Below are 55,399 nucleotides of genomic sequence, written 5' to 3' on the forward strand. Positions count from 1 at the left end.
ACGGAACACCGTCGAACGGGCCATCAACAAGCTCAAGCACGCACGAGCGGTTGCCACTCGCTACGACAAGCGCGGCTACGTCTTCCTCGGCACCGCCACCGCAGCAGCCCTCGTCATCTGGCTCCGCACGTGATCGGCCGGACAAGTCCTAGTCGGTCGGGCCGAGTGCCCAGTAGGTGGTCCGGCGGACCTGGACGCGCCATTCTCCGCCTGCCGGAAGGAGTTGGAAGTGCTCCAAGTCGTAGTGCTCGCCGTCGTCGTGCCAGTGCCAGAGCGGGAGGGTGACGGCTCGTTGCCCGCTGTCGGCGCCGTCGGTGCTGTCAGTGGTCCGGTGGACTTGTGGAGGCGTCGAAGCTGGGTGATCGCGCAGCAGGTCGTCGTAGTGGCGTGTGCTGATCAGCAGTTGGCCGTCGGGACGCAGTACGCGGCGCATCTCGGCCAGGGCTGCGTGCACCTCCTGCTCTGTCAGCAGGTGAGGCAGCGAGTTGTCGGCGCAGATGACGGTGTCGAACTGGGCATCGGGAAAGGGGAGGCGTCGCATGTCGGCGGCTGCCGTGCGCAGGCTCAGGCTCCGGCGGGCGGCCTCACGGGCAGCGCGGGCGGCGGCGCGGGGGCTGAGGTCGGTCCCGGTGACGCGGCGCCCGCGCAGCGCCAGGCCGATGGCCTGCGTGCCGATACCGCAGGAACAGTAGAGCACCGCCGCGCGCGATCCTGGCCGATCAGGGTATCCAGGGCGTCCCCCTGCCGACGGATGCTTGTGTCCCAGTCTGAGTAGATCAGGTGGTAGTCGTCGGCCAGTTCGTCATAGAACTGCGCTACTGAAGTCTCGGACACGGCCCGAGAACACCGGGGCTGACTCCCCGGAGGCGTTGGTCGCCCCAGTGATCGGTGCGAACGCCCGAACCGGGAACGAAGCCAACGAGATCACTGACCGGTTCTCCGCCGTGCAGCCCGCGGACTACGCTGACGTTGATGACGGGCCCAGGCCGGTGAGGGTGACACAGAGAGGAAATCGACGCGAGGGGACGCGGCTCGGCCGTTGCCGATACGTTGCCGCGATGTCGGCTTTCCTCCAGCAACTTCCGGCGCTGATCGGCGTGGTCGTCGGCGCCTTCGGCTCCTATCTGGCAGTCACTCTCGGCGATCGAGCGCGTTTCCGGCGCGAGCAGATGGCCCGGTGGGAGGATCGGCGCCTGACCGCCTACACGGAGCACTCCAGGGCACTCAAGGCAATGATCAGCGTGCTGTTCAGGGTCTCGGCTCACTTCGGCAACGACCCGCATCCGCATCCCTTGGCACCGGCTGAGGCGGCTCCGCGACTGTCCAGTGCCTCCGAAGCACGTGACCAGGCGTGGGAAACGATGCTGCTGCTGGCAGCCCCCGAGGTTGTGGACGTGGCACACACATGGGCGAGGACGGTCGCCGAGATGGAACGGTTCCTGGGGGAGGAGACCCATGATCCGGATGAGTGGTCAACCTTGCTCAGGAACCAACGCGTGGCCCGCGAGAGGTTCTACACAGCGGCACGACTCGACGTCTCGCTACCAACTGGTCACCCGGGGCGATTCGATGCGCCTCCCGGACCTTAACGAAAAGCTTGGACGGGGCACATCTCGTTCGGCTGAGCCCCAGCGTCGTACGACTCATACAGCGGTGGCCAGTTCGGGCCAGGCTCCAGCGCCTGGAGGGGCAGCCCCCTTCAAAGCGGCGCTCTGGGTGCGCTGAAGTTCTCCCAGCGAGTGCCTGCGAGCCACCCGGCACAGGCGAGGTCCTCGCCTGTGGGCTGCGCGGAAGGGGAACGCAGCTCCTCGAAGCGGGAATCCGGGAAGCGTCCGGGTGTGACGTCGGTGCGCCAGGGGCACTCGGCGCATGGAGCTTTGCGGTAGGGCATGGGGGGCGAGGTGTCGGCGTCGCAGGCCGGGGGCTCGGCGTCGCCCTGTGAGCCGTAGGGGCCGAAGGGACTGGATTCTCCGGGAGTGTCCGCGCCGAGCTGTGGGGCGCCGCCCTTGGCGCGGTGCGTCGGGATCGGGATCACTCGCTCTCACTGCCCTTGAGCTGGCGGACGGTGTTGGACGGGCGGAATGGCGCGTCCTCGGGGCCCATGGGGTGTTCGAGGATGGTGATCTCTTGGTGGACGCAGGCGTCGCCGAGTTCGGCGTGACGGCGGGGGTTGGGGCACTGCATGCGGTCGTGCTCGCGCCGCCAGGTGCGGAACTGCCACGGCCCCCGCTTGTAGGCCTGCCCGGCGGCCGCGCGGCGTGCCTGGCTGGCCCCGTTGCCGCCGATCGTGACGAGACGTACGTGCCCCTCGTCGCTGATGCCCCGGCGCCGGTCCTTGCACTGGTCGGTGGGCTTGCGCTTGTGGAGGGTGGTGCGGGTGATGGTCTTACCCAACCGCTCTGTCTGGGTGATGAGTTCGTGCACGGCGATCGCGGCCCGTACGGTGAGTTCGTTGGTGCCCTCGATCGGGTCGGTCGAAGATGGCGCCGTCGGCGACGATCATCTCCGTCTCCCAGGCGATCGGCGGGCCGCCGCTGATGGGGGACAGCGTGTAGAGGGTGAACCACCACACGGGATCACCGACTTTGGCGAACTCGGCGGCCGGGACGGACACCGTGCGAGGCCCATCCTGCTCGTCGTGCACGTGATCGTTGCGCCGCCACAGCCACGACCCGCCCGGCCACACCGCGGGGTCCCAGGTGTTCCAGGAGATTGCGACGATCGGCTTGCTCGCACCCATGTCCACCGGTGTCTCGAAGACCACGAGGCCCGGCCCGCGCAGCATCCGCTCGCGCGTCACCGGTGCCTTCTTGGGGCGCATAGCCTTGCGTACGGCGACGGGGGCACATGTCGGCGTCCACGTAGTACAGGCCCGCGCGGCTCAGCGTCGTGGCTTCCTGCGTGGCCAGAAACCGGCCCGGCCCGTCGCAGTCCATGTAGCCGTCATCGCCGGGGACCGGCGTCGGGGCAGAGCGTGAACAGGCCCTGCGCCAGCGCCGAGGCAGGCCCGTGTCGAGGATCAGCGGAGCGTGGCCGCTCTGCTGAGCGCGCGCACCCAGCCCGGAGAGCACCGCCAGCAGCGCGGCGAGCGCTCTTCGGTCAGTCCCTGGTCTTCCATCGCGTGCAGGCGTGCCTGCACAAGCATCGTGTTGCCGGTTTCGAGTGCGGCGAGCGCGTCGGTGACCACCGTGCGGGATTCGGGATCCAGGTGGCGCAGACCTGTCAGCTGTGGCGTCAGCGATCCCCAGGTCATGCCACGCGCGTGAAGATGGTCGGCCGCCTGGTGAGCGGCGAACGCTGCGACCTCCGCCCCCTGCCCGCGACGGATGAGTCCGAGAGTGAAGTGCCGTAGGGCTGAGGCCCGTTCAACACCTGCGTTGGTGTGGCGGTCCGCGTAGCTGCGGGTCGCGAGGTCGATCAGCCGGTGGTAGGCGTCGATGGTCTGCTGGGTGGCGATCAGGATGGTCGGCGTGCTCACGATTCCCTCGCCTTCGTTGCCTGGGGGTTCTTGGGGCACGAGCACCAGGTGTGATCCGAGCTGTAGAGCTCGTGCTTGCACCGCACGCACAGGTAGTTGCTCGGGTCGTATCCCTCGTCGTCGAGGGCGTCGCTTTTGCAGCGGCGGCAGTTGTAGCGCCAGTGCTGGGGGCCTCGGGGGGTCATCGGCGGCGCCGCATCGTGGAGGCGGCCGAGGCGACATGGGTGGTGGCCATGAGGTGGGCTTGGCCGACTTCGCTTTCGTGAGTATCTGGGCGGCTTGCTCGGTGAGCTGGTCGATCTTGTTGGGGTTGCCGGGGCGGGTGAGGTCGAGGTGGTCAGCGACGCGGCGCGCAGGACGAGTTCGGTGTAGGCGACGCCGTAGCCGGCGTCGAAACGGTCTCGCAAGCGGGTGGTGCGGGCGTTGAGCGTGCGGGGGATGCGGGGCTGGGCAGTAGCGGTCGAGATATTCATTGCGCTTTATCCGGTGTAGTGCGTATGTCCTCTTGGTCTCAACTGCAGGAATTTAAATAGAGGCTGTCGGGCTGCGACGAGGTGACCCCGCACAGGTCCACGAGCCGAAGAGGTCAGTCCGCATCGCGCTGCTCTCCCGACCGAGAGAAGAGGGGCGGCGACGTATCTGGGGGCGCTCCTTGAGCCTGGCCATCTCGGTGGCCTGCGTGGTCGAACAGCGGCCGGTCGATACCCCGGCTGCCAGCTGGGCCAGGAAGTACGTGCGGAGCGCGTGCAGCGTGACGGGTGGTTGGCGGTCGTGTTCACTCTGGGCGCGGAAAACCCGGTGCAGGTGTGCGCTGGTGTGTGGGCAAACGATGCCCTCTTCGGTAGCGTCCAGGGCGCGGGCCAGTTCGATGGAGGGTGGTACCGCGTGCCCGCCAAGGTGCGTCAGTAAGTCGTCACCTACGGCGAGTTGGCCGACTTCGGAGGCTCTTGGTCCACGTTCGGCGGCCAGCAGGGCCCACAGGTGGGCGTAGGGGTGATGCTGCTTGAGGTGGGCAAGGAGGGACGCCACGCGCTCATCGGTCAGCTCGGCTTCGATCATCGTGTGCTCCGTGACTGGCGGCCCGGCCCAAGAAGGGCCGGGCCTGGGCGGGCGAAGGGGGCAGCCGTCGTGGCGCAGCTCGTTGGAGCGACGCTCGGTCAGGCGGGGTAACAAGTCGTCGGCGGTGACGCCGAAGGCGTGCAGGGTCATCCCCAGCCGGGAGTCGAACTGCTCCAGCTGTAAACGGTCGGGCGGCGCAGCCGGGGCCTCGGGTTCGGGGGAGTGCAGGGTGTTGAGGATCGTGCGTGGGTTTTCTCAGCGGACAGGGCGTAGACCGCGGTCGTCTCTGGGCTCTCGTGGCGCGCGAACTCCTATGTCGCGATCAGGTCCTGCGAGCGCTGGTAGTAGCGGGTGATCGCCGTGTGCCGGAGCTGATGACACTGCATCGGCACACCGACCTGAGCCGCGAGAAGTGAGATCTCGCTGCTCACCTTGATGCCCGTCGTCCCCGGCCAGAGTGCGCCCGGGTTGCCGTCGGCGAACTCCCACAGCGCTTCGAAAAGTTCGTCTGGCACGTCGACCGTGGTCACCAGCGCCGCCTTGCCCACCACGAGGAGCGATGCGGGAGGCGCGGCGGACGTGGTCGGAGACGGTCCGGTAGTTCTCCGACGTGAGCGGCCTGGGCCGGTACCGGGGCGGTCTGGGCCGCTTGATGCCCTCGGTGGCGTCGGGCACGCCCGCGAACTGGAAGAACATCCTGAGGTGTTCGAGGTGCTTCAGCCGTGCTGCGGGCGGCAGCTCCCGCTCCTCGGAGTAGCTCTTGATGTGTTCGCGGGTGATGAGCGTCGGGTCAGCCAGTTGGTGGTAGCGGCAGACGACGTCGACCTGCGCTATCCGGGTCGAGACCGTCTTCTGTGAGAGCTCGGCTTCGACCATGGCGTTGTGCCAGGTCGCGAGCGTGTCTGGAACGGTCACCCGGGCGTAGGTGCTCCACCAGTCAGCGCCTAAATCGGGTGAATGCGGCTGCACGTTCCAATTGGCGCTTAGGGGAACGAGCGTGCCCATCTCGGCTCGGTTGTGGGCTTCCTCACGACGCAAAGCCAGAAGGTATGTAAAACGGACTATTCGTCCGTCCGAGCGTTACATACGGTGGCGTAGGACACTTAGCGAGGTGAAGGATGTGCCGACGTGGCAGACGATTCGACACCCCTCACCAGCACCGCCCCCGGCTCCTACGCGGCCGTCGGCGACAGTTTCAGCGAAGGCGTCGGAGACCCTGGCCCGGACGGCGGCTTCGTCGGCTGGGCCGACCGGTTCGCCGTGCTCCTGTCCGACCGGCACCCCGAGCACACCTTCGCCTACACCAACCTCGCCATACGCGGGAAGCTGCTCGACCAGATCGTGGCCGACCAGGTGCCGCGGGCCAAGGAACTCGCCCCCGACCTGGTGAGCTTCTGCGCCGGCGGCAACGACATCATCCGCCCCGGCACCGACCCGGACGAGGTCGCCGAGCGCTTCGAGCGGGCCGTCGCCGACCTCAAGGAGTCGGTCGGCACGGTCATGATCACCACCGGCTTCGACACCCGCGGCGTGCCCGTCCTGCGCCACCTGCGCGGCAAGATCGCCACGTACAACGCGCATGTCCGCGCCGTCGCCGACCGCTACGGCTGCCCCGTGCTCGACCTCTGGTCCCTGAAGTCGGTGCAGGACCGGCGGGCCTGGGACGGCGACCGGCTGCATCTCTCTCCCGAGGGCCACACCCGTGTCGCCCTGCGCGCCGCCCAAGTACTCGGCCTCGACGTCCCCGTCGACCCCGACCAGCCGTGGCCGCCGCTGCCGCCGCGCGGCACCCTCGAAGTGCGGCGCGACGACATCCAGTGGGCCCGCGAGTACCTGGTGCCGTGGATCGGACGCAGGTTGCGCGGTGAGTCCTCCGGCGATCACGTGTCGGCGAAGGGGGTCGTCGACCCGTACGTCCTCAAGTCGCAGCTGGATTCCGCGACTTGACGGCGTGGGGGACCCGGGGGGCGTGGATCAGCCCTTCGGTGCCCGTACGTCCCGCAAGTCGCAGGAGTCCTTGAAGCCCTGACTGGTCAGGCCGAGCGCGGAGTTGTAGCGGGAGCGCAGATTCTCCACCGCGACCATCATCGTCAGCTCGACGAACGCGGCCTCGCCCAGGCGGCCGACGAGGCGGGCCGCCAGCTCGTCGGAGACCTCCGGCGGGTTGGCGGTCATCGCCTCCGCGTACTCCATGACATCCCGCTCCACGTCCGAGTAGGCCTCGCTCTCCCGCCAGACCGGCACGTCCCGGAGCTTGCGCTCGTCCATGCCGCGCCCGTGCTCCTTCCAGTACCCGAAGTCCATGCACCAGGAGCAGCCGATCGACGCCGCCGAGGCCATCACGGCCAGCGCCTTCAGATCCGGGTCGAGCTTGTCCCACTTGCTCACGTTCTGCTCGAACCGCAGCTGCGCCCACATCAGCTTCGGGTGGTGCCCGGACGCCTTCACCGGGTCCATGACCTTGCCGTACGCGCGCGTGCAGTACCACTGCACGAAGCGATTGAGGACGGTGTTGCGCGGCTTCAGCGAGATGCGGGCCATGGGGCCACCTCCAGGTGTTGTGCGGGCCTTTCACCCCCACGACGTGTGGCGGCGGGCGGAATGTGACATCGCGCGGGCGGAATCCTTCGGGGGTCCGGCACGTTGACGGGGCATGACGACAGGAGACGATCACCAGGACGCGCTGCTGAGGCTGCTCACGGAGTACGACGGCGGGGTCCTCGTCACGCTGAGACGGGACGGGCGCCCCCAGCTGTCCAACGTCAACCACCACTACGACCCGTCGGCGCGCGTCCTGCGGGTCTCCGTGACGGACGACCGCGCCAAGACCCGCAACCTGCGCCGAGACCCCCGAGCCTCGTACCACGTCACGAGCGCCGACCGCTGGGCCTGGACGGTCGTCGAGGGCACCGCCGAACTCACTCCGGCGGCGGAGGACCCGTACGACGACACGGTCGAGGAGCTGATCCGCCTCTACCGCGACATGCGCGGCGAGCACCCGGACTGGGACGACTACCGCGCCGCGATGGTGCGCGACCGGCGGGTCGTGCTCCGGCTGCCGGTCGGGCGCGCTTACGGGCAGCCTGCCGGGTGAGCGGTGGACGGTCGTCCCGGGGTGTACGGCCGTCCCGAGGCGCACGGTCGTCCCGAGGCGTACGGCCGTCCCGAGGCGTACGGCCGTCCCGAGGCGCACGGCGGTACCGGGGCGCACTGTCGTCCCGGGGCGTACGCCCGTTCCGGGACGGGCGTCCGTGAGGCGTTGTCAGACCTGCCCCACATAATGGAAAACCTGACCGAACAGCACCGCTGGAGGATCCGTGACCGGCTTCCGTTCCCTTCGCTCCGGGCTCCGCTCGCTGCGGCCCGCACCTTTCGGCGCCGATCCGAGCGGTGAGCGCCTGGCGCGGATCCACAGCTCGCCGAACTTCGCGAACGGCCGGTTCACCAACCCGGTGGGGGCGCGCGTCGGCCCCCTGGGCTCCAAGATCGAGTTCGCGAAGACGTACTTCCGCAAGGAGGAGCGGCTGCGCCGGGCGCCTTCCGGGACGGTGCCCGTGCACCCGACGACGCTCGCCGACCTCGCGCGTCCGCCCGCGAGCGGCCTGCGGCTGACCTGGATGGGCCACTCCAGCGTGCTCGCGGAGATCGACGGGCGCCGGGTGCTCTTCGACCCGGTGTGGGGAGAGCGCTGCTCTCCCTTCGATTTCGTCGGGCCGAAGCGGCTGCATCCGGTGCCGGTCCCGCTCACCGCGCTCGGCCCCGTGGACGCGGTCGTCATCTCGCACGACCACTACGACCACCTGGACCTGCCCACGATCAAGGCCCTGGCCGACACGGACACGGTCTTCGCGGTGCCGCTCGGCGTCGGGGCGCACCTGGAGCACTGGGGCGTCTCCCCGGACCGCCTGCGCGAGCTGGACTGGAACGAGCAGACGCGGATCGCGGGGCTCAGCCTCACCGCCACCCCGGCCCGGCACTTCTGCGGCCGCGGTCTGCGCAACGAACAGCACACGCTGTGGGCGTCCTGGGTCGTGGCGGGGGACGAGCACCGCGTCTTCCACTCCGGGGACACCGGATACTTCCCGGGCTTCCGCGACATCGGTGCGGAGCACGGCCCGTTCGACGCGACGATGATCCAGATCGGCGCGTACAGCGAGTACTGGCCGGACATCCACATGACCCCCGAGGAGGGCGTCCAGGCCCACCTCGACCTCCAGGGCGGCCGGCCGCACGGCGCGCTCCTCCCCATCCACTGGGGCACGTTCAACCTGGCCCCGCACCCGTGGGCCGAGCCCGGCGAGTGGACCCGGCACGCCGCGGAGGAGGCCGCCCAGCCGGTCGCCACGCCCCACCCCGGCGAGCCCTTCGAGCCCGCGGGGGAGCTTCCCGCTCAGGCGTGGTGGCGCCCGGTCTCCGCACCCCTCGCCCAGCCGTGGCGCCTGCGGTCGGAGGCGGACGACGTGGCGGTGGCCACCACCCGGGCGGGCCTCGACCTGGCCCGGGAGGGGTGAGGGGCCTCGGCCGAGGCGTGGCCTCGCGGCTCCCGTTCGGTCCGACCCCCATAGGCATCTCGGACGGGTACGGGACGCCCTGACCCTCGCGCACCGGCCCCATGCGACCGTCCCGCGCGACCACCGCACCGGCAGGCCCCTGCCCGACGGCGAACGGCTCGCCCTCTTCGTCGACCGGCTCATGGACTACCGGGCGGCCCAGGTGCACACCTGTACGGCCGACCGCACCGCAGAGGTGCTCGCCGACGTGCTGCGCGAGCGCGGAGTGCGGAGCGCGGAGGGTCGGGGTGCCCGCGGGGCTCGACCGGGGCTGGCTCGCGGTGTACGACGTGAGGTGCGGGAGGACGCGGCGGAGATTCCGGCGCCACAACTCGACGCGCTGGACGGGGTGGTGACGGCCTCGGCGGTCGGCTGCGCCGGGTCCGGCACGATCTTCCTCGACGGCTTTGCCGACCAGGGGCGGCGGGCGCTGTCGCTGGTGCCCGACCTTCATGTGTGCGTCGTCGATCTGTCGTCAGTGGAGGCGGGCGTGCCGGACGCGGTGGTCGCGGCTCGTGCCGCAGCGGCCCGCGCCCCTGATCAGCGGGCCGTCGACCACGTCCGACATCGAGCTGGAACGCGTCGAGGCGTGCGCAGCCCGCGCGTCCTGGACGTGGTGATCCGCGCGGACGCGTGAGCAGGCGGGGGAGGGGGCGGGGCGTGAGGGGCGTCCCCTCGGATCTCTGCGGGTCCGCGACTTCCCCGGCCCCGGCCCCGGCCGGGGCGCCCCCAGGCCTCCGGCCGGGACCGCAGCCTCCGGCTGGGACCGCAGGCTCCGGCCGGGTCCCTCAGCCTCCAGCCGGGACCCCCAGCCCCCGGCCGGGACCCCCAGCCTCCAGCCGGGACCCCCAGCCTCCAGCCGGGACCCCCAGCCTCCAGCCGGGACCCCAGCCTCCAGCCGGAGGATCCTCATGACGCCGGAGCCTGATCCGCGAAGATCGGAAAGGCGCCCCAGGCCTTGTCCGTCAAGTCCGCCCCCACCCTCGGGCGGAAGGTGCCCCCAGCCGCCGCGACGCCATGCACGCTCCCCCAGCCTCCAGCCCGGGGGCCCACTCGCCGCACCGGGCGAAGGCCCAAGTGCATCCAGTACGAGTCCAGTACGAGTCCAGTACGAGCCAGGACGAGGGCCTGCGCCCGGCACGCCGAGAGCACGCACTGGGGGACCCCCGGCCGCAGGCGGGGGGGGGGAGAGAGAGCCGCAGGGCCTGGCCTCCCGGCGGACGGCGGGACTGTGCGAGCACGACGCAGGGCGCGTGCCCGCCACCCCACCCCCGACGGAACAAGAGCCTCCGCCCCGTCAAGCCTTCATCCCATGAACGTACACAGACTGTTCCGTGCCACTTGTGTGGAGGTCCCTGACGGGCAGTCATGAAGGCCGGACCGAGCGTCGATTGCCGGACAGAGTCAGCGGCGGGGCAGAACCGGCCGACGCTGATGTTTAGTTGGCGCTCGCACGCGCGATCGAGGGGTGCGGTAGGGCGAATTTGAGCCACGGTGGCGCGTGGGGTCACAACGGCCCCAAGGGTTACTCGGAATCACACGTGTCTCAAGAATCCCGCTGGTCGGGCGGTGTCGAGGGGCTGCAAAGCGGAGCGCCCGTCTCGGTGGCTGAGACCAGGGGCGGTCCGTCGGCCGCAGTGGCGAAAAAGCGTCCTTCACACTAGGTAGGAGACCTGCCAAGGTCAGCAGGCATATGAGTCCTACAAGTTCATCCGGCACGCGCACGCGTCCCGCCCCGTGGGTTGGAGGAGCACATGTCCGTTGACGCCTCGATAGCCTGTCCACAATCCGTTCCCCCGCAACAAGCACAGCAGTCGGTTCCGGCCGAATCGGCCGAAGCGGCGGCGCCGCCGGCGCCCGACGTATCGCGTCAGGTGGCCGTACTCCTCTCCCGGTTACGTTCAGCACGCAAATTCGGGGACGGGCAGAGCAACCCCTGGCCCGCCTACGAGAAGCTGCGCGAGTGCGGTGACGTCGTGCCGTCCCCGTGGGGCGGCGTGATGGTCACGTCGTACGAGGCCGCCAGCGCGGTGCTGCGCGACCGCTCGTACCGCACACCGGACCTCGAATGGCGTCTGAAGCAGGGCGAGCCGAGGTGGACGTCCCCCGCCTCCACCGAGTTCAGCCAGATGATCATGCTTCTGAACGCCCCCGAGCACACCCGGCAGCGCCGCGTGCTCGGCAATACCTTCGACCGTGGCACACTCGACCAACTCGGCGCAGTAGTTGGTGGGTTGGTGGACGGCGTGCTCGACGAACTCGAAGTGCGGATGAAGGAGGACGGCGAGGCCGACTACGCGGACATCGTCGGCGACGGCCTCCCCGTGGCCGCCGTAGGACGCTGGCTCGGTGTGCCCGCCGCCGACTACCGTAAGCTGCGCGACTGGACGCACGGGCAGGCCTGGTCGCAGGAACTCTTCCCCACGCCCGCACAGTTGGCCGTCGCCGACGAGTCCGCCCTGAACCTCAAGGCGTACTTCGAGGACCTGGTGGCCGAACGCACCAAGTCGCCCGGCGAGGACGTACTCTCCTCCTGGATCCGAGCATGGAGCGAGGTGGAGAAGGACCCCCAGCAGGCGGCGACCATCGTGCAGCGGCTGGCAACCTTCTCCATCATGGCGGGACTTGAGACGACGTCCAATCTCCTCAACGCCGCGATGTGGCTCCTCGACCGGCATCCGGACCAGGCCGACTGGCTCCGATACCACCCCGAAGGGATTCCCGCAGCGACTGAGGAGATTCTTCGTTATGACCCCGCGGTGTCGATAACCACTCGTGTAGGGTCCCGCAGTGACTCTCTGTCAGATATTGCCGTAGGCAAGGGGCAGTTGGTGTACGTGTGCATAGGCTCGGCACATCATGATCCGAGGTTCATAGCCGACCCCGATCGATTCGATGTGCGACGCCCCGGGCCCTCCCGGCATCTGGCCTTCGGGCAGGGTGCCCACTTCTGTCTCGGGGCCGGACTCGGCAGGCTGGAGGGCCATGTGCTGCTCCGGAAGCTGCTGACCCGCTTTCCCACACTGCGGGTGGTGTCCGAGCCGCAATGGGAGCCGAGGGTGGCGTTCCGGCGGATGGCCAGTCTGCGGGTGGGCCTCGCGCCCAAGCCGCGCTTCTACTCTTTCGGAGCGTGACGATGACTCAGCAGACCTTCTCCGTGGACGACTTGAAGACCCTCGACGTCACCGAGAGCGGCGCCGCCCTGCACGTACGCATGCGCCGCGAGGGCGCCAAGAACGTCGCCGACGAGGCACTCCTCGACGACCTCGCGGACGTACTCGCACACCTGCGGAAACGCCCCGACCTGCGGGTGCTTGTACTCGCGGGCGAGGAGACGGAGTTCTGCCTCGGCGGCGACCGCCACGAACTGGAGTCGCTGGCCGAGGCCGACACCACCGGCGAGGCCGTCCTCCGGGTCGCCGAGAAGGCCCGACGCGTCTGCGAGGCCCTGGAGTCCGCCGACGTGGCCACCATCGCCGCCGTCCGCGGACCCGCCGTGGGCGCCGGAGTGGCCCTGGCCCTCTACTGCGACCTGCGCGTCGGTACCGTCGACTGCACCTTCCGGATGCCCGAACTCGGCCTCGGGCTCCCGACGGCCTGGGGCGGCGCGCTGAGCCGGCTGATCGCCGAGGTCGGCGCACCCCGTATCCGGGAAATGGTGCTGACCTGCGACGTCGTGGACTCTGCGCGAGCCCTGGAGTGGTCGCTGCTGCACCGCGTGGCAGCCGACTCCACGGAGCTCGACAAGATCGTCGACCGGTGGGCACGCACCATCGCACGCCGTTCACCCGCCGCACTGCGTGGCACCAAGGCTCTGATGCGCGCATACGGGACCCCCGCCCGTAGCGGCGACCTCACGGGACTCGACGGCTATCTCCTGGCGACGGCGCTCAACGCGCGCCAGGCGAAGGGGCGTTGAGCGTGAGGCATCGATTAGACGAAGGAGGATGGGCCGAGGGGCCCTAGAGCGATGATCCAATACCTTGGGCAGCAGGACTGGGTGTTCTGGTGCCTGATCGGGGCCATGGTTGTCCTCGTGGTGCTCGCACTGCGAGGGCACAATGTGGCCCGCGTACAACGCAAGCGCAGCGCCGAGGCGATGGCGCAGCGACAGCGGAGGGACGACGCGGCACGCTATCTCCTGGAGAACTACCTGCCGCGCCTCGCCAACCCCAACGAAACCCCGCCGCCCTTCCAACTCCCCGAGGCCTATGGCTCGTTGGCGGGCAGCGACTTCGAGCACGACCTGCGGGTCATCGCCGAGTGGTTCTCGCAGCTGAGCGACGTCGCCCGGGACCGCATGGGCGAGTCCCTGTGGAAGCTCCTCAAGGTCATCGGCGAGAGCTTCCTGGCCCGCGGCTCCGAGCAGCAGAAGACCATCAGCGACCTGGAGCGGATGCTCCAGGACCCCCGGCTCCTCGAAGCGCTGATGAAGGTCGACCACCGCACGTCGTACTTCCTCCGCAAGGCGAGGAACATCGTGGTGCTCTGCGGCGGCTTCCCCGGCCGCTCCCGCGTACCCGAGACCGCGACGGACGTCGTCCGCGGCGCCACCGGCTACATCCGCGGCTTCACCCGCGTACGCCTCGTCAACGAGCTGGACGTCGGAGTGGCCGCGCACGCCGTCAACCCCGTGGTGCACGCCGTGGCCGAACTCCTCGACAACGCCGACCAGTTCAGCAACCCCGAGCAGCCCATCGAGGTCGAGCTGGAGCGCCTGCCCAACGGCGTGGCCATCTCCGTCGACGACCGCGGCCTCGGCATGGCCCCCAAGAAGGTCCAGGAGGCCAACGAACTCCTGTCCCACCCCCCGGCCCTGGACATCGAGGAGCTCGCCGAGGAGCCCAGCTTCGGCTTCCGCGTCGTCGGCCAGCTCGCCCAGCAGTACGGCTTCTCCGTCGGTCTCAAGACCAGCCTCTACAAGGGCGTACGAGCCGTCATCATGCTGCCCAACGCGCTGCTCACGCAGATGCCCGACAGCGCGCCCAGGCAGGTGCCCGGCGTAGCTCCGCAGCGCCCCATGGACGTCCTCAACGGCCATGCCGCAGCGGCCCCTTCGGCCGCCGCGCCGCTCACCGCGGCCGCCGAGGAGCGTCCCGCCGTGGCGCCCCCGCCGCCCGCGGCCAGGCCCGCACCGGCCGCGCGGCCCGCGCCCGCGCCGATGCCCGCACCCCGGCAGGAGCCCACGCCCACGCACGCGCCGATACAGTCCACCGAGCCCGCGCTCACGCCCCCGCCCGCGCCCGAACCCCCGCGCCCGCACACGCCGTCCACCACCGGTGACTGGACCGCGGCGCCCGGGCCCGAGTCGCCCACCGAGGCCGACCGGCGCGAGGGGGCCGCGCCGCCCGGCGCCGGCGACCTCGGCACCACATCGGGCGGACTGCCGCGGCGCCGCCGCAAGGCACCGACCGCGGACGCGCGACTCCAGGACGGCGACGTGCAGCCTCCCCGCTCCGCGGAGGAGACCGCGCGCCGTATGGCTGCACTGCAGCGGGGCAACCGTGAGGGCCGTGTCAGCAGCACGGCAGACGAGCACAAGGGGACGACAACTTCATGAGTGACACGACGAGCAAGCCCGCGTGGATGCTGCGCAGCCTCCTCGAGATCCCCGAGGTCCTGCACGCGGTGCTGCTCTCCCGGGACGGGCTCATGCAGGCCCGCACCGAGGAGATCAGCAAGGACGAGGCGGACACCTACTCCGCCGCCATGTCCGGCCTCGCGTCACTGTGCCAGGACCCCATCTTCAGCGGCGGGGCGCACAACCCCTGGCTCCAAACGATGATCGAGTTCGACTCGCGGTACGTCTTCGCCATTCGTGCCGGAGCGGGCGCCTACCTGGGTGTGTCGACGACGGCCGCGGTGGACATCGCCGCCATCAGCCGCCGCATGCAGGAACTGGTCGGCCAGATCGGGCACGAGATGGCCGTAGCGGACCGGCAGGGCTTTGGCTACCACGGATGAGCGGCCAGGACGACAGCTCACTGGTCCGCTCTTATGTCATCACCGGTGGGCGAGCCAAGCCGTCGAGAGCGGACATCGACGTCATCACCCTGATCAAGGCGACCCCCAGTAACGAGCCCCTGCACCGGCTCAACCGGGAGAAGCGCTCCATCGTCGAACTCTGCCGAGGCGGAGCGCTGATGACGGTCGCCGAGGCAGCGGGCTACCTCAACCTGTCGGTGGCGCTGACCAAGGTGCTGGTCGCCGACCTCGTCGACGAGCAGCTCATCACCACCCGCACGTCGCCCACCAGCACCCCCGCCACAGACAGAACCCTCCTGGAGGAGGTCCTCAATGGGCTCCGCGCCCGTCTCTAAGCAGCCCATATATCTGGCCGACACCGTGCAAGTGGCCACGAAGATCCTGGTCGCGGGGCACTTCGGCGTCGGCAAGACCACGTACGTGGGAACCCTGTCCGAGATCGACCCGCTCCGTACCGAAGAGGTCATGACGGCCTCCAGCGTGGGCTACGACGACCTGGTCGGCCTCCCGGACAAGAAGACCACCACCGTCGCCATGGACTTCGGCCGGCTCACGCTGAGCCCCCGCCTCGTCCTGTACCTGTTCGGCGCCCCCGGCCAGGAGCGCTTCCGGCGCCTCTGGCAGGACCTGGCGTACGGCGCACTCGGCGCCCTCGTCCTCGCCGACACCCGCAACCTCGCCGAGTCGTTCCCGGTGTTCGACCGCGTCGAGGAGTTCGGACTGCCCTACGGCGTCGCCGTGAACCACTTCGCGGGCGGGCGCAGGTTCGACGAGGCCGAGGTCCGGGACGCGCTCGACCTGCACCAGGACACCCCGTTGGTCACCTGCGACGCACGTGACCCCCAGTCCTCCACCATCGCCCTGATCCGCCTCGTGGAACACCTCCACGAGCGGGCCGTACACCAAGAGAGCTTCCGGTGAGTTACCCCGTCGACTCCTACGGCCAGAGCCAGAACGCGCCCGGCTGCCCCGTGACGGGCACGGGTGCCGCGGCCGTCACCCCCTTGTTCGGCGCGGACTTCGCCGCCGACCCGCACGCCGTCTACGGACGTCTGCGGGCCACCGGCTCCCGCGCCCACCCCGTCGCGCTCGAACCGGGCGTGCACGCCATCCTCGTGACCAGCTACGCCACGGCCCGCGAGATCCTGCTCAGCCCCGACTTCTCCAAGGACCCGCGCAACTGGGCCGACCTCATGCGGGGCAACGTCCCGGCCGACAGCAGCGTCCGCCCGATGATGGAGTGGCGGCCCAACGCCCTCTTCAGCGACGGCCACGAGCACCAGGCACGCCGTCAGGTCATCGACGACGCGCTCGGCAAGGTCGACCTCTACCAGCTGCGCCGCTTCGTCGAAGAAGCCGCCGACGAGCTGATCGACCAGTTCGCCCCGACCGGGCGCGCCGACCTGATCGGGCAGTACGCCAAGACCCTGCCGCTGCGCGTCTTCAACCGCATGTTCGGCTGCCCCGACGACATCGCCGACCGGCTCGTGGAGGGTATGTCCGCCCTCTTCGACGGCCGCGAGCCCGAGAAGTCCAACGCCCTGGTCACCCAGGGCCTGGTGGACCTCCTGGAGTTCAAGACCGCGACGCCCGGCTCCGACGTCACCAGCTGGATGCTCGCCCACCCCGCGCAGCCGGGCGGCGAGGAGATCATCCACCAGCTCGTCACGCTGATGGGCGCCGGTACCGAGCCGGAGGCCAATCTCATCGGCACGGCCGCCCTGAAGATCTTCGCCGACCCGCGGTTCGCCGGGCATTCCGCCGGCATCAACCCGCCGATCAGCGAGTCCATCAACGACGTGCTGCGCTGGGACCCGCCGCTCGCCAACTACGGCGTGCACTACGCCCGTCGTACGACCGAGCTGCACGACGTGGTGTTCCCGACCGGCGTGCCGATCCTGATGTCCTTCGCGGCGGCCAACAACGACCCCGACGAGGGCATCGCGGCCGAGCAGGACGCGACGCACAGCGCCCACCTCGCGTGGTCCGCGGGCCCGCACCAGTGCCCCGCGCAGCGCCAGGCCCTCTCCATCGCGCACACCGCGATCGAGATGCTGTTCAAGCGCCTGCCGGACCTGCGCCTCGCGGTCGACGAGTCCACCCTGGAGTGGCGCCCGGGCCCCTTCCACCGGGCCCTGAAGACACTCCCGGTGCGCTTCTCGCCGCGTGCCGCACGCGCCGCCGAGAAGGCCTCGGCCGTCGCCAACGGCGCGGCTCCCAGGGCGGGTTCGCTGCTCCAGCCGGGACCGCCGCCCACGGCACCGACAAAGCCGTCGCTCGGAGGCAAGGTCCTGAACCTGTGGCTGAACTGGTGGCGCGGCGACAACTAGCCACCGCGGCACGGAAGTTCCCGGGCACGCCCGGTCCCCGAGGTCTCCTGCCTCGGGGACCGGGCGTGCCCCTTTTCCGTTCCGTGCACATTCCCTTTCGCACATGTCCGGGCGCGGCCCGCTCCTGACCGTCTCGGTGGTCCGACATCCGTACGCCCGACAAGGGGCCCGGCGCGCACCCCGCCGCGTACGCCCCGCGCAGAGGAGTGCGGACCCGCTGCCGGCCGTCCCGCGCTCCCGCCGAAGCCACCCCGCGCGCCGCCCCGCCGACCTGCGAAGCCGCCCGCGACCACCGCGTACGCACCGCCTCCACAGCCACGCGGGAGTGACGCGAACACGCGTCCGACCTGCGGGATTCGCGCGATTGTACGAGATGTCACGCCGGGGTTGAACGCGGTTCGGTGAAGTTCCTCAACTGCCCGTCGCGGGGCCGTGATTCGTGACTACCGTGTGTGCTCGTCGACCAACGCAGGGCGCATCCACTGCTCGCCGACGAACGGCACCGCCATGCCGCATGCCCGAAGCCGAGCGCCGATGCCCGCGCACCACGAGTCCACTCGACGAGGACACTGATGTCTCACCTTCGCGAACCGGCCGCACGCGCAGAACGCCGCGAGGGCGGACGCCATGGCAGGCCCGGACCCCGTGCCGTCAAGGAACTGCCCGAGGCCCGGATACGCCGGCAACTCCTGCGCGCCTCCGTCCTGCCCGCCGTGGCCGTGGCCCTGGCCGGTGCGGCCGCCGTGCTCTGCGTCGTCCAGGTCACCGGCGCGCGGCCCACCCCGCTCCTGTGGGGCCTCCTCGCCGCCGCCGCGACCGTGGCCGTCGCCGGGATCGCCGCCGCCGTGGTGGCCGCCGACCGCACCACCCGGGCCGTCATGGACCGCGTCTCCGCCCTGCGCCGCACCACCGCGCGCGGACAGAACGACCTGCGCGCCCTCGTCGAGCGACTGCGCCGCGGTGAAGCCGCCCCGCGCCCCACCACGACGCCCCCCGGCCCCGCGGCCGGCCCGGGCGCCGACGAATTCGACCAGCTCGCCCGGGAGTTGACCCGCGCCCAGGAGTCCGCCGTCGCCTCCGTCGTGCAGGCCGCGCAGCTGTCCAGTCAGGCCAGCAGCGAGCAGAAGGTCGAACTCCTGGTCAACCTGGCCCGCAGGCTGCAGTCCCTGGTGCACCGCGAGATCCAGCTCCTCGACGAGCTGGAGAACGAGGTCGAGGACCCCGAGCTGCTCAAGGGCCTCTTCCACGTCGACCACCTCGCCACCCGCATCCGCCGGCACGCCGAGAACCTCGCCGTGCTCGGCGGCGCCATCTCGCGCCGCCAGTGGTCCCACCCGGTCACCATGAGCGAGGTGCTGCGCTCCGCGATCGCCGAGGTCGAGCAGTACTCCCGGGTCAAGCTCGTGCCGCCGATCGACGGCACGCTGCGCGGGCACGCGGTCGCCGACGTGATCCACCTGCTCGCCGAACTCGTCGAGAACGCCTCGGTGTTCTCGCCCCCGCACACCCAGGTCCTGATGCGTGCCAGCCGGGTCACCTCGGGCCTCGCCATCGAGGTGGAGGACCGGGGCCTGGGCATGGCGGGCGAGGAGCAGAGCGAGATGAACGCGCTGCTCGCCGACCCCGAGGGCGTCGACGTCGCCGGTCTCATCGCCGGGGGGCGCATCGGTCTCTTCGTGGTCGCCGCGCTCGCCCGCAGGCACGGCATCGCCGTACGGCTGCAGACCAACATCTACGGCGGTGTGCAGGCCGTCATCGTGCTGCCGCAGAGCCTCCTCGGCGCGGACGACGAGACGGCCGCCGACGGGCAGCAGCCGCAGACGCCCACGGACGGGCGGCAGGCGCAGGCGGCAGGCGAGGGGCGACACCAGCAGGCGGCCGCCGATGGGCGCCAGCAGCAGACCGCTGCCCAGCCGGGACCGCAGGCGGTGTCCCGGACGGGACCGCAGCAAGTGGTCCGTACGGGCCCGCAGCCGGTGGTGCGGGAGGGCGGACCCCGGCCGGACCCGCAGCCCGCCCGCACCTCGCCCGCCGCGCAGCCCACCACGGCCCAGCAAGCCCAGAAGTCCCAACAGGCAGAGCAAGCCCAACAGGCACAGCAAGCCCAACAGGGCCAGAACAGCGGCCAGTTCACGGCCACCGGCGGCCCGCTCCCCGTACCTCACCAGGCCACCTCCGCCGCGCACCCCGCCGCCCCCGCACCGGCGGAGCCCGTACGGCTGCCCAGGCGGGGGGCCGACGCGCCCGCGCTGACGCTGCACACCGCGACCCACACGCCCGTCGCCCAGGTACCGACGCAGTCCGCGCCGCAGCCGCAGGACGACGCGACCGTAGGCCGACCCGCGCCCCCGCTCCCGGTACGCGGCGCCCACGCCTCGCGGCCCAACCCGGCCGACGCGTCCCTCAAGCCCCCGCTGCCCGCGAGCCCCGCGCCCACGGGCGTACGCGGCACCATGGGCCGACCCCAACTCCCCAAGCGCCGCGCCCAGGAACACCTGGTACCGCAGCTGCGCGACGCCCCCGCGTCGCACGCCCCGGCCGACGAGCCGGAGACGGACGGCCACGACCCGGGCCTCATGGCCGCCTTCCAGCGCGGCATCGGACTCGCCGAGGCGCACGGCGACCCGCGGCCCGAACCCGGGGCGCACCCCACGCCCGTACCGCTGCGCCCCGCAGCACCCCACGCGCACCAGGACGGTGCGCACGACGGGGGAGGCGAACCGACCGGGTGACCCTAGGCCGTGCCCGTGAAGTCCGCCCCCCGACCGGCAAGTTGACGCCGTATCTCAAGGAGTCGATCCCCCATGGCGAGCGATGTACCGACCGGCCAGGTTTCCGACCTCGACTGGTTGTTGAGCGGTCTGGTGCAGCGGGTGCCGCACACCCGCAGCGCGGTCCTGCTCTCCTCCGACGGACTGGTCAAATCGGTCCACGGACTCGACCCGGACAGCGCCGACCACATGGCCGCGCTCGCCTCCGGCCTGTACTCGCTCGGCCGCAGCGCCGGTATCCGCTTCGGTGACGGGGGCGAAGTCCGGCAAGTTGTCGTGGAGTTGGCGCAGACGCTGCTCTTCGTCTCCACCGCCGGGTCCGGCACGTGCCTCGCGGTCCTGGCCGGCCGCGAGGCGGACGCGGCGGTCCTCGGGTACGAGATGGCGATGCTGGTGAAGAGCGTGCGGCCGTATCTCGTCACGCCCGCGCGGCAGCCCGTAGAGCCTTCGGTGATGAGGCCGTGACCGTGGCACCTCCGGCACTTCCGCAGGACGGGCCGTGGCTGGACGACGCGGCCGGGCGGCTCGTCCGTCCGTACACCGTGATCAACGGCAGAACCCGGCCCAGCGCCCCGCTCGACCTGCTCTCCATGGTCGTGCCGACGGGTGCGGTGTCGGTCGCCCACATGGGGCCCGAGCACACGCAGGCACTCGGCCTGTGCGGTGCCGGGCCCACCTCCGTGGCCGAGATCGCGGCGCAGCTGAGGCTGCCCGCCGTGGTGACGAAGGTGCTGCTCTCCGACCTCGTCGACTGCGGCGCCCTCACCGCCAAGGCCCCCACCTTCCGCCACCACCCCACCGACGACCAGTCCCTGCTGGAGGCAGTGCTCGATGGTCTACGACGACGGCTCTGACCCGCTGACGGCCCCCCGCACCTCTGGTACGGAGGGGCGGGACGGCTTCCCGGACGCGCTGAAGGTCCTGGTCGCGGGCGGGTTCGGCGTGGGCAAGACGACCTTCGTGAGTACGGTCAGCGAGATCGAACCGCTCAGCACCGAGGAGTTGCTCACCACCGTCAGCGAGGCGACCGACAGCCTGGAGGGCATCGAGGGCAAGTCCACCACGACCGTGGCGATGGACTTCGGGCGCCTCACCCTCGACGAGCGCCACGTCCTGTACCTCTTCGGCACCCCGGGCCAGGAGCGGTTCTGGTTTATGTGGGACGAGTTGTCCGACGGTGCGCTGGGTGCCGTCGTGCTCGCCGACACCAGACGCCTGGAGGACTGCTTCTCCGCCGTCGACTTCTTCGAGCGGCGCGGAATCGCCTTCGTCGTCGCCGTCAACGAGTTCGACGGTTCGTACCGCTACGAGCCGGAGGAGGTGCGCGCGGCCGTCGACCTCAAGCCCGAGGTGCCGGTGGTGCTGTGCGACGCGCGCGTCCCGGGCTCCGGCATCCAGACCCTGGTGACCCTCGTCCAGTACCTGCTGACCCAGACCCCGGCCCCCGCCCCCGCCCCCAGCCACGGAGCACACTCATGACGTACGACCCGACCGGGCACCTGCTGCTGACCCCCGTCGACAAGGAGGCGTCGAGCAGGGTGCTGCGACTGCGGGAGCTGGGTCTCGGTGACGCGCCGGACCCGGCGTTCGACGCGTTCGCGGACCGGCTCGCCGAGACGATCGGGGCGGCCTACTCGATGGTCAACTTCATCGACGAGAACCGGCAGTTCTTCGCCGGCCTGCACACGCCCGAGGGGAACATCGCGGGCCCGGAACGCGGCATCGACACCAAGGAGGGCCGCGTCGGCCGCTACCTCGACCGCGACCACGGCTACTGCCCGCACGTGGTGGTGCGCCGCAGGGCCCTGGTCCTGGAGGACGTCCGCGACTACCCCCGCTTCGCGGGCAATCCGGTGGTGGACGAGATCGGCATCCGCTCGTACCTGGGCGCTCCGCTCATCGACGGTACGGGGATGGCGCTCGGCACGATCTGCGTCGTGGACACCGAGCCGCACCCGTGGGGGAGGGCGGGGTTGGGGGCGATCAAGGGGTTGGCAAGGGAGCTGATCGAGCAGATCGAGGCTGGGGCTTGAGGGTCGGCCCGGGCCCGCTGGATTCTCCCCACCCCGCCCCTTCCCGAAAGACCGCCGTCGGCTGCTTCGTTCGGCTTTCCCGCCGTCGTGGTTGCTCGCGCAGTTCCCCGCGCCCCTGTCGGGGCACGTGCATTCAGCCCCTCCGGCGTTTGAGGAGCGGGGGCTGGGGCAGAGCCCCAGTTCGATAAGGGGTGGAGAGGGAAGAAATCGCTCAGCCGCAACCGGAGTTCGCCCGACCCGTGCTGGCCCGCAGCACCACCTCGCCCGGTACCCGCTCCACCCGCGAGCGCGCGCTCCGCTCACGCAACGCCAGGGCTATCGCCAGCTCGCCCATGCGCCGCAGCGGCAACCCCACCGTCGTCAGCGCCGGGGTGAGTTCGCGTACGAGAGGGATGTCGTCGAAGCCCGCGAGCGACACGTCGTCCGGGACCCGCAGGCCGCGTTCGCGCAGAGCCGCGAGCGCGCCCACGGCCATCACGTCCGTCACCGCGAACACGCAGGTCGGGCGGGCGCCGCGGGCGAGGAGTTCGAGCGCCGCCGCGTGGCCGCCGTCGCGGGTGAACGCGCCCCGCACCACCCGCTCTTCGGGCAGCGCCACCCCGGCCGCGGCGAGCGCCTCGCGGAAGCCGGTGAGCCGGTCGGCGACGGTGGTCAGTTCCGGCGGTCCCGTCAGGACCCCGAACTCCCGGTGGCCCAGGGCGAGTAGGGCGCGAGCCAGGGCCGCGGCGCCCTCGCGGTTCTCCGGCAGTACGGTGTCGACGCGCAGGCTGCGGTGCCGGCTGACCACCGCTACCCGGCCGCCCGCCCTGGTGTAGGGGGCGAGTTCGGCTTCCAGGGCGCGTTCCCAGGCGCGGTCCTCTATCCCCGAGCCGATCAGCAGGATGGCCCGTGCGCGCTGGGCCCGCAGCATCGACACGTACGCGATCTCCCGGGCCTGGTCGCGGAAGGTCGAGGCCAGCATGACGAGCAGGTCGCGCTCGGCGGCCGCCCGCATCACGCCGCTCGCGATCGCCGCGAAGTACGGGTCGCTGACGTCATGGCAGATCACGCCGACGGTGTTGTTGGAGGCGGAGGCGAGCGCCTGCGCATGGGCGTTGGGGATGTACCCGAGCTCGGCGGCCGCCGCGAGCACCCGGCCGCGCAGCTCCTCACGGACCCGCGTCGTGCCGTTCAGGGCGCGGGACGCGGTGGCGGGGGAGACGCCCGCCGCGTGCGCCACGGTGTGCAGCGTGACGGGGGGTGGTGCGCTGCCGCGGGGGTGGAGGCGATCCTGGCGTGTGCGTTCCCGTTCACTCACTGCGCCCCCTTCGGGCGTCGTGGCCGGCCTCCGGGCGCCGACGGTGCGGGGCCCGTAGGAAACTTCGGGACGACCTATTGACCGTGCTGTCGAGGGGTCATTAGCGTGGCCGACATGCTAGCAGAAAGCGCTTTCTGAAAGCGTTTTCGGGAACCAGGATCCACCCGCACCAGCGCCCACACCAGCGCCCACACCGGCGCCACCGCACCAGCGCCACCGCACCAGCGTTCGCACCAGCGCCCGCAGACTCGCCAACCACCGCCCTACACCGGGGAGTTACCCGTGAGCCAGAGCGCACTGTCCGCACCGCCCGCGAAGACCGCGGGCGTCGCCGTGCGAGAGCGGCCCAGTCCGGGCCGTCGGGTCGCCGAGGCCGCCGAGCACAGTTGGCGACCGGTGGCCCTGTTGCTCGCCTGCTTCGCCGTCTGGTGGGCGATCGCCGCCGCCGAGCTGGTGGAGCCGTATCTCGTCCCGTCGCCGGGTGCCACCCTCGACGTACTCGTCGACAAGTCCGACTACTTGTGGCAGCACAGCTGGATCACCACGTACGAGACACTGCTCGGCTTCGTCATCGCCGTGGTCGTCGGTGTGCTCGCGGCCGTCGTGATGGTGTACTCGACCACCGTCGAGAAGACGCTCTATCCGATCCTGCTGTTCGCGCAGGTCGTGCCGAAGATCGCGATCGCGCCGCTGTTCGTCGTCTGGCTCGGCTTCGGGATCGCGCCGAAGATCCTGATCGCCGTCCTGATCGCGTTCTTCCCGGTCGTCATCTCCATGGTCACGGGCCTGAAGGCGGTGGACCCGGAGATGCTGCAGCTCTCCTCGACCATGGGCGCGCGCCCCTGGCAGACGTTCGTGAAGATCCGGCTGCCCGCCTCGCTCCCGCATCTGTTCTCCGGTCTGAAGGTCGCCGTCACGCTCGCCGTGACCGGTGCCGTGGTCGGCGAGTTCGTCGGCGCCAACGAGGGCCTCGGCTATGTGATTCTGCAGGCCAACGGCAACCTCGACACCCCGATGCTGTTCGCCGGGCTGCTCGTGATGTCGCTGATCGGCGTCGTCCTGTTCGTGCTCGTGGAGATCGCCGAGAAGCTGCTGCTGCCCTGGCACGCGAGCCGCCGCGACGCCTCGATGACGACCTCGTACTGAACCACCCTCCAACTGCCGTTCTCTACGGGCCTGTTGAGCCTCCCGAACCCGTCCCCACAGCCCGTCCCCACAGCCCGTCCCCACAGCCCGTCCCCTCGCGAAAGGGCCGCCCCGATGACCCCGCGCAGAACCCAGACCGGCCGCACCCTGGCCGGACTCGTCCCGCTGCTGCTCGTCGCCGCCACCGCGTGCGGCGGGGACGACTCGGCGACCACCACGAGCGCCGACGGCAAGACCCTGGACAAGGTGACGCTGACGCTCAACTGGTACCCGTACGGCGAACACGCGCCGTTCTACTACGGGAAGAAGCAGAAGATCTTCGAGAAGCACGGCATCGACCTGCAGATCCAGGCCGGCCAGGGCTCGCAGAAGACGGTGCAGGCCACCGGCGCCGGACAGACCGACTTCGGCTGGGCCGACACCCCGGCCGTGCTCGCGGCCGTCGAGTCCGGTGTGCCGGTCAAAAGCCTCGGGGTGTTCCTGCAGACCACGCCCGCGTCCGTGCAGTTCTTCGACACCCAGGGCATCAAGGCCCCGGCCGACCTCAAGGGCAAGACGGTCGCGGGCACCACGGGCGACGCGCTGTCCCGTACGTTCCCGGCGTTCCTCAAGGCCAACGGGCTCTCCGAGGGCGACGTCAAGGTCCAGAACACCGACCCCGCGGGCAAGATCGCCGCGGTGATCTCCGGCAAGACGGACGCACTCCTCGGGTACGCGAGCGACCAGGGCCCGATCATGCAGGACAAGGCCAAGAAGGACGTCTCGTATCTGCGCTTCTCCGAGCACGGGCTCAACTTCTTCTCCAACGGCCTGATCATCGGCGAGCGCACCCTGAAGTCCGACAAGGACCTGGCCACCCGGATGGCCAAGGCCGTCAGCGAGTCGTGGAGCGCCGCAGAGAAGTCGCCGGGACCCGCGGTCGCCGCGATGGACGGTGCTTCCGGCCAACTCCCGCCCGAGAAGGTCCTGTCGGAGCAGTTCGAGACCACCCTGACCCTGCTGCACACCAAGGCCACCGAGGGCAAGGCGCCCGGGGTGAACGACGAGGCGGACTGGCAGCAGACCATCGACGTGTTCAAGGAGGCGGGCATGGTGAAGAACGCCAAGCCGGTCACCGACTACTGGGCCTCGGACGCGGCCGTGAAGGGCTGAGGGACTGAATCGACATGCCGACCTTGCCGAACGACATGAGCCTGCGCAAACCATCAACTCCCGTGAGGGGCGGGGCAGTTCCCGCTGTCGGGATCGACGCCGTCGACGTCCGCTTCCGTACGAAGAAACGCGACGTCACGGCCTTGGCCGAGGTCTCGCTCGACGTGCGGATGGGCGAGTTCGTGGCCCTCGTCGGCCCCTCGGGCTGCGGCAAGTCCACACTGCTCAAGCTGGTCGCCGGCCTGCTCACCCCGTCCACGGGCGAGGTGCGGCTGCAGGGGGAGCGGGTGAGCGGGCCGCGCCACGACATCGGGTACGTGTTCCAGCGCGCCGCCCTCCTGGAGTGGCGCTCGGCCCGCCGCAACATCCTGCTCCAGGCCGAGATGCGCAGGATGCCGTCCGCGCAGGCCGCCGCCCGGGCCGACGAACTCATCGCCATGACCGGCCTGGAGGGCTTCGAGGACGCCTACCCGCACGAGCTGTCCGGCGGCATGCAGCAGCGCGTGGCCCTGTGCCGGGCCCTCCTTCACGAGCCGCCGGTGCTGCTCATGGACGAGCCGTTCGGCGCCCTCGACGCGCTGACCCGCGAGCAGATGAACATCGAGCTGCGCCGCATCTGGCGCGAGACGGGCACGACGGTGCTGCTCGTCACGCACTCCATCGCGGAGGCGGTGTACCTCGCGGACCGCGTGGTCGTCATGAGCCCCCGCCCCGGCACGATCAGGGAGATCATCGACGTCGGGCTGCCCGCGGAGCGGGAGTACGCGGAGACGATGACCCGCCCTGAGTTCGCTTCGGCCACGGGGCATATCCGGGGGTTGCTGGGGAGTGTGGGGGTGGGGGGCTGACGGGCTGGGGCCCGTGAGGACTTTTCCCCTCCCCGCCCAAAATTGAGCCCCTCCGGCGATTGAGGAGCGGGGGTCCGAGGGCTGGCCCCCGAAGCTCCGCAGGATGTCGGGAAGGGGCGGGGAGGGGATAGAGAAACCCCCCGACTACCCCTTGCGCACCAGCAGTTGAACCTCCCGGAACTGCCGCCTGTCGCTCGGCTTCGGCTGCATCACGAGGCGAGCCACCTCTTCGACACCCAGCCCCCGCAGCAGCCCCGCGAAGTGATCAGGACACCACCGGTAAGCCGTCGCCACCACATGGTCGTAGGACTGGTTCTCGATGTGGGCGCCGTCCGTGGCGGGGAAGTCGATCAGCAGGTGTCCGCCGGGAGCCAGCACCCGGGCGAACTCGGCCAACACGGCGGGCAGTTCCACCGGCGGGGTGTGGATCACGGACCACCGCGAGAGCACCCCGCCGAGCGCGCCGTCCGCGATGTCCAGGGCGGCCATCGAGCCGACCTCGAACCGCAGTCCGGGGTGCGCCTCGCGGGCCAGCTCGACCATCACGGGGGAGGCGTCCACGCCGAAGGCGGTCAGGCCGAGCCCGTCGAGGTGCGCGGTGAGGTCGCCGGGGCCGCAACCCAGGTCCGCGACCGTCCCGTCGCCCTGCGCCCGGACCATCTCCGCGAACGCACTCAGGAGCCCCCGCTCCAACGCCCGCTCGCGCAACGGGTCCTGGAACATCTCCGCGTACGTGGGGGCGATGGCGTCGTAGGCGTCACGGGTGGCGTGCAGGGAGGGGAGCTCAGTCACCCGTGGACCCTACAACCCGAGGCCCCCCACACGAACGGGACCTCCGAAACCTCCGCGTAACGCCCCCCGTCTACGATCCCCCCTGTCCACAGCGGACGACACGACGAAGGCGGTACGAGACGATGAGCGCGCGCACGAGTGAGCGGACGGCACCGACGACGGCAGCCGCGGAACTGCTCAGCGGCGCCCAACTCCGCGATCTGAACGGCGAGTTCACCGACCTGCTCCTCGACATCGTGCACGGCGGCAACTCCCTCGGCTTTCTCGCGCCCCTGGACCGAGCCGAGGCCGAGACCTGGTGGCGTGGGCGGGCCGCCGAGGTGGACGGGGGCGGGCTGCTGCTGATCGCCGTACGGCAGGAGGGGCGGGTCGTCGGCACCGTGGGCGTCGATCTGGTCGACAAGGCCAACGGGCGGCACCGCGCGGAGATCGTCAAGCTGATGGTGCACAGCTCGGCGCGCGGCCTCGGGCTCGGTCGTACGCTCCTGACCGCCGCCGAGCGGGTCGCGGCCGAGCGGGGCGTGACCCTGCTCGTGCTCGACACCGAGACCGGCAGCACCGCCGAGGGTTTCTACGCCGCCTCCGGTTGGACCCGGGTCGGCACCATCCCCGACTTCGCGGCCGACCCGCAGGGCACGCTGCGTCCGACGACGCTGTTCTACAAGCAGCTGTAGCCGCCCGGGACCGGGGAAGGGGCGCCGCGGCGAGCGACGCCCCCGTCCACCGTCACCGTTCCCCTTCCTCAGTACCGCAGCGCCGCCAAGTACCCGTAACTGTTGCGGGCCGTGGCGAACGGGTCGGCCGGCGAGTCATGCTCCACCAGCCACTGCCTGACCCCGCCGACATGCGCGTGCCGGAACATCGCGGCGAAGTCCAGGACCCCGGAGCCGACGTCGGCGATCGAGCCGTCCGGTGCCATGTCCTTCACGTGCAGCGCCGGGAACCGCCGCGGATGCCGCACGAAGTACCGGGCCGGGTCCGCGTCCCCCTTCGCCGCCCAGTACACGTCCAGCTCGAAGCCGACCAGCTCCGGATCGGTCTCCCGTACGAGGATGTCGTAGAGCACCTCGCCGTCCACCGTGGCGTGGTCCGCGCCGTGATTGTGGAAGAGGAGCCGCCCGAGACCGGCCTCGCGGGAGGCCTGGCCGATCCGGTTGAACTCCCGCGCCACCTCCCGGAATCCGGCCGGTGTGTGCAGCGACCCCGGCAGGCTCGGCACCACCGGCCACTTCGCGCCGAGCGTGTGCAGATCCGCGAGCGCCTGCGCGAGACCGGGGCCGCGCAGGATGTCGTACGAGACGTGCTCCAGGACCGCCCGCAGGCCGGTGGCGTCAAGGATGCGCCGGATGTCGGCCGCGCCGTTCCCGTGCCGTCCGCTCACGCCGACCGTCGCGTACCCGATCTCGGCGAGCCGCTCCAGGGTGCCGTGGAAGTCCACGGCCAGCGGGCCGCGCATCGTGTACAGATGCATGCCGATGCCGCCGCGCGGAATGCGCCGCCGCCCCTCGGCGACCGCGGGCGCGGGGGACACCGCGACCGCGGCCGCCGCGAGGCCGAGCGACGTACCGAGAAACGCTCGCCGTGTGGTCGTACGGGATCTCAACTCCATGAAAACCTCCCTCACTTGATCCACGGATATCCGGAAATCTCCCTCACTTGACCGTGACCCGGACCGAGCCGGCCGTGGTGTCGCCCTTGTCGTCCGTGACCGTCAGACGTGCGGTGTAGCTGCCCTTGCGGGCGTAGGTGTGCTCGGCGGTGGCGCCCTCCTCGCCCGCGGGCTCGGCGTTGTCGCCGAAGTCCCAGTGGTACGAGGCGACTTGGCGGCCGGGAAGCAGCTTCACCGAGCCGGACAGCTGCACGGCGAGCGGCGCACCACCCTCCGCGGGCGCGGCCTCGACGCCGACCTGGGACGCGGGCTGCTGCTCCACGCCGTGCCCGTTGAAGTGCAGCCAGTCCAGGGCGAGCAGATCGGGCTTGCCGTCGGCCCATTCGGGGTTGGTGACCACCGCGTACAACGTGACGCTCTTGCCCGGGTCCTTCAGCTCGACCGTCGGGGAGACGACATTGCCCCAGCCGCCCGTGTCCGGCACCGAGACCTTGCCGAGCAGCTCGCCCGTGGGGGAGTCGGCGCGGAACTCGATGTCGCCGCCGAGCCCGGCCGACGCGGCGCCGACCGTCACGGACTCGACGCCCTTGAGGTGCGTGGGCGCGAAGCTGACCCAGTCGCCGTGCTCGATCTCGGCCAGGCGTTTGCCCCCCGAGGCGTCCTCGCGTGCGGCCGCCTCGGCACCGCCGTGCGCCCCGCCGGTCTTCGTGAAGTGCTCGGCCTCCCGGAACGAGGTGCGCAGCGTGAGCGCGTCGGACCCGGTGAGCGCGGGCACTCCGCCGGGGCCGCCCTTGTCCTCGTACTGGGCGGTGATGCCGTAGTACAGGTTCTGGCCCGGGCCGTGGCTGTCACCGGCGTCCGTGACGATCTTCCCCTCGCAGCCGGTGTAGTTGTCCAGCGGATGCAGATGGGAGTCATGGCCGAGCTGCGACTGCACCACGACCCGCGAGCAGTCGATCTTCCCGTCCTCCGGATCCGTGACCTTGACCTTGAACGGAATGGTGTCGCCGAACGAGAACATCCCGCCGTCGTCCGGTGTCTGCACCGTCACCTCGGGCCGGGTGTTGCCGACGGTCACCTCCTGCACGGCGAGTGCCGTCAGCTCCTTCGGTCCCGTCACCTTCAACAGCGCGTTGAAGCGGCCCTTCTCCTCGTACGTGTGGGTGGGCTCGGCCTCGGTCGAGTCGGTCGTGCCGTCCCCGTCGAAGTCCCAGGCGTACGTCACCGGAGTGCCGTCCGGCAGACCTGATCCCTTGCTGGAGAACTTCACGGTGAGCGGGCCCGGGCCGTTGTCCGGGGTGGCGGAGATCCGTGCGTCCGGCAGCCGGTCGTCGCCGACGTAGTCGATGCGGTAGATACCCGCACCCTCGTTGGAGCCGCCGCGTCCGGTGCCGCTGCCGACCCCGAAGTCGATCACGTAAAGGGCGCCGTCAGGACCGAAATCCGCGTCGAAAGGCTGATTCCACTTCATGTCATCGAAGACCGAGTTGATGGAATGCAGATCCCCTGCCTTGGCGGGCTCGAAGCGCGGGTCCTGGAATGTCTGGTCCTTCTGCTGGATCGAGAAGGACTTGAAATACCTCCGGGTCAGCTCGTAGTTCAGCCACTTCCCCTCGAACGCCTCGGGGAACTTCGTGCGGTACGAGTTGTCCGCGTCGTAGTCGTACACGGGACCGCTCATCGGGCCGCCGCCCCCGGTGCCCAGCTCGGGGAACTCCTTCGACTCGGAATAGGCGTACCAGACCAACGCGGGCTGTGTGGGCGGGAGTTCGCGCAGGCCGGTGTTGTTGGGGGAGTCGTTGACCGGCTTGGCGCAGTCGAATTTCTCCCCGGACGTCTTCGTCGCGAAGTCGTAGTCGTTGAACGGGGTGTTGTTGCCGATGCAGTACGGCCAGCCGAAGTTGCCCGCCTTCGTGATGCGGTTGTACTCGACCGTGCCCTCGGGGCCCCGGTCCGGCTCGGCGTTGCGGGCGTCGGGCCCGTAGTCCGCCACGAGCAGGGCGCCGCTCAGCGGGTCCGTGGTGATGCGGAACGGATTGCGCAGGCCCATCGCGTAGATCTCGGCGCGGGTCTTCTCGGTGCCGGGCGCGAACAGATTGCCCTCGGGGACCGAGTAACTCCCGTCGTCCTCGGGCGTGATGCGCAGTACCTTGCCGCGCAGATCGTTGGTGTTGCCCGCGGTAGCCTGTGCGTCCCAGGCCCGGCGGCCCTCGCGCTCGTCGATCGGTGCGAATCCGTCCGAGGCGAACGGGTCGGTGTTGTCACCCGTCGCCACGTACAGAACGCCCTTCTTGTCGAAGGCGATCGACCCGGCCATGTGCGAATTGGCGCGGCCCTCGTTCCGGAACGTCGGAATGGTGAGGAGGCGCTTCTCGGAGGCCATGCCGACCTTGCCGCCGCTCTCCGTGAACCGCGAGAGATTCAGCCGCTTCTCGGTCTTGTCCGAATGCAGCAGATACAGCCAGTGGTTGTCCTGGAAATCCGGGTCGAGTGCGAGACCGAGCAGGCCGTCGGACTGGCTCGTCATCTCCGGCGTGTAGTCGAAGTCCAGGGCCGTGCTGACCCGCAGCGTCTCCTGGTCGATGACCTTGAGCTTGCCGGTCCGCTGGATGAAGAACACCCGCCGGTCCGGCGCCACCGCCAGCTCGAAGGGGTCGGCGAGATCCTCGGTGGCGAGCGGCGTGCGCTGGAACGCGCCGGTCTTGGTGGCCGTGCAGTCACCGGGCTTCGCGCCCGCCGCCCACTCGATGCCGCCGAGCAGATGCTTGAGGAAGCCCTCCTCGGAGAACGCCGACTTGTCGTGCCCGCCGGCCGTGAACCAGGACCGGCCGCCGTCGTAGTTCTGGCACCACGACCACGGGTGGTCGACGCCCTCGTCCAGGCCGTCGATGCCGTCGCGCACCTTGATCTGCGCGAGCGTGTGCACCTTGCCGGTCGGATTGGCGCGCCAGTTGTACCACTCCTCGCTGCGCTCCCACAGCTCGGGCAGGCCCTTCGTGGACGGGTGCGCCTGGTCGAGGACCTTGATCCGGCCCGTCTGCACGGCCGGGTGCTTGTCGAAGATCGCGCCGACCAGACCCTCGTACCACTCCCAGTCGCGCTCGCTCGCCGACGCGGCGTGCAGGCCGACCCAGCCGCCACCGCCGCGGATGTACTTCTGCAGGGCGGCGCGCTGCCCGGCGTCCAGCAGATCGCCCTTCTCCGGCGTGGAGTTGGTGTTGTTGAACACCACGGCCTGGAAGCGGGCGAGGTTGCTGTCGGTGAACGCGTCCGCGTCGTCGGTCGCCTCCACCTCGAAGCCGTGCTCGCTGCCCAGCTTCTTGATCGCGTCGATCCCGGCGGGGATGGAGTCGTGGTAGAAGTTCGTCACTTTCGAGAAGACGAGCACGCGAAAAGGTGCCGCCTGCGCGGGAGTCGGGACCGAGGTGACTCCCAGAGCGAGGATCAGCGCCAGTAACGCGAGCAGGGTGACGAGTGGTCTTCGGGCGGTACGTGTCGGATGGCTCATGGGCGCTCCCAGTGCTCGGGGGACGGAACAGCTACGGGTGCCGGAGAGGTGCCGGAGGTGCCGGAGGGGTGCCGAGAAAGCGTAGAAAGCGCTTTCTGGAGTGCGTCGTTCAGCGTAGGTTCCGGGGTTCCGAGGGGTCAATGGTGCGTCGGCCACCGCGTAGGTCTGGTGTGCACCGCCCCGTACGGGGGAGGGTCGTGCCCAGCACCGGAACGACCCGTGCAGAACCGGACCGACCCGTACAGAACCGGAACGACCCGCACAGAAGGAGCCGTACTCGATGACGTACTCCGTGGGAATGGCCACCGCCCGCGACGGCGTGCAGATCGCCACCTACACCTGGCAGCCCGACAACGGACGCCCGCGCGCGTGGGTGCAGATCGCCCACGGCGCCGCCGAACACGGCCTGCGCTACGACCGGTTCGCCCGCCACCTCGCCGCCCAAGGCTTCGGCGTCATCGCCTCCGACCACCGCGGGCACGGCGCCACCGCGGCGGGCACCGGCGGCCACGGCGTGACCGGCGAGGACATCGAGGACTCCTGGCGCGCGATGGTCGACGACCTGAAGGCCGTCGGCGATCCCGTACGCGCCCTGCAGCCCGGCGTCCCGCTGGTGCTCCTCGGCCACAGCATGGGCTCGCTCCTCGCCCGCGACTACGCCCAGGAGTACCCGGACGACCTGGCCGGGCTGATCCTCTCCGGTACGTTCCGCTCGCTGCCCGGCGCCGAGACCGAGCGGGCGGTGGCCGACCTGGAGCGCGAGATCGCCGAGCGCGGACGCACCACCCTGTCCGACTTCATTCCGAACCTCTTCGCCTCGTTCAACGAACCGTACGAGCACCGCACCGGCTTCGAGTGGCTCTCCCGCGACGCGGCCGAGGTGGACACGTACGTCGCCGACGAGCGCTGCGGCTTCCCCTTCTCATCGGGCCTCGCTCTCGACTGGGTCCGCAACGTCCGCAAGATCAACGACCCGCGCAACCTCGCCCGTGTCCCCGCCGACCTGCCGATCCATGTCGCGGTCGGCACACAGGACCCCTGCAACCAGCGCATGACCCTGGTCTACGAACTCCTGGAGGACTTCCGCTACGCGGGCGTCAGCGACCTCACCTGGAAGGGGTACGAGGGCGCCCGCCACGAGATCCTCAACGAGACCAACCGGGACGAGGTCCAGCGGGATCTCGTGGAGTGGCTGGACAAGCACGTCTGAGGCGGGCGCCGGGGGGCGGGGCGCCGGGGGCGCCTGGGCGGTGGGGGCGGTAGGGCAGTGGGGCTCACGAGGGGTAACCCGCCCTCGCCGGGCGGCCGTTGTCAGTGGCGTGTCCTAGTGTCGGTGTCATGGCCGCAAAGTCCCTGACCTCCGACGACGTGCGTGCGGCAGCCCTCGCGCTGCCGCAGACCACCGAGAAGATCGCCTGGTCCATGCCCACCTTCCGGGTGGCGGGCAAGATGTTCGCGACGCTCCCCGAGGACGAGACATCGATCGCCGTCCGCTGCCCGAAGGAGGAGCGGGACGAGCTGGTCCTCGCGGAGCCCGGAAAGTTCTGGATCGCCGCCCACGAGGCCCAGTTCGCCTGGGTCCGCGCCCGCATCGCCCGCCTGGAGGACGTGGACGAGCTCCGCGACATCCTCGCGGACTCCTGGCGCCAGGCGGCCCCCACCAAACTCCTGGAGCAGTACCCGGAGTTGGGCGTGCCGAGACCGGAGTGAGGCCGCGCGGCGTGCGCCCTCTCAGGCGGTCGCCCGGCCCGGCAGGAAGTCCGTGACGCGGGCGCGCAGGGAGGCGGGGTCCAGGCCGTGCGCGGCCAGGTGCTCGGACATGTCGCCGTACCGCCGCAGCTCACGCCGTCCCACGCCGAGACCGAGCACGCGGTGCGGCACGGACTGCAGGGCCTCGTTCGCGGCGGTGGTGGACGTCCCCGCCAGATAGGGCTCGACGATCACCACGTCCGGGCTCTCCCCGGCCACCCGGCGCAGCGTCGCGCCGTCGAAGGGGCGCACGGTCGTCGCGTACAGCACGGTCACGTCCAGACCCTCGACTGCCGCGAGGACGTTGTCGAGCATCGGCCCGACGGCGATCACGACCCCGCCGCCCCCCTCGCGCACGGTCAGCATCCGCGTCCCGTCGACGGCGAGCCCCTCCCGGTTGGCCTGCTCCGAGAGGCGTACGTACACCTTGTCGTCCCCGGCGGCGACGGCCTGCCGGAGCAGCGTCTCGGCCTCGTCCGCATGCCCCGGCACATGCACGGTCCAGCCGTCGAGGGTGTCGAGCAGTGCCACGTCGCCCGGCGCCATGTGCGTGAAGCCGCCGGCGGGCCAGTCGTACGAGCCGCCCGCGCTGACCAGCACGCCGCCCGCGCCCTGATGTCCGAAGTCCAGCTTGACCTGCTCGAAGGGCCGCTCGACGAGGAAGCTGGCGAAGGTGTGCACGACCGGCCGCATCCCGGTCAGCGCGAGCCCGGCCCCGGCGCCGATGAGCAGCTGCTCCCGGATGCCGACGTTGATCACGCGGTCCGGATGCCGCCGCTCGGCCTCCTCGACCCGGTCCCGGGTGATCTCGGCGAGCACGAGCGCGACCCGGGGGTCCTGGTCGAGCAGTTCGGTGACGGTACGGGCGAAACGGTCACGCATGGAGTCCATGGTCATCCTCCGTGGGGGTGGTCGTGGTCGTGGTCGTGGTCGTGGGTCAGCGGGCCGGGGTGGCGTTCTTCGGCTCGACGCGGGCGATCACCGCGTGCGGCCGTCCCGGGTGCGGGGTCGTGTACGCGGCGTGCAGGGCCTCGTGGTCGCGGCCGTCGACGGTCGCCGTGGACCAGCCCGCCGCCTCGAACCGTGCCGCGAGACCGCCGGGCCTGGCGTGGCTGGCCGAGGAGTTGTCGATCACCAGGACGTGCAGCCGGTCGAGCCCGGCCGGACCGGCGTACGCGATCGCCTCGTGGTTGCTGCCCTCGTCCAGCTCGGCGTCACCGACCAGGACCCACACGGCCGGATCGGTCAGCCCCTGCGCGCGCAGCCCGAGCGCCGTGCCGACGGCGATCGGCAGCCCGTGCCCGAGCGAGCCGCTGCCGATCTCCGCGCCCGGCACGAGCAGCCGGTCGGGGTGGTGCCCGAGCGGAGAGTCGTACGAGCCGAAGCCCGGCAGCACGTCGGCGGGTACGAAGCCCTTCGCGGCGAGCACCGCGTAGTACGCCATCGGGCCGTGCCCCTTGGAGAGCAGGAAGCGGTCCCGGTCGGGCGCGTCGACGGTGTCGGGGGAGACGCGCAGGACGCGGTCGTAGAGGACCCAGAGCGCGTCGAGGGTGGAGGTGGCCGCGGGCCCGTGCTTCTCGTCGCCGGTCATCAGGGCCATGAGGCCGCCGAGGTCGGCGTAGCCGCGGTGGAGGGGCGTTGTCGTGGTCGTCATGAGAAGGAGCGTGCAACCTCAAGCAAAGTTGAGGTCAAGTGCCCCGTGTGCGTGTGCGTGTGCGTGTGCGTGGGCGTCTGCGTGCCCGTGTGCGTCGCGATTCGGCCGTGCGGGCCGTGACGCTCCGTACACATCCGGAAACGGGTTCACGACCACCCGCCCGAGTGCGGTATTGTTTCGGTGCGCGTTCGGCCGGGGGGAAACCCCAGGTCACGGACGGCAGCGGGACGTGGCGCAGCTTGGTAGCGCACTTGACTGGGGGTCAAGGGGTCGCAGGTTCAAATCCTGTCGTCCCGACTTTTCGAAGTCGCAGTTCGAGGGGCCGTTTCAGAGGGATCTGAAACGGCCCCTCGATCAGTTCCCGGGCCTCAGCCCCGCAGCGCCGACCGCAGGGCCCGCACCCTCAGCGTCTCGATCCCGACCGCGCCCCCGTCCGCGTACGCGCGCAGGGCGCACGCCGACGGGTCCGGGAAGATCTGGTCCGTCAGGCAGACGGTCCCGCCCGCCGCGTACACCTCGACGGACGAGGCGTCGACCAGGATGCGCAGGTCGAGGCCGCCGTCCGGCAGGGCGAGGGGGGCCCGGTGCACGCCCGGGAACTCCGCGGCGAAGCCGACGTCACCCGAGGACCGCCGGTCGATGTACAGCTCGCCGGCGGCGGTGTCGTACCCGACCCGGGTGTACGAGCCGCCCCCTGTGCGGATGTCCAGGCCGAAGGCGGAGGTCGCCGGGGATTCGGGCGCGAGCACGGCCTCCAGCTCGTAGAACTGGCCGGTGTCGGCGAGGAGTCGGCGGGTTCCCTCGGGCGCGGTCGCGTCGGTCAGGGAGAGCAGCGTACGGGTGCGCAGGGACTCCAGCTCGTGCACCGGTGCCTGCGTCAACCGGCCGTTGTGCAGGGCGAGTTCGCGGGGGAAGCCCATCGCGCCGCGCCAGGGTGTGGTGGGGACGCGGTCGGCGTAGAGCCAGTTGTTCATCCAGGGCAGGAAGACGCGGCGGCCGTCGGGGGCGTCGTTGTACGTGATGCCCGCGTAGCAGTCGGCGCCGTGGTCGACCCAGCGGGTGCCCTGCTCGGGGTCGGGGCTGAAGGTGGTGCCGTCGAAGGTGCCGGTGAAGTACTGGGTGGCCGAACCCCCGGCCGGGCCACCGGGGTTGAGGCTGACGAGCAGCACCCAGCGGTCGCCGAGCGGGAACAGGTTGGGGCACTCCCAGATGCCGCCGGTCGCGCCGAGCGGGCCGAAGTCGCTGAGCTGCCGCCAGGACTTGAGGTCGTCCGACGCGTAGAAGCGGATCTTGTACTCGGTGGGCAGAGCCAGGGCCATCACCCAGCGGCCGCTGTCCGCGTGCCAGAAGACGCTCGGATCGCGGAAGTCCCGCGCGCCGATGTCGAGTACGGGGTTGCCCGCGTACTTGGTCCAGGTCTCACCGGCGTCCGTGCTGTACGCGAGCGACTGCCGCTGCAGGCCGGAGTCGTCCTTGAGGGTGCTGGTGTAGATCGCGACGAGCGGGGGGCGGTCGGCGGAGCCGAGGCCGCTCGTGTTGCGCTCGTCGTACACCACGGACCCGGAGAAGATCATCTCCTGCTCGTCGTGCGCGATGGCGACCGGACGCTCCTCCCAGTGCAGCAGGTCCGAGCTGACGGCGTGGCCCCAGGACATGTTGCCCCAGACGTCACCCTCGGGGTTGTACTGGAAGAACAGGTGCCAGCGGCCCTCGTGGTGGATCAGGCCGTTCGGGTCGTTGATCCAGTTCTTGGCGGGGGAGAAGTGCAGCCGGGGGCGGTACGTCTCGGCGCGTCCGCGTGCGCCGGGGGTCGCGGCGGCCGTACCGCCGAGGAGGGGGACGGCGGCCGCGGCCGTGACGCCGAGGGCGGAGGTCAGGACGGTGCGGCGGCTGGGGAACGGCATGGGTCTCTCCACATCGAGGAGTGAATGAGTGAGGGTGACAGCGGATCCGCCCACCGCACCGGGCCGTTCCCGATCGACCGGACATGCGGGGGCTGGAGCTGGGCGGTTGCCTTGAGGAGGCGGCCCAGGAGCGGAGTTCGGGACGCCAGCCGACGAGCGGGCCCGAACATCGCACCGTCACGTAAAGCCATCGACCGTGGGTACGTCAACCCCCTGGGGGGGCGTCTCCCCGGTCTTTGCGGGCCCGCGACTCCCCCCCGCCTCCGGCCGGGAGGTGCCCCCAGGCGCGCTCCCCCGCCTCCAGTCGGGGGACCCCCACTCGCCGCACGCGGCCCCGGCCCGGATCGGCGGTTGAGCCCGGCCGGTGCCTGCGTCACGTCGGGCGGGTGCAGCCGCAGGACTCCCGGTGGACGAAGGTCGGTTCGAGGAGGACCGTTCTGCGCTCGCCGTCCGGGTCCGCGATCCGCTGCATGAGCAGTTCCACGGCCCGTCGCCCGGTCTCCTGCACGGGCTGGGCGATCGCCGTCGGCGAGGGGTGCATGAGGTCGGCCCACTCGAAGTCGTCGAACGCGCACAGGGCCACGTCCGAGGGCACCTTGCGGCCGAGCCGGGACAGGGCCCGCAGCACGCCGAGGGTCATCTGGTTGTTCCCGGAGACCAGCGCGGTGGGGGCGTCCGGGCCGGTCATCAGGCGCTCGGTGGCCAGCTCCGCCGGGTACGCTTGGGAGTCGCCGACCACGACGAGATCGTCGGACACCACCAGGCCCTTGCGCTCCATGCCGCGCTGCCAGCCCCGTTGCCGCTCGCCGCTCGTACGCAGATTGCGCCGCCCGGCGACCAGGCCGATGCGGGTGTGCCCGAGGTCGGCGAGGTGGTCGACGAGCCGTGCCGTGGCCTCGACGTTGGCGGTCGCGACCTGGTCGAAGGCGGGCGAGGCGCAGCGGTCGATCAGGACGGTCGGCAGCCCCGCGTTCTTCACGTAGCGCAGGGCGGCACCGCGAGGGCCGGCGGCGGTCGCGAGCAGCAGGCCGTCCACGCGCCGCTCGTGCAGCATCCTGACGACGCTGAGCTCTTCGGCCGGGTCGTCGTGGGTGTCGGCCATGAGCAGGGTGTAGCCGGAGGCGCGGGTCGCCGCGTCCACCGCCGACACCAGCTCCGCGAAGTGGAAGTTCCCGACCGCCGAGACGGCCAGGCCGAGGGTCAGGGTGCTCGACGTCTTCAGGGAGCGGGCGACGGTGTTGTGCGTGTACCCCGTCGCGCGCACCGCCTCCAGGACCAGTTCGCGGGTCTCGTCCTTGACGTACCGGGTGCCGTTGATGACGTGCGAGACGGTCGACACGGAGACGCCGGCCCGGCGGGCGACATCGGCCATCTTCGCCATGAGCGGCTCCTCGGCTGGGTTCGGTTCGGCCCGGTCGTGCAACGGGATCGTTCGGTTCGGGTCGTGCAACGGGATCGTACGTGAGGGAACACAGAAAAACGATTGCGCAAACGGTTGCGCGAAACCGTCTCCGCCGTCACGATGCTGCACCGGGGCGGGTCGCTTCCCGACCGGACGTCCACGGCATCCGACGACGCATGCCGCAACGGGCGCTCGTAACCGCCCCCGAGCCGCCGAGCAAGTTCCAACTACCGCGACAGCGGCCGCAGTTGGGGTGTGTCGTCCCGCCCAGCCGACCCGTGGCGGGGCGGCGCGCCCCGACGGCCCGTACTGCCGCCTGGCCGCGCTTTCCCAACTCCCTTACGCATCAGCCTGTTTCACCCTCAGGAGCCCTCCCATGTCGCAGCCCGCCACCACCGGCGCACCCGCACCCGCACCCGCCGCCGGAACCGCCACAAGACCACCGGGTTCCCCACCGCTGACCTCCGGCGCGCGCCGCTCCCTGCTCGGCGCGTCCGCGGTGGCCGCACTCGGCGGGTTCCTCTTCGGGTACGACACGGGGATCATCTCCTCGGCCCTCCTGTTCATCGCGCCGGAGTTCGGCCTCTCCGACGGGATGCAGCAGGTCACCGTGGCCTCGCTGCTGCTCGGCGCGATCGTCGGCGTCCTGGGCGCGGGGGCCGTCACGGACGCCGCGGGCCGGCGGCGCACTCTCCTGGTGGGGGCCGCCGTCTTCGCCGTCGGCGCGGTCGTCTCCGCCGTGGCGCCCGGCGTCGAGGTGCTGATCGTCGCCCGCGTCCTGCTCGGCCTCGCGATCGGTACGGCCTCGTTGACCGTGCCCGCCTACATCGCCGAGATCGCCCCGGCGGAGTCCCGCGGCCGCCTCGTCTCCCTCAACCAACTCATGATCACGGTCGGGATCTTCGTCTCGTACCTGGTCGGCTATCTCTTCGACGACGGGGAGGGCTGGCGCTGGATGCTGGGGCTCGGGCTGCTGCCCGCCCTCGCGATGTTCCTCGGTGTGCTGCGCCTCGCGGAGAGCCCGCGCTGGCTCCTCGGGCGCGGGCGCCGCGAGGAGGCGCGCGCGGCGCTGCTCCGTACCCGTACACCCGAAGCGGCGGACGCCGAACTGGCCGAGATCGAGGCGCTGTCCGCGGCCGAGACGCGGACCAGCTACCGCGATCTGCTGCGCCCCGCGATGCGTCCCGCCGTCCTCCTCGGCGTGGTCGTCGCGGCCACCAACCAGCTCGTCGGCGTCAACGCGGTCATCTACTACGCGCCCACGATGCTCAAGCAGGCCGGCTTCGGCAGCTCCGCCGCGATCCTGTCCTCGCTCGGCATCGGCCTGGTCAACATGTGCCTGACGTTCGTGGCGCTGCTCCTCGTCGACCGGGTCGGCCGCCGCCCGCTGCTGCTCGGCGGCACCTCCGTCGTCATCCTCGCCCTCGTGTTCCTCGGCGCCCTCTACCTGATGGGCGACGACGGGCGGCCCGTCTCGGGCGGCCTCCTGGTGGCCGGACTCTGCCTGTACATCGCGGCGTTCGCGCCCAGCCTGGGCCTCGCGATCTGGCTCATCAACAGCGAGATCTTCCCGACGGCGGTCCGCGGGAAGGCCAGCTCCTTCGGCAACGTGACCCACTGGGGCCTCGACTTCGCCATCTCCCTCACCGTCCTCACCACCATCAACGCCCTGACGCCCACCGGCCTGTTCTGGATCTACGGCCTCTTCGGCCTGCTCGGCGTCGTGTACCTGCACCGCAGACTTCCGGAGACGAAGGGCCGCAGCCTGGAGGACATCTCGGCGTCGCTGCGGGGGTGAGGCCCGCTGGTCGGCGTACGGGCCAGGGTGCGCCCGGGACGACGTACGCGAAGGGGGCGTCACGGCGGCGGAACGGGTCCGCGGTCGTGACGCCCCCTTCGGGGGCCGGCCTTCAGCAGGGGCCGACTGGCGGCCTAGTACGGGCCGTTGACGTTGTCGATCGAGCCGTACCGGTCGGCCGCGTAGTTGCAGGCGGCGGTGATGTTGGCGACCGGGTCGAAGCTGTCCGTCGACGTGCCGGGCACGTGGTACGCGTCGAACGTGGGCTTGATGACCTGGAGCAGGCCCTTGGACGGGACGCCGTTCTGGGCGTTGATGTCCCAGTTGTTGATGGCCAGCGGGTTGCCGGCGGACTCCCGCATGATGTTGCGGTGGATGCCCTCGTAGGTGCCGGGGATGCCGCGCTCGGCCATGATGTCGAGCGACTCCTTGATCCAGCCGTCGAGGTCGTTGGTGTACGACTTCTTCGCCGCGGCGGGCTTGACGGCGGTCGTGCGCTCGGAGCGGTCGGCCCGCTCGGCGGAGGCGCGCGAGGCGTCCGCCTTCTCCGCGGCCTTCTTGCCGAGGGTGAGCTTGATGCCAGGGTGGATCAGCCGCGGGTTGTCACCGAGGACGCTGCGGTTGTCCTGGTACAGCTTCTTCCAGCCGCCGCTCAGGGAGTGCTCCTTGGCGATCGCGGAGAGGGAGTCGCCCGCGGCGATCACGTAGGTCTTCGGCGCGGCAGCGGGCTTTGCGGCCGCACTTGCCTGAAGGGTTTCGGTCGGCGCCGCGCTCGCGGCGTTCGCTCCGATCAGCGGGAGTACGAGCGCGGCGCCGCCCGTCCCGGCTGCGACGATTCCCCGGCCGAGCGAACGGGACTTGGGGCGGCGGTGCTTTCCCTTTGCAGGCATGACGAATTCCTCTCCGTCGCCTACGAGGTGAGCTGTCGGGTTCGGACGGGAGATGTCCGGCCGCACTGGGCGTGCGACTTCACCCCGAGCCGTTCCGGAGTCCGGATCGGCGACTTACCTGGGTCCCCCGCTCCTGCCCTGCGTATGTGAGTGGGTGTGAGGTTTTCCGGACAGCGGCAGGATTCGGCGTTCCGTCCGGATTCACGGTGACGTTAAGCGAGAAAGTCCGGAAGGAACAAGAGCCGAAATTGAACGGCGAATGCACGGAGATCGTTCTTGCTTACCCGAGCCCTTCCCGTTCTGAGATCGACAAGGCTCAACTCTCTTGGCGCGAAACGGATCTGCGCTTTTGCCCGCGTCGACGGAGATGGTTGCCCGGTGTGATCCGATTCACTGAATTCGATGCCGCGGCGAAATTCGGACGCAGAGCGTATTAGCTGGTGCAATTCGTGCGAGCAGTCCGTAATTCGGGCGGCGATTTACGTACATGGTGAATTGCCCTGAGCGATGTCTTAACCGGACGAACTTGGACTCTTCGGGTACCGGACGAAGAGCACGCCCTGGACCTCGCCGTCCGGGGCGCCGTAGACGTGCGGGGTGTCGGCCGGCCAGTGGGCGTGGCCGCCCGGGCCTGCCGTCTGCGGGGCGCCGGGCAGGCCGACGACCGCCGTTCCGGAGAGCACCATCAGGCTCTCGGTGGTGTGCGGGACGTGTGCGGCCGACTCCTGTGGCGCGCCCTCGGCGATGGTGATGCGGAAGACGTCGGTGGCCGCGCTCTCGTCCTCGTACCGCTCCAGGAGGACCGCCGTGACGGCGCTGCCCGAGACCCCGGCCGTGCCTGCGGCGATGCCGGGGGAGGGGTCGTCGAGGACGGCGCTGAGCGGGCGGCCGAGCGCGGTCGTCAGGGCGTAGAGCGTTTCGAGGGTGGGGTTGCGCCGGCCCGTCTCCAGCTCCGAGAGTGTGCCCTTGCCCACGCCCGAGCGGCGTGCGAGCTCCGACAGGGACAGGCCGTCGGCCTGCCGCAGCTGCTTCAGCCTGCGCCCGACCTCGTCGTTCAGTCCCATATCGGACTCCGTCCGTCCCCGTGTGCTTTGACGTTTCGCCACCGGCGTCCTTAGTGTTCCACAAACAGAACGTTCCGTTGATGGAACGCCCCTCTCCGGAAGTGACCCGCATGTCCGCGCTCGCCCGCATACGCGCCACCGCACCTCCCTCGGCCGTGACGGCGGCGCTGATCGCGGTCACCGTCGGCGTGACCAGTGCAGCGGCGATCGTCTTCACCGCGGCGCGGGCCGCCGGGGCGGACACGCGGGAGATCTCCTCGTGGATGCTGGCGCTCGGCGTGGGGATCGCCGTGACCAGCGCGGGTCTGTCGCTCCGCTACCAGGCGCCGGTTCTCACCTCCTGGTCGACGCCGGGAGCCGCGCTCCTCGCCACGAGCCTGACCGGGGTCTCCATGGAGAGGGCCGTGGGCGCGTTCGTGTTCAGCGGCGTACTGATCCTGCTGAGCGGTCTGACGGGATGGTTCGCGCGGATCATGGACCGGATCCCCGTACCGCTGGCGTCGGCGCTGCTCGCCGGGGTGCTCCTGGAATTCGGGACGGGGCTCTTCTCCCAGATGGGCGGCAGTTTCGCGATCGCGTTCCCGGTGTTCGCGCTGTACCTCCTCGCGCGCCGGCTGCTGCCCCGCTACGCGGTCCTCGTCGCGCTCGGCGGCGGAGTCGTCGCCTCCGTCCTCACCGGCGGCTGGCATCTGGAGCGGGTCCGGCTGTCCCTCGCGCAGCCGGTGTTCACGGCGCCCGAGTTCGACTGGAAGGTGCTCGTCAGCGTCGGTGTGCCGCTGTTCGTCGTCACCATGGCCTCCCAGAACCTCCCGGGAGTCGCCGTGCTGCGCGCCTCCGGGTACGACGTCCCCGTCTCGCCCGTACTGACGTGGACGGGGGCCGCGCAGGCGGTCCTCGCGCCGTTCGGGGCGTTCGGCCTCAACCTGGCGGCGATCACCGCCGCGATCTGCACCGGCGACGAGGCCCACCCCGACCGGCGGCGCCGCTATCTCGCGGCCGTGTGGGCCGGTGCCTTCTACCTGTGCGTCGGCCTGCTCGGCGCGACCGTCGCCTCCCTGCTGACCGCGATGCCGCACGCACTCGTCCTGGCCGTCGCCGGGGTCGGCCTGCTCGCCACGATCGAGGCGTCCCTGGCCAGTGCCCTGTCGGACCCGGCGTCCAGGGAGGCGGCTGTCGTCACCTTCCTCGCCACGGCCTCCGGCGTGACACTCCTCGGCATCGGGTCCGCGTTCTGGGGGCTGCTCGCGGGCGGGCTCACCAGCGCCATCGCGTCAGCGGGCCGCCGCCGCGCGACGGCGTCTGCCTCTCGGTCCGCCGAGCAGGATGCGCGTACGCCTGAGGGAATGTCCGCGTGACGGCCGCCCCCGCGTCAACTCGCCCACTCCGCACCTCGGTCGCGCACCCCGCCGACCGTCCCCCTACCCCTCACGCGCCACGACTGCCCCCGCCCCCGGCTCCGCGGTCCGCCGCCGCGCGGTCGCGACGATCCGTTCGAGTCTGCGGCTGTGCGCGCCCCGCCAGTACACGCGCCCGCACCCGGGGCAGCGCGTGAAGGAGTCGTGCGTACGGCGGGTGCCGGGCGCGAGCAACGGCGCCACGTCGCTCTTCCGCACCTCTGTCAGCGGGGCCGCGTTGCACACCGTGCAGCGGGTCCACGGGGCGAGAGGCGGCTCGAACCGGTCGAGGACGTCGGCGAGCTGACCGTCCGGGTCGGCGCCTCGCACGTACGCCCCCAGCCACAGGGACCTGCGGCGCAGCAGCCCGCGGTCGCGGGTGAGGAGCACCCGGCGCTCCGCGTTCGCCTGTGTGACCAGCGCGGCGTCATCCAGGTCGTTGCGGTACGCGGTGTCCACGCCGAGCAGCCGCAACTGCCGGGCAAGCGCGCCCAGATGGACGTCGAGGACGAATCTCGGCGGCTGCGGCCGCGGCCGCTGCGGCCGTCGTACGGGCCGCACCTCTACGTGGTCGCCCGGGCGCGGCCTGTACCCGGGACCCACACCGAGGCCCTCGGCGCGCAGCGCTCCGACCTCCGTCAACGGCACCCCCAGCGCCTCCACGACATGCCCGAGCGACGAGGTGCCGTCGACCCCCACCCGGACCGGCTCCTCGCCGCGGTGCCGGGCGGGCAGGAACGGCCGGAGCTCGGCGGGGAAGGCGAGGAGGACTCCGGCCGGGTCCCGCGGGCGGGGCTGCGGCTTGTCCACGCTTCCAGGGTGCCACCGGGGGGCTTCCCGGGTGCCACCGGGCGCGGGGCGGAGGCCTCAGTACGGTGTCTAGCGGACCTCGAAACCCTCCAGGCCCTCCGCCTCCTCGTCCACGACGGACACCTGCCGCACGGTCGCGGCGGGCGGGCCCTGTCCGGCCCACTCGACCAGGAGCGCGACATGGTGCGGCTCGCCCTCGAACACGGCCTCCACCGAGCCGTCCGGCAGATTCCGCACCCAGCCCGCCACCTGGTACTGCAGTGCCGTGCGGCGGCAGGTGTCCCGGAAGAACACACCCTGCACCTCGCCGGTGACGACGACCCGTCTACGCGTCGCCGCCAGGCCGGTCTTCCGGGTGTCCACTAGCCCTCCGATGCGTCCGGCCAGCCGACATAGGGCCTGTCGGCCGGCTGCTCACGGGTGGTGCCCGCCGCCGCCATGTCCTTGTACGCGGTGCGCTTGAGCTGTTGTGCCAGGTCCTCCAGGGCCCGGGCCGTGGCCAGGTCGTCGCCGATCTCGGCTACGTCCTCGTCCGAGGGGTTGCGGTGGGCCGTGCCGTGGCCGATGACGTGGCCGCCACCCGTGTCGAGGTCGACGCTGACCTTCGTCGTGCGGTCCTCCTCGATCAGGTGGACGCGGGCCGTCCAATCAGTGGTGTGCGACATGGTGATCCTCCAGCGCTCTGTGCCGGACGGCCCGGTTCGGCGGGGGACGCCCCCGCTGCCGTAGGCAGAACCGTCCGGGAGGTTCTCGGTGCCCCGCTTTCCAGGATCGCGCCACAGGCACCGTTACTGCATCCGATGACCGCATCCGATGCCTGGTCGGGTTGACGCATCCGCGCTTCGGGACGTGGTCCGCGAGCTGCCTCGAAGGGGGTCGATGGCCTGTGGGCCGTGCAGCCAGATCGTCACCGGGAGGTTGTCGCAGCCGCTGACGGAGACGGGGAGGACTGCGTGGCGGACCTCGCTCATCCTGGCCGGTGCGTTGCGATCATCCGCTGGAGGCGGCGCCGGGCGGAGTGCTCGCGCATGCCGGGCGCCGCGCCGAGCCCGGTGCGGCCGAGGCGCCCGTCGACGCCGAGGGCCGCCACCACGGCCACGTCCTCCGGTGCGGGCCCGCGGTGCAGTCGGGCGCTGTCCACGCCGAGTGCCCGGCCGATCCGGGCACGGCGGCCCTCGGCTCGGCGGCCCTCGGCTCGGCGGCCCTCGGCTCGGCGGCCCTCGGCTCGGCGGCCCTCGGCACGGCGGCCCTCGGCACGGCGGCCCTCGGTGATCCCTCGGTGCCGAGCTCGCCCTCTTCCGGCACGCCGACCCGGGGGCCATGCTGACGGACGGACTGCCCGACATGATCCCCGCCAACCCCAACCGAACCAACCCAACCAACCCAACCAACCCAACCAACCCAACCCCGACCACTCCCCGCGCTCGCCCCGTACCGAACCCACGACTCCGTCCGCCTCCCGCCAGGAAAGGCTTCCGCATGAACGCGTACGACTCCCGCACCGAGCTCGGCTACCTCAGCGCCACCGAGGCGCGACGGCTCTTCGAGGCCCGGGAGTTGTCCCCGGTGGAGCTGATGCGCGCGGTCATCGCGCGTGCGGAGCAGACCGAGCCGGTCGTCAACGCCTTCACCGAGCAGCTCTTCGACGAGGCGCTCGCCCAGGCCCGGCACGCCGAGGACCGCTTCCTCGGCAAGGCAGGCCTGACGCCGCGCCCTCTGGAAGGCATCCCCGTCGCCACCAAGGAGAAGCACGCCATCGCCGGGCGTTCCCTCACCGAGGGCTCCCTCGTCAACGTCGGCAACATCGCCACCGAGAACGCCCCCGTGATCGACCGCGTCCTGGACGCCGGCGGCATCATCCACGCCCGTACCGCCACCCCCGAGTTCTCCGTCGCCACCTTCACGCACAGCCGCCTGTGGGGGGTCACCCGCAATCCGTGGAACCCGAAGTTCACCCCCGGCGGCTCGTCCGGCGGCGCGGGCGCCTCCCTCGCGGCCGGTACGACGCTGCTCGCGTCCGCCTCCGACATCGGCGGCTCCACCCGCATCCCCGCCGCGTTCACCGGCACCGTCGGCTACAAGGCCCCGTACGGCCGGATTCCCGGCGTGGCGCCGCTCTCCGCCGACCACTACCGCGGCGACGGCCCGATGGCGCGGACCGTCGACGACTGCCTCACCTTCGCCAACGTCCTCGCCGGACCCGACCCGCGCGACCATGTGTCGCTGCGCCCGAAGCTCGTCCTGCCGACCACGTACGACTCGGTCGCGGGCATGCGGATCGCGCTGTGCGTGAACCTCGGTGCGTACGAGGTCCACCCCGAGGTGGAGGCCAACACCCGCGAGATCGCCCGGGCCCTCACCGACGCGGGCGCGAAGGTCGAGGAGATCGAACTCCCGTGGACCAAGGAGGACATCCTCATCAGCCTCGCGGCGCACTTCTCCACCACGTTCGGCGCCGTCGTCTCCGAGATCGAGGCGAAGCACCGCGACCGTATGTCCGCCTACTCGGCCGCCTTCGCGGACACCATGGCCGAAGCCCGTGCGCGCTTCACGTACGTCGACGGTCTGCGCGTCGAGACCCGGCTGCAGCGCGAACTCGCCGAGGCGATGGGGCCCTTCGACGCGCTCATCTGCCCGACCACCGCGGTGCCGGGCATGCCCGCCGGGGACGACCTCCTGGGCCGGCTGGTGGTCGACGGCGAGGACCACGGTGAGCCGCTGTGGGCGGCGATGACCATCCCCTTCAACATCAACAACCGCTGCCCGGTCCTCAACGTCCCCAGCGGGCAGTCCAGTTGGGGCCTGCCGACCGGGGTGCAGATCGTCGGCCACACCTACGACGACGCGACCGTCTTCCGCGTCGGCAAGGCCCTGGAACAGCTCCGTCCCTGGACCTGCCTGCCGGACGACGGGCCGCTCGGCGGTGCGGCGGCGGGTTGAGAGGCTGGACCATGACCATTTCCTGACAGCGTGCCCGTGATCCCGCCCAGCCCTCTGGTGCGCAGCACCCCGTGCGGCGCGACGAACTGTCCATGACCTTCTGGCAGTTCATCGAGGACGACAAGGAGAAGGAACCCGACTACGTGGCCAACGCCGAGAGCTCTTCGCCTGCCTGGCGGACTCCGGTCAGGACTCCGGTCAGGACTCCACTCACTCTAGGCCGCACGGTTGAAGGCACCCAGTGCCACTGCCAGAGTCTTAGTGCGGCCCGCCGGACCAGGTGGACGGAAGTGGGGACCGGGGCGCGCATCATGCCCTGACGTCGGAGATCCCGGCCGCCATCGGCGGGATGGCCGCGCAGGTGCCGGGCGACGGCGTGCTCGGGGCGCGCCCGCACCAGCTGGACCGCACCCGCGAGGACGTCTCCGTCGCCCCGGCCGACCGCCGTGCGCCGCACCGCCGCACCGCCGCACCGCCGGACCGCCCACGGCCGAGGGCATCCGCTCCAACATCGCCGTGGCGCTCCGCTACTTCGACGCCTGGCTGCGCGGCCAGGGGGCCGTCGCCCTCGACGGCCTGATGGAGGACGCGGCCACCGCGGAGATCGCCCGCGTGCAGATCTGGCAGTGGCTGCGGCACCGGCGCGTGAACGCCCGGGTGGACGACGTCCGCGCGCTCTTCGAACGCACCGCCCTGGCCCGGGAGTTGCCCGCCTTCTTCACCGCCGACGGGTACGCCCGCCACCTGGCCCCCAGTGCGGAGGCCCAGGCGTGAGCGCGGCCCTCGGCACCGTCGCCGCCACGGGGCCGGGGTTCCACCAGTACCGCCAGGGGTAGAGGGCCCTGGTCACGCGGAGGGGGCGGGGCAGAGGGGGTGCCCCGCCCCCTCCGCAAATCCCGTGCCGATGCCCATACTTGTGTCACGCGCGCCCCACCCGCCCCGCCCGCTCCGGGAGGCCATGCCGATGCAGCCGGAATCCGTACAGCCGGAATCCGTACAGAGCGAGGACGAGGTGACACCCGCCAGACCCCCGGGCGGCGGCGGGCAGTCGGGGCGAAGCCCTGGTACGTCCCTGCGATCGGACGTGAGGGCGGCGATTCCCGACGCCGCCGCGGCGGTCGGCGTGACCGTCGCGGTGTTCGTCTTCCTCTACGTACGGATGGCGTCCGGCGACTCGGCCACGGTCGCGGTCATGCCCTTCATGAACGACCCCTCCACGTACTGGATGTACCTGCTCAGCCAGGCCTTCGGCTGGTCCGGTCTGCTGTGGGCCTGGGGCACGGTCATGCTCGGGCTCGTGCTGTCCGGGCCGCGCACCGACCGCCTGCCCGGGTCGCACGCCACTCTGGAGCGCTGGCACCGCACGACGAGCCTCACCACCATGGCGCTGATGTTCGCGCACGCCCTGATGTTCGCCGCCGAACTCGTCCGCTACGAGGAGAAGTTGGCCTGGGCCGCCCGCCTCTGGGCAGGATTCGCGGACTCCTTCATGCCGTTCTGGTACGACTCCGGCACCGGCAAGCTCGCCATCCCGATCGGCCAGGGCGCGCTCTACCTCGCCGTACCGCTCGGACTGCTCTTCTACGCGCGGCACCGCATCGGCGCGAAGACCTGGCGGCGGCTGCACCGCTGCGTGATCGTCGTGTACGTCCTCAGCGTCTGGCACACCTTCCTGTACGGCACCAACGTCTGGTACGGGGAGTGGCCCCGCACCGTGCTCTGGCTGCTCCAACTACCCGTGGCCGTACTGCTGTTGGTCCGGCTCATGCGACCCGCACGACGCAGCGAACGCCTGGCCGGGCCGAGCCGCGCGGGGGCCGCGAACTGGACCCTGCGCGCGGCCGGCCGGATCGCCGCGGCAGCCGTGGTCGTCGGGCTCCTGGCGGTCGTGGCATCCGGGCACGACGGCGGCCGCGAACGCCCGCAAGATCCGCCCGCAAAATCCAGCCCCTCCGGCGTTTGAGGAGCGGGGTCCGGGGCGGAGCCCCGAAGTGCCGCAGGCTTTCGGGAAGGGGCGGGGAGGGGAAATAACTACCCCCGCGCCGGACTACCCGCACGCTCACGCAGAACCGGCAGGAACCCGCTCCTCAGGCAGAAACACCACCTGCGGCGCCCCCGTACGAGGGTGCGGCGTGACCTCGCCCGCCACGCCGTACACCTCACCCAGGAGCCCCGGCGTGAGCACCTCCGCCGGGGGACCGGACGCCGTGACAAGCCCCTCCGACAGGACGTACAGCCGGTCGCAGTAGTACGCCGCCAGGTTCAGGTCGTGCAGGGCGACCAGAACCGTGGCGGGCAGCGCGCGCAGGATGCCGAGGACCTGCAACTGGTGCCGGATGTCCAGGTGGTTGGTCGGTTCGTCCAGGACGAGCAGCGAGGGCCGCTGCGCCAACGCGCGTGCGACGAGGACGCGTTGGCGTTCGCCGCCCGAGAGCCGGTCGAAGGGCCGGTCGGCGAGGTCGGCGGCGTCCACCGAGGCGAGGCAGGACTCGACGATCCGGGTGTCCTCCGCGGTGTCGCCGTCGAGGAGGCGTTTGTGCGGGGTGCGGCCCATGGCGACGACCTCCCGCACCGCCAGGTCGAAGTCGGCCGCGCCGTCCTGGACGACCGCGGCCACCGTCCGGGCGAGCCGGCGCACCGGCAGCGACCAGGCGTCGTCCCCGTCCACACGCACGGTGCCGGAGTCGGGCCGCAGCACCCGGTAGACGGCGCGCAGCAGGCTGGACTTGCCGCTGCCGTTGGGACCGACCAGGCCGACGACCTCGCCGGGCCGCGCGGTCAGCGAGATGTCCTGGACAAGCCGGCGGGCGCCCGCGCTGAGCGTCACCCCGTCGACGGTGAGGTCGCTCGAAGAGACGGTCATGCCACTCCCTCCTCGGTTTTCCGGCGGGCGTCGCGGCGCATCAGCCACAGGAAGAACGGCCCGCCGCACAGCGCGGTCAGCACGCCGACGGGGATCTCCATGGGCGCGGCGACGGTTCGGGCGGCCACGTCCGCCCAGATGAGGAACACCGCCCCGGCGAGCGCGGCGGTCGGCAGCACCCTGCGGTGGTCGCCGCCCACGAAGAGCCGTACGAGATGCGGCAGGATCAGGCCGACGAAGCCGATCGGCCCGGCCGCCGCCACGAGCACGCCGGTGACCAGGGACAGCAGTACGAACATCCGGGCGCGGAACCGGGCCACGTCGAGGCCCATCGTCGTGGCCGCCTCCTCGCCCGCGAGCAGCAGGTTCAACGACCGTGCCTGGACGAGGAGTACGCCGATGCCGAGGGCGAGCGCGACCGCCGGGAGCCACAGCGTGCCCCAGTTCACGCCGCCGAGCCCGCCGAGCGTCCAGGCGAGCACGGCACGCGCCTCGTTGCCGCGCTCCGAGATCAGCAGCAGCACGTTCATGAGGGCGGTGAGCACGGCCGCGATCGCCACTCCGGACAGCACGAGCCGTACGGAGGTCACGCGTCCGCCCGCGCGCGCCGTCGCGTAGACGAGCAGCAGCGTCGCGAGCGCCCCGAGGAACGCCGAGAGGGGCAGGGACACCGCCCCGAACAGGGTCACCCCGAACACGATCACCACGACGGCCCCGAGGGACGCCCCCGAGGAGACGCCCAACAGGTACGGCTCCGCGAGCGGGTTGCGGACCAGGGCCTGCATGGCCGTACCGACCACGGCGAGCCCCGCGCCGGTCACCGCGCCGAGGAGCACGCGCGGCGCCCGTACGTCGAGCACGATCGTCTCGCGCGCCCGCGACCACACCGGGTCCGCCCAGTCGAGGCCGACCGCGTGCGTCACGATGCCCCACACCTGACCGGGCGGCACCCGCACCGAGCCGATCGCCACGGCCGCGGTGGCCGAGACCACCAGCAGCACCGCCAGGACCGACAGCGTGAGCGCGAACGACCTGCCCGAGCGGGGCTGTTCATCGGAGACCTTGGAATCCTGCCTCGTCGTGGCCGGAGAGGCGGCGGTCGCCGTCACCGGAAGCTCTCCGGGTGCAGTCCGCGCGCCAGGTCCTCCACCGCGTACGGCGGCCGGACGCCGAGCATGGTCGCGGTCAGCGGCAGCACCACGAACCGCTTGTTCTTGATGGCCGGGACGTCCGCGAGGGCGGGCTGGGACAGCAGGAACTTCTTCTTCTTTTCCACGTTCCCCGCGCCCGCGTAGTCGTAGATCGCGATGACCTCGGGCTTGCGGTCCACCACCTGCTCCCAGGAGGCATCGCCGAAGACCTCGTCCAGGTCCGCGAAGACGTTCCGGCCGCCCGCGAGCCGGATGATCTCCGTGCCGAGGCTCTTGCCGCCCGCCGTGAACGCGGACTTGTCGCCGCTGTCGTACACGAACACCGACACGTCGCGCTCGTCCTTCACGGCCGCCGCGGTCTTGTCGACGCGGGACTTGAGGTCGGCGACGAGCCGTTCGGCGCGGTCCTCGACGCCGAAGATCCTGCCGATGGTGTTGATCTCGGCGTAGGTGTCCTTCATCGACACCTGCTTCTTGCCGCAGTACTCGCGGTTCAGATACGTGTCGATGCCGGCGTCCGCGAAGGCCTTGCGGGAGCGGCCCTCGTTCTCCGCGAAGGCGCTGGCGTACCCGCCGTACACGAAGTCGGGCTCGGCCTCCAGGACGGTCTCGAAGGACGGCTCCTTCTTCGCCAGTTCGGGGATCGCCTCGAAGTCCTCGCGGAACTCGGGCAGTACGGCCGAGTCGGGGAAGGCCGTGCCGACCATGCGGTCCTTCAGGCCGAGGGCCAGCATCAGCTCCGCCGGGTGCTGGTGGATGGTGACCGCGCGGGCCGGCGGTTTCCGGTACGTCGTCTTCGTACCGCAGTTGTCGACGGTGACGGGGAAGCCCTCGGCGGCGCCCCCGGCGTCGTCGCGGGTACGGGGTTCCTGCTGCGCGCCGCAGCCCGACAGCAGGACGGCTGCCAGGGCGGTCGCGAGGGCGGCAGCGCGCAGGGTGCGGCGCCGCGACAAGGGGACGGGCAGCGGGGCGGGCGAGGGGATGGTGGAACCGGGACGGGGCATGCCGTCGTACACGTGAAGCCTCCTGGGAGTCCGCGCTCCTCACAACGGGCCCGCGACAGGCCAGTGTCCTGACTCCCGGATCAACACGCCCCCCGGCCTTCCCGCGCGTCGCGCGGTGGCTTCTCGAACGTCGAGAGGGGCGCACTCCTCGGTCACAGTGGCGGGACCGTGCCGGATTCGCACCGGCTTCCTGATTCCCGTCGCGGTATGACCGGCCGATCCTACGGTTGTCTCGGCGCGGAGTGAAAGGGCGCAGGTCACAGCCGCGTGCGCCCCTCCCGGGCCGCTCACTCCGGCCGGACCGCCCGCACGATGAGCCGTTCCGCCTCCTGGTCGTACGGCCGCCCGTCGAAGCCCCCGAAGACCTCCACCCGGTCGAAGCCCGCCTGCCGGACGAGGTCGGCCAGCTCCACGGCGCTGTAGACGAACCACACGAGGCTGGTCCGCGTCACGGTGTCCCCGCGCACGAGCACCCAGTCGCTGCGCAGCCGCGCCCAGTCGTCGAGCACGGTGTCGGTCTGTACGAGGAGGTCCTCGCCGCGCTGGACGACCTTGGGCGGGGTCACCCGGCGGGCCAGGAGTTCCTTCCCGGCGACGTCCAGGAGGAGCGTGCCGCCCGGCGCCAGGCTGTCGTACATGGTGCGCAGGGCACGGGAGTTGTCGGCGGGGTCCTCGAAGTACCCGAAGGACGTGAACATGTTGAGGACCACGTCGTACGCGCCGGGCTCGGCGAAGCTCCGCATGTCGCCCTCGACGTACCGGACCGCGAGCCCCTGGTCGGCGGAGAGCTTGCGGGCCCGCTCCAGCATCGGGCCGCTGCGGTCCACCCCGGTGACGTGGTGGCCGCGCGCGGCGAGCGGTACGGAGAAGACGCCGGGGCCGCAGCACAGGTCGAGGACGCGGGTGCCGCCGGGGAAGTCGAAGAGGGGCGAGCCGTCGAGGATGTCCTCGGCCTGGGTGTGGCGCTGTTCGGAGAAGAGGAAGGTGTAGAACTCGGTCCAGAAGTCATCGTCCTGGAATCCGCCGGTTCGGGTCATGGGCGGTACGGGTTCCTTTCGGGTCGTCGTGCTCGTACGGGAGGTCCGGGGTTTCGGTCGCCGGTACGGACCGGCGGACGAGGAGCAGCAGCGGCGGCAGGAGCAGGCACTGGGCGGCGGCCCACAGCCAGAACTGGCCCGTGTCACCGGCCCGTTCACCGAAGCCGTAGAGCTGTCCGCCGAGTACGCCGCTGAGGCAGGCGCCGAGGCCGGCCGCGAGGCGCTGCTGCCCGAAGACCACGGCGTCGGAGCGGGGGCTGCGGCGCAGCGCCTCCAGGTCGTTCTTGAGGAAGAGCACGATGTCGCCGAGGGTGATCAGCGCGCCGCCCGCGAGGAGCGCCGTACGGGAGCCGATCGCGAGGACGGCCATCCCGGCGGCGAGCGTGACGAAGCCGCCCGCGAGCGCCACCGCGTACGGCATCCGCCGGATCGTGTCCGAGGCGAGCGGCTGGACCACGATCACCAGGGCGAAGCAGAGCAGCAGCACGAGGCTGTAGAACTCGCTGGACGCCCGCTCCACCGCGTACACCGCGAGGTAGTGCTGGAAGTGGAAGTACAGGTAGAAGGCCAGGGCGTTGGCGGCGAACGGCAGGACCGCCACCGAGCCGAGCAGGCCCTGTCCGGACGGCCCGCTGCCCGGCTGTTCGCCCGCAGGCCGGGGCAGCAGTCGGGTGTGCCCGGCGGTGACCAGGACGAACAGGGCCGTCACGGCGACGAAGAGCACACCGGGCGACGACAGGACGAAGGGGCCCGCGATCAACGGCCCCACCGCCATGCCCGCGTTGAGCGCCGCGTTGCCCGCGGACAGGAACGCGGGCCGGTCCTCGTCGGCCACACCGTGCACCAAGTACGCCTTGTTCGCGGGCAGATACAGGGCGGCACCGCAGCAGGTGAGGATCAGCGCGGCCACGGCGAGCGGCGGCCAGCGCAGCGCGAGCAGCAGGCCGAGGAAGCCCGCCGTACGGATCACCAGGGCGGTCACCATGGTCCGGCGCAGCCCGATCCGGTCGGCGAGCGCCCCGCCGAAGACGCCACCGGAGAACTGCACGAGCGACGCGGCCGCGAGAACGACACCGACCGTGCCGAGCCCCATGCCGAGCCGCTCGTGCAGGAACACCGACATGAACGGCAGCACCATGAAGCTGCCGAGCGGGATCAGGAACGAGCTGAGCAGCAGGAAC

53 protein-coding genes, 1 tRNA gene, 2 pseudogenes and 2 riboswitches (1 of these 58 cut by a window edge) are annotated in these 55,399 nt (G+C 71.1%); of the genes and pseudogenes, 30 read left to right on the plus strand and 26 right to left on the minus strand.

Translation table 11 applies throughout. The annotated features are described in order from the left end of the window. Nucleotides 1-160: 160 nt before the first annotated feature. A pseudogene (locus tag QIT00_RS30390) lies at nt 161-834 on the minus strand (class I SAM-dependent methyltransferase); the annotation flags it as partial. Nucleotides 835-1,058: 224 nt separating this feature from the next. Here QIT00_RS30390 and QIT00_RS30395 point away from each other — a divergent pair. Then, the gene (locus QIT00_RS30395; protein WP_282538655.1) at nt 1,059-1,589 is read left to right on the plus strand and encodes an immunoglobulin domain-containing family protein; all 531 of its coding nucleotides are present in this window, start codon (nt 1,059-1,061) and stop codon (nt 1,587-1,589) included. A gap of 110 nt (nt 1,590-1,699) precedes the next feature. Here QIT00_RS30395 and QIT00_RS39070 read toward each other — a convergent pair whose 3' ends face one another. The 6 genes from QIT00_RS39070 to QIT00_RS30420 form a co-directional block, all read right to left on the minus strand. Beyond that, on the minus strand, nt 1,700-1,891 hold the full coding sequence (locus tag QIT00_RS39070; RefSeq protein WP_408909891.1) for a DUF6283 family protein: 192 nt from the start codon (nt 1,889-1,891) through the stop codon (nt 1,700-1,702). Nucleotides 1,892-2,031: 140 nt separating this feature from the next. Next, on the minus strand, nt 2,032-2,394 hold the full coding sequence (locus QIT00_RS30400; RefSeq protein WP_282538656.1) for a hypothetical protein: 363 nt from the start codon (nt 2,392-2,394) through the stop codon (nt 2,032-2,034). Next, the gene (locus tag QIT00_RS30405; protein ID WP_282538657.1) at nt 2,387-2,800 is read right to left on the minus strand and encodes a hypothetical protein; all 414 of its coding nucleotides are present in this window, start codon (nt 2,798-2,800) and stop codon (nt 2,387-2,389) included. The genes QIT00_RS30400 and QIT00_RS30405 overlap by 8 nt, the downstream gene beginning before the upstream one ends. Nucleotides 2,801-3,019: 219 nt before the next feature. Beyond that, nucleotides 3,020-3,478 carry a hypothetical protein gene (locus tag QIT00_RS30410; protein WP_282538658.1) on the minus strand — a complete coding sequence of 153 codons (459 nt, stop codon included), beginning with the start codon at nt 3,476-3,478 and terminating at the stop codon, nt 3,020-3,022. A gap of 525 nt (nt 3,479-4,003) precedes the next feature. Beyond that, on the minus strand, nt 4,004-4,537 hold the full coding sequence (locus QIT00_RS30415; protein WP_282538659.1) for a hypothetical protein: 534 nt from the start codon (nt 4,535-4,537) through the stop codon (nt 4,004-4,006). A 311-nt stretch (nt 4,538-4,848) separates the two neighbouring features. Continuing rightward, on the minus strand, nt 4,849-5,067 hold the full coding sequence (locus QIT00_RS30420; RefSeq protein ID WP_282538660.1) for a hypothetical protein: 219 nt from the start codon (nt 5,065-5,067) through the stop codon (nt 4,849-4,851). Between the two features lie 598 nt (nt 5,068-5,665). On the opposite strand from QIT00_RS30420, the gene QIT00_RS30425 reads away from it, so the two are divergent. Beyond that, nucleotides 5,666-6,484, plus strand: a complete 819-nt coding sequence (locus QIT00_RS30425) for an SGNH/GDSL hydrolase family protein (RefSeq protein ID WP_282538661.1) — start codon at nt 5,666-5,668, stop codon at nt 6,482-6,484. Between the two features lie 27 nt (nt 6,485-6,511). Here the strand turns inward: QIT00_RS30425 and QIT00_RS30430 are convergent, their stop codons facing one another. Continuing rightward, the gene (locus tag QIT00_RS30430) at nt 6,512-7,078 is read right to left on the minus strand and encodes a carboxymuconolactone decarboxylase family protein (RefSeq protein ID WP_282538662.1); all 567 of its coding nucleotides are present in this window, start codon (nt 7,076-7,078) and stop codon (nt 6,512-6,514) included. Between the two features lie 112 nt (nt 7,079-7,190). Between QIT00_RS30430 and QIT00_RS30435 the strand changes: the two genes are divergently transcribed. The 15 genes from QIT00_RS30435 to QIT00_RS30505 all read left to right on the plus strand — a co-directional run bounded on the left by QIT00_RS30435 (nt 7,191) and on the right by QIT00_RS30505 (nt 22,206). Continuing rightward, complete coding sequence (locus QIT00_RS30435) at nt 7,191-7,631, plus strand: PPOX class F420-dependent oxidoreductase (protein ID WP_282538663.1); 441 nt, start codon at nt 7,191-7,193, stop codon at nt 7,629-7,631. A 223-nt stretch (nt 7,632-7,854) separates the two neighbouring features. Next, entirely contained in the window at nt 7,855-9,048 is a 1,194-nt protein-coding gene (locus QIT00_RS30440) for an MBL fold metallo-hydrolase (protein ID WP_282538664.1), read from the plus strand. A gap of 181 nt (nt 9,049-9,229) precedes the next feature. Further along, nucleotides 9,230-9,724, plus strand: a complete 495-nt coding sequence (locus QIT00_RS30445) for an LUD domain-containing protein (RefSeq protein WP_282538665.1) — start codon at nt 9,230-9,232, stop codon at nt 9,722-9,724. A 1,117-nt stretch (nt 9,725-10,841) separates the two neighbouring features. Continuing rightward, on the plus strand, nt 10,842-12,221 hold the full coding sequence (locus QIT00_RS30450; protein WP_282538666.1) for a cytochrome P450: 1,380 nt from the start codon (nt 10,842-10,844) through the stop codon (nt 12,219-12,221). A gap of 2 nt (nt 12,222-12,223) precedes the next feature. Beyond that, the gene (locus QIT00_RS30455) at nt 12,224-13,006 is read left to right on the plus strand and encodes an enoyl-CoA hydratase/isomerase family protein (protein WP_282538667.1); all 783 of its coding nucleotides are present in this window, start codon (nt 12,224-12,226) and stop codon (nt 13,004-13,006) included. 51 nt (nt 13,007-13,057) lie between these two features. Then, on the plus strand, nt 13,058-14,647 hold the full coding sequence (locus tag QIT00_RS30460; RefSeq protein ID WP_282538668.1) for an ATP-binding protein: 1,590 nt from the start codon (nt 13,058-13,060) through the stop codon (nt 14,645-14,647). After that, nucleotides 14,644-15,051, plus strand: a complete 408-nt coding sequence (locus tag QIT00_RS30465) for a roadblock/LC7 domain-containing protein (RefSeq protein WP_282538669.1) — start codon at nt 14,644-14,646, stop codon at nt 15,049-15,051. The genes QIT00_RS30460 and QIT00_RS30465 overlap by 4 nt, the downstream gene beginning before the upstream one ends. Beyond that, the gene (locus tag QIT00_RS30470) at nt 15,048-15,407 is read left to right on the plus strand and encodes a DUF742 domain-containing protein (protein ID WP_282538670.1); all 360 of its coding nucleotides are present in this window, start codon (nt 15,048-15,050) and stop codon (nt 15,405-15,407) included. The genes QIT00_RS30465 and QIT00_RS30470 overlap by 4 nt, the downstream gene beginning before the upstream one ends. Further along, complete coding sequence (locus tag QIT00_RS30475; protein ID WP_282538671.1) at nt 15,385-15,993, plus strand: GTP-binding protein; 609 nt, start codon at nt 15,385-15,387, stop codon at nt 15,991-15,993. Before QIT00_RS30470 ends, QIT00_RS30475 begins: the two co-directional genes overlap by 23 nt. Further along, entirely contained in the window at nt 15,990-17,402 is a 1,413-nt protein-coding gene (locus tag QIT00_RS30480; RefSeq protein WP_282538672.1) for a cytochrome P450 family protein, read from the plus strand. Before QIT00_RS30475 ends, QIT00_RS30480 begins: the two co-directional genes overlap by 4 nt. A gap of 572 nt (nt 17,403-17,974) precedes the next feature. Then, on the plus strand, nt 17,975-20,134 hold the full coding sequence (locus QIT00_RS30485) for a sensor histidine kinase (RefSeq protein ID WP_282538673.1): 2,160 nt from the start codon (nt 17,975-17,977) through the stop codon (nt 20,132-20,134). 72 nt (nt 20,135-20,206) lie between these two features. After that, nucleotides 20,207-20,638, plus strand: a complete 432-nt coding sequence (locus tag QIT00_RS30490; protein WP_282538674.1) for a roadblock/LC7 domain-containing protein — start codon at nt 20,207-20,209, stop codon at nt 20,636-20,638. A 2-nt stretch (nt 20,639-20,640) separates the two neighbouring features. Continuing rightward, complete coding sequence (locus QIT00_RS30495; RefSeq protein WP_282538717.1) at nt 20,641-21,027, plus strand: DUF742 domain-containing protein; 387 nt, start codon at nt 20,641-20,643, stop codon at nt 21,025-21,027. Beyond that, on the plus strand, nt 21,005-21,652 hold the full coding sequence (locus QIT00_RS30500) for a GTP-binding protein (protein ID WP_282538675.1): 648 nt from the start codon (nt 21,005-21,007) through the stop codon (nt 21,650-21,652). Before QIT00_RS30495 ends, QIT00_RS30500 begins: the two co-directional genes overlap by 23 nt. Next, entirely contained in the window at nt 21,649-22,206 is a 558-nt protein-coding gene (locus QIT00_RS30505) for a GAF domain-containing protein (RefSeq protein ID WP_282538676.1), read from the plus strand. Before QIT00_RS30500 ends, QIT00_RS30505 begins: the two co-directional genes overlap by 4 nt. Before the next feature lie 211 nt (nt 22,207-22,417). Here QIT00_RS30505 and QIT00_RS30510 read toward each other — a convergent pair whose 3' ends face one another. Further along, a complete protein-coding gene (locus QIT00_RS30510; protein WP_349017215.1) occupies nt 22,418-23,434 on the minus strand; it encodes a LacI family DNA-binding transcriptional regulator in 1,017 nt (338 codons plus the stop codon). Between the two features lie 351 nt (nt 23,435-23,785). Here QIT00_RS30510 and QIT00_RS30515 point away from each other — a divergent pair, with 351 nt between their 5' ends. From QIT00_RS30515 to QIT00_RS30525, 3 genes are all read left to right on the plus strand, one after another. Beyond that, nucleotides 23,786-24,649 carry an ABC transporter permease gene (locus QIT00_RS30515; RefSeq protein ID WP_282538678.1) on the plus strand — a complete coding sequence of 288 codons (864 nt, stop codon included), beginning with the start codon at nt 23,786-23,788 and terminating at the stop codon, nt 24,647-24,649. Nucleotides 24,650-24,763: 114 nt separating this feature from the next. After that, nucleotides 24,764-25,801: an ABC transporter substrate-binding protein gene (locus tag QIT00_RS30520; RefSeq protein ID WP_282538679.1), complete on the plus strand. Its 1,038-nt coding sequence runs from the start codon at nt 24,764-24,766 to the stop codon at nt 25,799-25,801. Nucleotides 25,802-25,815: 14 nt separating this feature from the next. Further along, nucleotides 25,816-26,649, plus strand: coding sequence for an ABC transporter ATP-binding protein (locus tag QIT00_RS30525; protein ID WP_282538680.1), 834 nt, complete (start codon nt 25,816-25,818; stop codon nt 26,647-26,649). Between the two features lie 144 nt (nt 26,650-26,793). Here QIT00_RS30525 and QIT00_RS30530 read toward each other — a convergent pair whose 3' ends face one another. Then, on the minus strand, nt 26,794-27,441 hold the full coding sequence (locus tag QIT00_RS30530; RefSeq protein WP_282538681.1) for a class I SAM-dependent DNA methyltransferase: 648 nt from the start codon (nt 27,439-27,441) through the stop codon (nt 26,794-26,796). Between the two features lie 122 nt (nt 27,442-27,563). Here QIT00_RS30530 and QIT00_RS30535 point away from each other — a divergent pair, with 122 nt between their 5' ends. Continuing rightward, a complete protein-coding gene (locus QIT00_RS30535) occupies nt 27,564-28,115 on the plus strand; it encodes a GNAT family N-acetyltransferase (protein ID WP_282538682.1) in 552 nt (183 codons plus the stop codon). 68 nt (nt 28,116-28,183) lie between these two features. Here QIT00_RS30535 and QIT00_RS30540 read toward each other — a convergent pair whose 3' ends face one another. Beyond that, nucleotides 28,184-29,050: a sugar phosphate isomerase/epimerase family protein gene (locus QIT00_RS30540; RefSeq protein ID WP_282538683.1), complete on the minus strand. Its 867-nt coding sequence runs from the start codon at nt 29,048-29,050 to the stop codon at nt 28,184-28,186. 43 nt (nt 29,051-29,093) lie between these two features. Continuing rightward, a complete protein-coding gene (locus tag QIT00_RS30545) occupies nt 29,094-32,558 on the minus strand; it encodes a ThuA domain-containing protein (protein WP_282538684.1) in 3,465 nt (1,154 codons plus the stop codon). 280 nt (nt 32,559-32,838) lie between these two features. Between QIT00_RS30545 and QIT00_RS30550 the strand changes: the two genes are divergently transcribed. Then, entirely contained in the window at nt 32,839-33,768 is a 930-nt protein-coding gene (locus QIT00_RS30550; RefSeq protein WP_282538685.1) for an alpha/beta fold hydrolase, read from the plus strand. A 128-nt stretch (nt 33,769-33,896) separates the two neighbouring features. Then, nucleotides 33,897-34,268 carry an MmcQ/YjbR family DNA-binding protein gene (locus QIT00_RS30555; RefSeq protein WP_282538686.1) on the plus strand — a complete coding sequence of 124 codons (372 nt, stop codon included), beginning with the start codon at nt 33,897-33,899 and terminating at the stop codon, nt 34,266-34,268. A gap of 21 nt (nt 34,269-34,289) precedes the next feature. Here QIT00_RS30555 and QIT00_RS30560 read toward each other — a convergent pair whose 3' ends face one another. Both QIT00_RS30560 and QIT00_RS30565 read right to left on the minus strand, forming a co-directional pair. Further along, the gene (locus QIT00_RS30560; RefSeq protein WP_282538687.1) at nt 34,290-35,198 is read right to left on the minus strand and encodes a transketolase family protein; all 909 of its coding nucleotides are present in this window, start codon (nt 35,196-35,198) and stop codon (nt 34,290-34,292) included. Nucleotides 35,199-35,244: 46 nt separating this feature from the next. Next, nucleotides 35,245-35,961 (minus strand): thiamine pyrophosphate-dependent enzyme, encoded by a 717-nt coding sequence (locus QIT00_RS30565; protein ID WP_282538688.1) that lies wholly within the window; start codon nt 35,959-35,961, stop codon nt 35,245-35,247. 223 nt (nt 35,962-36,184) lie between these two features. Here QIT00_RS30565 and QIT00_RS30570 point away from each other — a divergent pair. After that, a tRNA-Pro gene (locus QIT00_RS30570) sits at nt 36,185-36,258 on the plus strand. Between the two features lie 71 nt (nt 36,259-36,329). On the opposite strand, the gene QIT00_RS30575 is transcribed toward QIT00_RS30570, so the two are convergent. Then, nucleotides 36,330-37,865: a glycoside hydrolase family 32 protein gene (locus tag QIT00_RS30575; RefSeq protein WP_282538689.1), complete on the minus strand. Its 1,536-nt coding sequence runs from the start codon at nt 37,863-37,865 to the stop codon at nt 36,330-36,332. A 373-nt stretch (nt 37,866-38,238) separates the two neighbouring features. Then, entirely contained in the window at nt 38,239-39,246 is a 1,008-nt protein-coding gene (locus tag QIT00_RS30580; protein ID WP_282538690.1) for a LacI family DNA-binding transcriptional regulator, read from the minus strand. Between the two features lie 397 nt (nt 39,247-39,643). Here QIT00_RS30580 and QIT00_RS30585 point away from each other — a divergent pair, with 397 nt between their 5' ends. Beyond that, nucleotides 39,644-41,065, plus strand: coding sequence for a sugar porter family MFS transporter (locus QIT00_RS30585; RefSeq protein WP_282538691.1), 1,422 nt, complete (start codon nt 39,644-39,646; stop codon nt 41,063-41,065). A 134-nt stretch (nt 41,066-41,199) separates the two neighbouring features. Here the strand turns inward: QIT00_RS30585 and QIT00_RS30590 are convergent, their stop codons facing one another. After that, nucleotides 41,200-41,955: a transglycosylase SLT domain-containing protein gene (locus tag QIT00_RS30590; protein ID WP_282538692.1), complete on the minus strand. Its 756-nt coding sequence runs from the start codon at nt 41,953-41,955 to the stop codon at nt 41,200-41,202. 2 nt (nt 41,956-41,957) lie between these two features. Next, nucleotides 41,958-42,122, minus strand: a riboswitch (cyclic di-AMP (ydaO/yuaA leader). 345 nt (nt 42,123-42,467) lie between these two features. Continuing rightward, nucleotides 42,468-43,019, minus strand: a complete 552-nt coding sequence (locus QIT00_RS30595; protein WP_282538693.1) for a helix-turn-helix domain-containing protein — start codon at nt 43,017-43,019, stop codon at nt 42,468-42,470. A 110-nt stretch (nt 43,020-43,129) separates the two neighbouring features. Here QIT00_RS30595 and QIT00_RS30600 point away from each other — a divergent pair, with 110 nt between their 5' ends. Next, nucleotides 43,130-44,374, plus strand: coding sequence for a benzoate/H(+) symporter BenE family transporter (locus QIT00_RS30600; RefSeq protein WP_349017216.1), 1,245 nt, complete (start codon nt 43,130-43,132; stop codon nt 44,372-44,374). Nucleotides 44,375-44,437: 63 nt separating this feature from the next. On the opposite strand, the gene QIT00_RS30605 is transcribed toward QIT00_RS30600, so the two are convergent. The 3 genes from QIT00_RS30605 to QIT00_RS30615 all read right to left on the minus strand — a co-directional run bounded on the left by QIT00_RS30605 (nt 44,438) and on the right by QIT00_RS30615 (nt 45,888). After that, the gene (locus tag QIT00_RS30605) at nt 44,438-45,223 is read right to left on the minus strand and encodes a Mut7-C RNAse domain-containing protein (RefSeq protein WP_282538695.1); all 786 of its coding nucleotides are present in this window, start codon (nt 45,221-45,223) and stop codon (nt 44,438-44,440) included. Between the two features lie 69 nt (nt 45,224-45,292). After that, entirely contained in the window at nt 45,293-45,586 is a 294-nt protein-coding gene (locus tag QIT00_RS30610) for an acylphosphatase (protein ID WP_282538696.1), read from the minus strand. Continuing rightward, nucleotides 45,586-45,888, minus strand: coding sequence for a dsRBD fold-containing protein (locus tag QIT00_RS30615; RefSeq protein ID WP_282538697.1), 303 nt, complete (start codon nt 45,886-45,888; stop codon nt 45,586-45,588). Before QIT00_RS30615 ends, QIT00_RS30610 begins: the two co-directional genes overlap by 1 nt. A 314-nt stretch (nt 45,889-46,202) precedes the next feature. Between QIT00_RS30615 and QIT00_RS30620 the strand changes: the two genes are divergently transcribed. From QIT00_RS30620 to QIT00_RS30640, 4 genes and pseudogenes are all read left to right on the plus strand, one after another. Then, nucleotides 46,203-46,550, plus strand: a complete 348-nt coding sequence (locus tag QIT00_RS30620) for a hypothetical protein (protein WP_282538698.1) — start codon at nt 46,203-46,205, stop codon at nt 46,548-46,550. Nucleotides 46,551-46,702: 152 nt separating this feature from the next. Further along, nucleotides 46,703-48,163, plus strand: coding sequence for an amidase (locus tag QIT00_RS30625; protein WP_282538699.1), 1,461 nt, complete (start codon nt 46,703-46,705; stop codon nt 48,161-48,163). Nucleotides 48,164-48,461: 298 nt separating this feature from the next. Then, nucleotides 48,462-48,937 (plus strand): annotated as a pseudogene (locus QIT00_RS30635) (malate synthase A); the annotation flags it as partial. A 184-nt stretch (nt 48,938-49,121) separates the two neighbouring features. Beyond that, a complete protein-coding gene (locus QIT00_RS30640) occupies nt 49,122-50,126 on the plus strand; it encodes a ferric reductase-like transmembrane domain-containing protein (RefSeq protein ID WP_408909889.1) in 1,005 nt (334 codons plus the stop codon). 96 nt (nt 50,127-50,222) lie between these two features. Here QIT00_RS30640 and QIT00_RS30645 read toward each other — a convergent pair whose 3' ends face one another. The 5 genes from QIT00_RS30645 to QIT00_RS30665 form a co-directional block, all read right to left on the minus strand. Then, nucleotides 50,223-51,026 (minus strand): ABC transporter ATP-binding protein, encoded by an 804-nt coding sequence (locus tag QIT00_RS30645; RefSeq protein WP_282538701.1) that lies wholly within the window; start codon nt 51,024-51,026, stop codon nt 50,223-50,225. Further along, a complete protein-coding gene (locus QIT00_RS30650) occupies nt 51,023-52,135 on the minus strand; it encodes a FecCD family ABC transporter permease (RefSeq protein WP_282538702.1) in 1,113 nt (370 codons plus the stop codon). The genes QIT00_RS30645 and QIT00_RS30650 overlap by 4 nt, the downstream gene beginning before the upstream one ends. Then, on the minus strand, nt 52,132-53,193 hold the full coding sequence (locus QIT00_RS30655; RefSeq protein WP_282538703.1) for an ABC transporter substrate-binding protein: 1,062 nt from the start codon (nt 53,191-53,193) through the stop codon (nt 52,132-52,134). Before QIT00_RS30655 ends, QIT00_RS30650 begins: the two co-directional genes overlap by 4 nt. 29 nt (nt 53,194-53,222) lie before the next feature. Further along, a riboswitch (cobalamin riboswitch) is annotated at nt 53,223-53,412 on the minus strand. Between the two features lie 56 nt (nt 53,413-53,468). Next, entirely contained in the window at nt 53,469-54,218 is a 750-nt protein-coding gene (locus QIT00_RS30660; RefSeq protein WP_282538704.1) for a class I SAM-dependent methyltransferase, read from the minus strand. Further along, nucleotides 54,187-55,399: the 3' portion of an MDR family MFS transporter gene (locus tag QIT00_RS30665; RefSeq protein WP_282538705.1), read on the minus strand. It continues 74 nt past the right edge of the window; 1,213 of the gene's 1,287 nt are visible here — the last part of the coding sequence; the start codon falls outside the window, past its right edge; it ends in the stop codon at nt 54,187-54,189. The genes QIT00_RS30660 and QIT00_RS30665 overlap by 32 nt, the downstream gene beginning before the upstream one ends.

The sequence above is a fragment of the Streptomyces luteolus genome, assembly GCF_029968015.1.
Classification (GTDB): domain Bacteria; phylum Actinomycetota; class Actinomycetes; order Streptomycetales; family Streptomycetaceae; genus Streptomyces; species Streptomyces luteolus.

What these genes read in the sequence shown, in the direction of transcription:
- QIT00_RS30395 (WP_282538655.1), top strand. Translation starts at nt 1,059, where the DNA reads ATGTCGGCTTTCCTCCAGCAACTTCCGGCGCTGATCGGCGTGGTCGTC.
- QIT00_RS39070 (WP_408909891.1), bottom strand. Translation starts at nt 1,891, where the DNA reads ATGCCCTACCGCAAAGCTCCATGCGCCGAGTGCCCCTGGCGCACCGAC.
- QIT00_RS30415 (WP_282538659.1), bottom strand. Translation starts at nt 4,537, where the DNA reads ATGATCGAAGCCGAGCTGACCGATGAGCGCGTGGCGTCCCTCCTTGCC.
- QIT00_RS30430 (WP_282538662.1), bottom strand. Translation starts at nt 7,078, where the DNA reads ATGGCCCGCATCTCGCTGAAGCCGCGCAACACCGTCCTCAATCGCTTC.
- QIT00_RS30435 (WP_282538663.1), top strand. Translation starts at nt 7,191, where the DNA reads ATGACGACAGGAGACGATCACCAGGACGCGCTGCTGAGGCTGCTCACG.
- QIT00_RS30445 (WP_282538665.1), top strand. Translation starts at nt 9,230, where the DNA reads ATGGACTACCGGGCGGCCCAGGTGCACACCTGTACGGCCGACCGCACC.
- QIT00_RS30450 (WP_282538666.1), top strand. Translation starts at nt 10,842, where the DNA reads ATGTCCGTTGACGCCTCGATAGCCTGTCCACAATCCGTTCCCCCGCAA.
- QIT00_RS30455 (WP_282538667.1), top strand. Translation starts at nt 12,224, where the DNA reads ATGACTCAGCAGACCTTCTCCGTGGACGACTTGAAGACCCTCGACGTC.
- QIT00_RS30460 (WP_282538668.1), top strand. Translation starts at nt 13,058, where the DNA reads ATGATCCAATACCTTGGGCAGCAGGACTGGGTGTTCTGGTGCCTGATC.
- QIT00_RS30465 (WP_282538669.1), top strand. Translation starts at nt 14,644, where the DNA reads ATGAGTGACACGACGAGCAAGCCCGCGTGGATGCTGCGCAGCCTCCTC.
- QIT00_RS30470 (WP_282538670.1), top strand. Translation starts at nt 15,048, where the DNA reads ATGAGCGGCCAGGACGACAGCTCACTGGTCCGCTCTTATGTCATCACC.
- QIT00_RS30475 (WP_282538671.1), top strand. Translation starts at nt 15,385, where the DNA reads ATGGGCTCCGCGCCCGTCTCTAAGCAGCCCATATATCTGGCCGACACC.
- QIT00_RS30485 (WP_282538673.1), top strand. Translation starts at nt 17,975, where the DNA reads ATGTCTCACCTTCGCGAACCGGCCGCACGCGCAGAACGCCGCGAGGGC.
- QIT00_RS30490 (WP_282538674.1), top strand. Translation starts at nt 20,207, where the DNA reads ATGGCGAGCGATGTACCGACCGGCCAGGTTTCCGACCTCGACTGGTTG.
- QIT00_RS30500 (WP_282538675.1), top strand. Translation starts at nt 21,005, where the DNA reads ATGGTCTACGACGACGGCTCTGACCCGCTGACGGCCCCCCGCACCTCT.
- QIT00_RS30505 (WP_282538676.1), top strand. Translation starts at nt 21,649, where the DNA reads ATGACGTACGACCCGACCGGGCACCTGCTGCTGACCCCCGTCGACAAG.
- QIT00_RS30520 (WP_282538679.1), top strand. Translation starts at nt 24,764, where the DNA reads ATGACCCCGCGCAGAACCCAGACCGGCCGCACCCTGGCCGGACTCGTC.
- QIT00_RS30525 (WP_282538680.1), top strand. Translation starts at nt 25,816, where the DNA reads ATGCCGACCTTGCCGAACGACATGAGCCTGCGCAAACCATCAACTCCC.
- QIT00_RS30535 (WP_282538682.1), top strand. Translation starts at nt 27,564, where the DNA reads ATGAGCGCGCGCACGAGTGAGCGGACGGCACCGACGACGGCAGCCGCG.
- QIT00_RS30540 (WP_282538683.1), bottom strand. Translation starts at nt 29,050, where the DNA reads ATGGAGTTGAGATCCCGTACGACCACACGGCGAGCGTTTCTCGGTACG.
- QIT00_RS30545 (WP_282538684.1), bottom strand. Translation starts at nt 32,558, where the DNA reads ATGAGCCATCCGACACGTACCGCCCGAAGACCACTCGTCACCCTGCTC.
- QIT00_RS30550 (WP_282538685.1), top strand. Translation starts at nt 32,839, where the DNA reads ATGACGTACTCCGTGGGAATGGCCACCGCCCGCGACGGCGTGCAGATC.
- QIT00_RS30555 (WP_282538686.1), top strand. Translation starts at nt 33,897, where the DNA reads ATGGCCGCAAAGTCCCTGACCTCCGACGACGTGCGTGCGGCAGCCCTC.
- QIT00_RS30560 (WP_282538687.1), bottom strand. Translation starts at nt 35,198, where the DNA reads ATGGACTCCATGCGTGACCGTTTCGCCCGTACCGTCACCGAACTGCTC.
- QIT00_RS30565 (WP_282538688.1), bottom strand. Translation starts at nt 35,961, where the DNA reads ATGACGACCACGACAACGCCCCTCCACCGCGGCTACGCCGACCTCGGC.
- QIT00_RS30575 (WP_282538689.1), bottom strand. Translation starts at nt 37,865, where the DNA reads ATGCCGTTCCCCAGCCGCCGCACCGTCCTGACCTCCGCCCTCGGCGTC.
- QIT00_RS30580 (WP_282538690.1), bottom strand. Translation starts at nt 39,246, where the DNA reads ATGGCGAAGATGGCCGATGTCGCCCGCCGGGCCGGCGTCTCCGTGTCG.
- QIT00_RS30585 (WP_282538691.1), top strand. Translation starts at nt 39,644, where the DNA reads ATGTCGCAGCCCGCCACCACCGGCGCACCCGCACCCGCACCCGCCGCC.
- QIT00_RS30590 (WP_282538692.1), bottom strand. Translation starts at nt 41,955, where the DNA reads ATGCCTGCAAAGGGAAAGCACCGCCGCCCCAAGTCCCGTTCGCTCGGC.
- QIT00_RS30595 (WP_282538693.1), bottom strand. Translation starts at nt 43,019, where the DNA reads ATGGGACTGAACGACGAGGTCGGGCGCAGGCTGAAGCAGCTGCGGCAG.
- QIT00_RS30600 (WP_349017216.1), top strand. Translation starts at nt 43,130, where the DNA reads ATGTCCGCGCTCGCCCGCATACGCGCCACCGCACCTCCCTCGGCCGTG.
- QIT00_RS30615 (WP_282538697.1), bottom strand. Translation starts at nt 45,888, where the DNA reads ATGTCGCACACCACTGATTGGACGGCCCGCGTCCACCTGATCGAGGAG.
- QIT00_RS30625 (WP_282538699.1), top strand. Translation starts at nt 46,703, where the DNA reads ATGAACGCGTACGACTCCCGCACCGAGCTCGGCTACCTCAGCGCCACC.
- QIT00_RS30640 (WP_408909889.1), top strand. Translation starts at nt 49,122, where the DNA reads ATGCCGATGCAGCCGGAATCCGTACAGCCGGAATCCGTACAGAGCGAG.
- QIT00_RS30645 (WP_282538701.1), bottom strand. Translation starts at nt 51,026, where the DNA reads ATGACCGTCTCTTCGAGCGACCTCACCGTCGACGGGGTGACGCTCAGC.
- QIT00_RS30660 (WP_282538704.1), bottom strand. Translation starts at nt 54,218, where the DNA reads ATGACCCGAACCGGCGGATTCCAGGACGATGACTTCTGGACCGAGTTC.